We start from the raw sequence: 57671 nt of genomic DNA, 5'->3' as shown, positions 1-57671 counted from the left end.
AAGACGCGGATCATAATCCTTTGGAATGATCAGTCCCATACTTACCCCCTAAATCTGGACATACTGCCAGTGATGCTGACACCGCCCAGTTCATTTCAATAATTAAAAAATGTAGCACGCACGACCTGTATATGCAAGTTCTTTTCGTGACACCTGAAACGTTGCTGTATCGTTCAGGCAGAGGGCCTAGTGCCGCTTAGGGTCCCCGGCTTAGATTGAACCGGTCTCGGAGTACTGTGCCTCCGTCGCCGCCCCTCCGGGGCCTCGCTTTTACGCTTTCATCTCCCGGTCGATCCAGCACATCAGCACCGAAACGATGTAGCGCTGCTCGTCCTCACGGAGCGCCCGATGCGGCGGGATGTGATGCCACTTACTGAGGCAGCCGCGACAGCAGCAGCCGGTGGCATGCTGCGCGATGAAGACCGGGTGCCCCCGCCACGGGGTCTGCTTCCCATCGTTACGCGGTTCTGCCGGTGCCAGACGCTCCCGGATGAAATCCCGCGCATGCTCCTCGATCTTCGCACGCCCCTGCTTCTCGAAGTAGGCGCGCTCCTGCGCCCGAAGATGGAAGCCGGACCGGAATTTACTCTGTGCGAGGCGCTCGAAGAGGCGCGCCATCGCCTGGTCAGGGATGACCTCCGTCCTCGGCGAGTCGCAGTGATTCCTGAAGGAACTGCACCTGCGCACCGGATTTCCGCGCCCGCTCACTCTCCTCGAGCTGCCGATGATCCTCGGCACTGGCCCCCTGATAATCATCATCGTCATCCGAGACCTCGATCGTATAGTGCAGATTTTTCACACTCGGATGCTCCGGCGAGCCGAAAAACGTCGGGTCCTCGTCCTCCGGATGCGCATTTTCCTGCGCCGTATCCTCCCCATCCTCGAAAGGATTGAAGCTCACCGGCGCAAAGCCATCCGCATCCGGCAGCGCAACTGCGACACCGGGCATCGATCTTCCACGATCCTGACCACCCGACATCTGATCAAACATCGACGGTGCATGGCCCATTGCTTCCCATCCACCGGTCTGTACGGACCTTCTGCCTGCGTAGCTTCGCTGCGGCTTACGCGTCTCCACGGACGTCGTGTCGATCTTCGCCGCCTTCCCTGCATCCTCTGATAAGTCCTGGGCCAATGCCGGCACCGGTGCGTTCATCGCGAGGCAGATCGGGAAATACTCCAGCTCCGCCTTCGCCGCCTGCGAGGCCTGCAGCTTCGCCGGAATGTGGAACATCCGCCCCTTCATCTGAAAGTTCGCGCCGGTGCCCGCAAAGTGAAACGGCACATCTGCCGCGATGCACTGCTTCCGAAGACCCTGCACGTAAGCAAAATCCAGTACGGCACCATCCTCCGCGGGATCACCCGCCACCTGCACCGCCATGATCAGACCGGTCGACAGCATTGGCCTGAGATCGACCGCCTCCGACAGCCGCTCCGCGTAGAGCAGCACGGAGCGCGGTGCGAGCGTGCTCCGGTCGAGCGTCTGCCAATGCTGATCTGCCGACGCCTGTGTTGAGATTTCAATCGATGGCTGCCGTTCCGGCTCGTAATCCTTCATATGTACATCCTCTCATCGCTGATGCGTATCGCGTGCCGTCCGCGCGGGCGAAAACATCTCCGCTCGCTGCCCGCTTCTGTCAACCATGTCCGCCGCCGGGCCACTTCTATCGATCCTGTCCAGCGCGGCTGCTGGTCTTACCTGCCCTCTGCGATCTTCTTCCGTGTTTCCTCATCGATCACAGCGCGAAGCTTCTGAAGCTTCCTCGAAAACTTCATATTCTCCGCGCCGTACGTGAGCTGCAGCTCGCGCTCGAGCGGGAGCCAGGTGCTGAGCTTCGCCTCATCGTGCTGCACCACCGCCTCGATCTTATCGAAGGCTTTGTAGATGCGCGCCTCGGTCGTCTCAAGCGCCTCCATCTCCTCCCAGAGCGCCGGAAGCTCCGTGTCAAACGGCGCCGGCATCGAGCGGAACCAGTCAAGCAGGATGTCCGACTCCTTCACCGAATCCGCGTCCGTCTTGTAGAACGACGGGATATCGCCGGTGAAGGCCTCACCGAGGTCATGGATGATGCACATCCGAAGCACCTTGTCGATGTCGACCTCCGGAAACTCCTTCTTCAGCTCGTAGCTGTACATGAGCACCATGAACGCAAGCCGCCAGCTGTGCTCTGCCACCGACTCATGCCGATCCTGCGAGGTCCAGCTGTGCCGTGTATTATTTTTCAGCATCTCCGCCCGATGCATGATGTCCAGAAATTCGAATTCCGTCATATCTCTCCCTCATCTTCCCGACGACTCAAACGCAGCCCCGGCGATTTCCCTCCGCAGGCTCGACAACCACCTCTCGTACTCTTTAGGCCAATGCTTCCGCCCCGTTTTCAGATGACCTCACTTCACTTCATCGGAAGCGCAGGAAAACGCCGTCCATGGCAACTCCGCCGGTGGCGCTGCCGTGAAGGAACACTCCTTCTTCTCCTTCGCATCATAAAACGAAAGCTGACGGCAGAACAGCGCGAGATGCGGACTCCGCACCCGCGAGCCATACTTCCCGTCTCCGACGAGCGGCAGCTTCCGCGCCGCAAACTGACAGCGGATCTGATGGAAGCGTCCCGTCTGAAGCTCCACCTCGACGAGCGTGAGCGGTGCCTGTGTCTCCAGTACCCTGTATGTAAGCGAAGCCTCCTTCACGCCGGCGCGCTTCCGCTTCACCGGAAACATTTTCTTCTTCATCTTATCCTGATAAAGAAGGTCCTGCATCTCCCCACTCACCGGCGCCGGCACCCCCGGGACGACACAGAGGTAGGTCTTCCGAAGACGGTTCTCCGTCAGCTGGCGGCTGAGCTCGCCCGCCGTCTGACGATCCCGTGCCAGCACGAGCAGTCCAGACGCCGCTTTATCAAGCCGGTGCACGACATAATAATCCGTCGCCCGATCGCCGTTCTGCTCCGCAAGCATCTCCGGCAGATCATGCTCCGAATCCTCACCGGCCGCCTTGCAGACGACCGTATACTCCGCTGTCTTATGAATGATCTTCATGTCCTCGTCTTCTTTTCTCTGTCCTGCTCATCCGGGGACGCCACCCTCGGATAAACGATCTTTACTTCTTTCCCTGTCCCGCTCATCTACGGACGCCGCCGTCGGATAAACGATCTTTACTTCTTCGTCTTCTTTTCCTTGTCCCGCTCATCCGCGAACTTCTCGAGGCTCGTGATATGGTTGCAGTACTCGGACGCCGCGCAGGACGCGCAGCCCTTGTAGCCGGAGCAGCCATCCTTCCCGAGATCCTCCTTCTTCATCGCATGACGGAAGATATAGACCGTCAGCGCCGCGATCCCCACGATCAGTAAAATTGCAATCGGTAAATTCATAATAACACCTCTACTTCAGCATGATAAATACACCATTGTTTCCCCGGAACCCATGCGTATAGCGATGACTGAACAGCAACGCAGGATTACAGTTTGTACAGATATCCGTCACACTGATCTGTGCTGCCGGGACGCCCGCTTCCTCGAGCACGATGCGGTTCGCCGCCCAGAGATCGAGATGAAACTTCTGCTCGCCGGCTGCATTGAGCCCATCGTCACGCAGAATCTCCGCAGCATGTCCCGGAAAGGCCGTTCTGAATTGCTCCGCCACATCCTCCGAGACCTCATAGCAGTCCCGGCAGATGCTCGGCCCGATGGCACAGATGAGATCCGAAGGCACCGACCCGTAGGTCGCCTGCATTGCCCGAATGGTAACCTCGCCCATACGCTTAACCGTGCCGCGCCAGCCGGAGTGACTCGCGCCGATCACGTGGTGCACCGGATCGACGAACAGCAACGGCACACAGTCCGCCGCGAAGATCCCGAGGGCGAGCCCCGGCACATCCGTGATCAGACCATCGACGTCATCGTACGGACGCTCCCGCACGACGCCGTAGCCCGCATCCGCCGCGGTGACGACCCGGACGTTCGTCGTATGCGTCTGCTTCGTGAGCACCATGTGTGCCTCATCAGTCCCCAGCACCGACGCCATCCGGTGAAAGTTCTCGCGCACCCGCGCATCCTCATCGCCATGCCCGAAGCGCAGATTCATCGAGCTAAAGATGCCCTGGCTCGTCCCGCCGATTCGTGTGGAAAACGCATGCTCGACGATCCCCGTCGCCCGGATCGCCGGGATCTGCATATAGAGGAGCTCGCTTCCATCCGCGTTTTCTGTTTTTATGATATCCATGACGGGCGTAGTGCCCGTCCGCCTGATCTTCAACATAGAGCATACTTTAGCATAAATGCGCGGGTTGGGGTACAGTTAACATTCCACAGGTCAGATACATATTTTTGAGAAAATTACAAAGTGATCGCGTGACCATCATAAATCTCAACCTCTCACAGTTTTTCACTGATTGCACAGCACCGTTTTTTACAGAAGGTAATGCCATACAGCCGGATGTTCTTCCGGTCATCGTTCAATAGATACTCCTGATAACGGCGATCCCTGATCTGATCGATGGCCTTTTGGCAAGTCATCTTCATATCGTCAAAGTTTTTCGTATATTTTAGCTCTACGACGATTCCCGCATCCGGATCATCCGTTTCTACGATGATATCTGCAAATCCTTCTCCGGCTTCGACGTTTGACTTCACAAGCCAGTCTGCGTTTCCGGTAAGGATACCAACGAGAAGATTATGATAAGAGATTTCCTTCTCTTCTTTTCTTGCTTTCGTGTCAAAAACACTGATGGAATTACTTAGTATGCGGTTTAAATACTGCTCGATACCTTCGGTATCTCCTTCTTCAAAAGCTTTCCAGAATGCTGTGAGACGTGCCGTGTTACTGAAGATCGACTTTTTAAACCATTCGTTGATTTGAAGTCTGAATACTTCACGCACTTCCCGGTTTGGAATAATCAGCCGATAGGCTCCGCTTTCGTCTCTTCCACTCTGCGTCAAATACCCGGTCGTAAAAAGAACGCTCCAGAGATTTTCGATGCTCTGATCGACCTCTTCATACGTGAGATCCAGGCGAAGCTCCTTTTCGATGGCTTCGCCATTTATCAGGCGTTCGATCTCACTCTTTGTTGTTTTATTTGCTTTATCGATGAAGCGCTTTACGAGGTCATTTCCGCTCGTGTTGATCCAGTACGCTTCCGGTTTCGCTTCTTTGTCATCCTTCGCGCGGTCCACAAAATTTATTACATCCCACGGACAGTACACGTCTGCATTTCCGAATCTGTATCCATCGTACCACTCCTTCACTTCTTCGAAGCGATCTTCCAGATGATAATCGAAAAGCAGTTTCCGTACTTCCGTATCTGTAAAACCGAACTGCTCATCAAAACGCGTATCCGTGATCGACAGGATCTTAAAATTGTTGAGGCCGGTAAAGATACTTTCCTTTGAAACGCGGAGGCAACCTGTCAATACCGCGAATGCGAGTGCAGAATTGCTTTTCAGCGCCTTCCCGAACATCGTCCTGATAAGCGAAACCATATCCTTATAGTAACCATGCTGGAATGCCTTGTCTAACGGTACATCGTATTCATCAATCAGGATAACCGTCTTTTTATGATAATGTGTCGATAATAGCTCGGAAAGCGTCTGTAATGAGCTAAGCAGTGATTCCTCCGTCATTTGATATCGTCCGTCTGAAAACGTGGTCAGTGCTTCATATGCCTTTTTCGCATTTTCATCCATGGCTTCGCTTTCTCTTAAAGAGCTATGTCGTATAGCTTCCTTCGAGATCAATTCCATCATCTGGTACTTTGCGCTCTCGAAGTCATTGCCTTCGACATTTTTCAGAGAAAGAAAAATGACCGGATACTGTCCCTGATGTTGCTCGCACAGTTCCTTATTCTCAGTAATATAAAGCCCATCAAAAAGCGACGGATCCATTCCGATTTCAAAAAAGCACTTCAGCATACTCATATTAAGCGTCTTTCCGAAACGGCGCGGACGTGTGAATAAATTCACCTCGCCCCAGTTAAAAAATAACTGTTCGATTAATTTTGTTTTGTCGATATAGTAAAAACCGTTACGACGGATCTTCTCGAATCCATCAATTCCTACCGGAAGCTTCAGTTTCTCGTTCTTGACCATACTTCTACCTCCAACAACTCATCGATCGGCCTGGATACTCATAGATCTTTCATCCGACATACGTAATCCTCAAATCCATACGCAAGGGATCCATTTCCTGATTCTCATTAAATTCTATCATATATCCCGGATCTGTTCCCACATTTCTTTTGTGTTAACATTTCTTCTATTTTAGCATTTACGCTATTTACGTAAAACAATCGTGGTCTGGATGATATACCGTCTGTAGATGAGCATCCTTTCCTCGGCGAATCCGGGACCAACTGGAATAAAAATGAGCGAACAAAAAGCTCCAGGAAAACCTGAAGCTCATGAAGTGACGGATCCGGGAATCGAACCCGGGATTCAGCCGTGAGAGGGCTGCGTCTTAGCCTCTTGACCAATCCGCCATGCGATATAAAGTTGTGAAGTGACGGATCCGGGAATCGAACCCGGGATTCAGCCGTGAGAGGGCTGCGTCTTAGCCTCTTGACCAATCCGCCATGTGATATAAAGTTTTAAATGACGGATCCGGGAATCGAACCCGGGATTCAGCCGTGAGAGGGCTGCGTCTTAGCCTCTTGACCAATCCGCCATATTTGTGTCGCTCAAGGCGACTCGATTACTATAACAGTCACCCTCCCGAAAGTCAACTACTTTTTTATATTTTTTTCGAGCCCCCGGAGGGGCTCGATGTTCGTCACAGCAGATCCTTCAGGTCGTCGTAGAACGTCGGATATGAAATATTGATGCAGTCCGCGTCGAGGAGCTCGACGGCGGTGCGCTCATCACCGGCGAGGGCGAGGACCGCGAAGGTCATCGCGATGCGGTGGTCCTTATGCGTGTCGATGGTGCCGGAGCCAACACGAAGGTCACTGCCCCGTCCCTCGATGATCATGCCGTCTTCCGTCTCCTCTGCAGAGATACCAAGCGCACGCAGGCCCTCGACCATCACAGCGATGCGGTTTGACTCCTTTACCTTCAGCTCCTGCGCATCACGGAAGACCGTGCGACCGTCCGCACCCGCGGCGACCGCGGCGATGACCGGGAGCTCATCGATGAGACGTGGGATCATCGCACCAGAAATTTCGGTGCCGTGCAGCGAGGCACTGTAGCGGACATGGAGATCTGCGACGTCCTCGAAGCCGGCGAGACGACGATTCTCCAGTGTGATGTCCGCACCCATCGCAGCATAGGCATCGAGGATACCCGCACGCGTTTCGTTGATGCCAACGTTTCGAATGAGCACATCCGAGCCCGGCACGAGCAGCGCCGCCGAGATGAAGTAGGCTGCCGAGGAGATATCACCCGGTACCTCCAGTGTCTCCGGCAGCGCAGCGAGCTTCGCACCCGGCTGCAGCGTGATCTCCGCCCGTCCATCCGGAAGCAGCCGGGTGGAGACATCCGCCCCCAGCGCACGCAGCATGCGCTCACTGTGGTCTCGGGACAGGGCCGGCTCGATCACCGTGGTCGGACGCTCCGCGTAGAGGCCGGCGAACAGGATCGAGGACTTCACCTGGGCACTGGCAACCGGGGAGTTGTAGCGGATCCCGTGCAGCTTCTGCCCGTGGATCGCGAGCGGTGCACAGCCGTTCTCTCGAATCGAGCGGATATCCGCCCCCATCGCCTGAAGCGGGATCATGATGCGCTTCATCGGGCGCTTCTGTATGCTCTCATCTCCCGTCAGCTCGGAATCGAAGTCCTGCGCGGCCAGGATGCCGGAAATAAGTCTCGTCGTGGTACCCGAGTTTCCGCAGTCGAGCATTCCATCCGGCTTCTGTAAACCACGAAGACCGCGGCCGTGAATCACGACCTCGGTCTCACGCTGGTCAAGCTCGATGGCGATACCCATATGTCGGAAGCAGTCAATCGTCGATAGACAGTCCGCACCATTCAGGAAACCGCTCACGTGGGTGTCACCCTCGCTGAGGGCACCCAGCATGACGGCACGATGCGAAATGCTCTTGTCTCCCGGCACCGTCAGGCTCCCCTTCAGGGGATGCTGTGCTGCATGTATGGTTTTCTTCATCAGTCGATAAATCCTCTCATCGTCATGTAGTTCTTCATCAGGACTTCCATCTCGTCGAAGTCGATGCGGCTCGCGTTGATCATCAGATCATAATTATCCGGCTGCATCCAGTCCTCACCGGTGTAGTACTTATGGTAGTCCTTCCGCTCCTTATCGATCTTACGGATGCGACGGAGGGCCTCCTCTTCGTTGACCTTATCGTAGTCCATGACGCGCTTCGTACGGGTTACAAGATCTGCATAGACGAAGAAATCGACATGGTTCTCCATATCCGCCTCGGTCAGGATGTAATTACTGCAGCGTCCGGCGATGATGCAGCTCTCCTTCGAGGCGATATCACGGATCACCTCTGCCTGGAAGCGAAACAGATTCTCCGGAGAAACGATATTCTCCTGGGTGTTCGGCTTCCCGATGTCCGGCTTCAGACCGTACAGGGCCTTAAACAGGAAGTTCCGTCCGGCCTTCTCGTCTGCCATACGGAAATACTGCTCACCGATCGCGGTCTTCTCCGAGGTGAGCTTCAGAATATCATCATCATAAAAATGAATGCCGAGATCCTCCGCGAGACGCTTACCTACGAGGCGTCCGCCGGAACCATACTGTCTGCCGATCGTAATGACGAATTGCTTCTTAATCATAGTTGCCTCCTGATGTGATTACCTGTTGATACTATAATTATATACCATTTGAAACCCGCGTTACAATATGTATCAGATACCTTCCTTCGTCGAAAGGAGGATACGGTCGTTGTTCATCTCCTTACCGGCACCCTCGGCGAAACGCTCGAGGAGATCGTTGACACTCATGCTCGCTCTTTCCTCGCCACGTACATCGAAGACAATGTTTCCGCTGTTCATCATCAGTGTCCGGTTCCCGAGCTCCAGCGCCTGGTTCATGTTGTGGGTGACCATGAGGCAGCTGATGTTCCGCTCCTTCACAATCTTCTTCGTGAGCTCCAGCACCTTCTTCGCCGTCGACGGGTCGAGAGCCGCCGTATGCTCATCGAGCATAAGAATCTTCGGCGTGACCATGGTGGCCATCAGCAGGGTCAGCGCCTGGCGCTGACCGCCGGACAGCAGTCCCACCGGCTGGCTCATCCGGTCCTCAAGTCCCATGTCGAGGAGCGACAGCTGCTCCCGGAAGGCTTCGCGGTCCTTCTTCGTCACATAGCTGAAGAGTCCCTTCTTATGCTCGCTGGCCCGAAGATAGGCCACCGAGAGGTTCTCCTCGATCGTCATGTGGGGTGCCGTGCCCATCAGCGGATCCTGAAAGAGGCGTCCGATATAGCGGCTGCGGACATGTTCCGGAACGAAGGTGATGTCCTCCCCGTCGAGTTCGATATAGCCGGAGTCCGTGTAGAAGGTTCCGGCGATGGCATTGAACAGCGTTGACTTGCCGGCGCCGTTCGAACCGACGATGGTGGCGAAATCCCCATCCTCGAGGGTGAGGCACAGATCCGAGATGGCACGCTTTTCATTGACGGTGCCTGCATTGAAGGTCTTAAAGATATGTTCGATTTTCAGCATCTCATCTACCTCCCTGCATGGACTTACGTTCACGGATCGCGTTCAGCTGCTTATGCCTGAATGCGACGAGCTCCTTCGCACGCGGTGCAGTGATCGCCACCGCGACGATCACCGCCGACACCAGCTTGAAGGCCTCAGTCGGAACATTGAGACGCAGCGCGACGGAAATGATGAAGCGGTAGAGGCAGGAGCCCACGACCATACCGAGGATCCGCGCCATCATCTTCCGCTTTCCGAAGAGGGTTTCGCCGATGACGAGGGACGCGAGGGCGATCGTGACCATACCGGTTCCGAGATTGATGTCACAGGTTTTGTTGTACTGCGCGATGAGGCATCCAGAAAGACCGGTGATGGCATTGGCCACACAGAGACCGACCGTGATCGTGAACGCCGGGTTGATGGAGGATGCACGGACCATCGCCGGGCTGTCACCCGTCGCACGAATCGAGAGACCGAGGGTCGTGCTCAGGAACCAGCGGATCAGCAGGCAGACCACGAGGACGATCGCCGCAAGGAGGATCAGCTTGCTCCAGCTCGCGAAGGCCTTACTGCTGCTCAGCTTTCCGAAGAGCGTGAAAATCGTGTCCGTGCCGAAGATAGAGACGTTTGAGCTGAAGCCCATGACGGCCAGATTCACGGTATACAGGCCCGTGTTCACGATGATCCCCGCGAGGATGCTCTCGACACCGAGCTTCGTCTGCAGAAACGCCGTTACAAAGCCCGAGCAGACACCCGCTGCCATCGCCGCGAAAATCGCGAGGAAGGGGTGGCCTGCGATCGTCACGACCGCGCCCACCGCGCAGCCGAGGGTGTAGCAGCCGTCGGTAGAGAGATCACAGATATTCAGGATGGAATAGCTGATAAACAGTGAAAGCGCCACCAGTGAGTAGACGAGACCTACCTCCAGTGCCGTGCGGATGATGCCCGCTGTGAGAAAACCAGTCAAGGGTTCATACCTCCTAAAAAAAGTTTTAATTTAGTGTAACAGTTCAGGCAGGGGACCCAGAGGGGCGGCAACGGAGGCACAGTACTCCGAGACCGGTTCAATCTAAACCGGGGACCCTAAGCGGCACTAGGCCCTCTGCAATCACTGAGTTTTCTTTATGAAAACTCAGCGTTGCAGAGGTTTCCAGGGAGAGATAACACCAAAGAGACGATGCCATCAGATGCGCCTACGGCGCGGGCATCGTCGTTTGATTTTGCCACCAAGGTGGCAAAACGGCCTCGCCGCCCGGGGGCATCCACGCGCCAAAGGCGCATGGATATGTACCAAGTGCCGCTAAGGGGACCCGGCTTGATTTCACACGGTCTCTACGTATGGCCTCCGTTGCCGCCCCTCCGGGTCCCCTGCCTGCCTGAACTGTTACAATTTAGTTTGCAAATTCCTTCTCGGTCTTCGTCTCGACGATCTGTGTGCAGAGATCCTGGATCTCGGACTTCACGGTATCGAGGGAAAGGCCCAGTGCCTCGCAGCTGTCGGTGTTGATGGTCGCGATACCATTATCGAAGGTCTTGACCGCGAGACTTGCCGTATCCTTACCGTCGAGGAGGATCTCCGCTACGGTGTCTGCGGTTGCGACACCGAGATTCGAATAATCGACACCATAACCCATGAAGGCACCGTTCAGTGCGAAGGAATCCGCGCCTGCGTAGTGCGGGATCCCCGCCTCGAGGAACTTCTCATAGATGCCGAGCTCGGCCTGCTGAATCGTGTTGTCGGTCGGTGTAAATACCGCATCCACGCCCTCTGCGACGAGTGCATCGGCAGCCGCCTGTACCTCATCGGTCTTCGTACCGGTCTTCTCGATGTACTTGATGCCCTTTCCATCGAGGTACTTCTTCGCATCCTCGATCGGCTGCTTCGAGGAGTCCTCCGAGTTGGAGTACAGCAGTCCGACATAATCGGTATCCGGATTCACGGCCAGCATGAGATCCATGATCGCGTTCGTGTTCAGCGCATCTGAGGTTCCGGTAATGTTGGCGCCCGGCGCGTCCATGGTCGCGACCAGCTTCGCAGATACCGGATCCGATACGGCGGAGAATACCACCGGGATATCCTGGCCTTCCACTGCAGACTGTACAACCTGTGCCGCCGGAGTCGCGATCGGGATGATGATGTCTACATCATCCGAAATCAGCTGACTCGCGATCTGGTTCAGTACCGTTGCGTCGCCCTGACCATTGAAGGTGTAATCCTTATAGTTGAAGCTGACGCCTTTCTCCTCGGAAATCTTATCCAGCTCCTTCTCCACGTTCTCCTCGATCTGATTGAGGGACGGATGATCCATGAACTGAACGATACCGACCTTATATTCCTTCCCCGCTTCTGCGGCTGCCTCAGTAGCGGCTCCCGTATCTGCTGCAGCCTGGGTAGTCTCCGCCTTCGTCTCCGCAGCCGTCGTCGCGGCCGGAGCCCCGGACGAACCACAGGCACCCAGTGTCGCTGCCATCAGTGCTGCCATCGTCGCTGCCATAAACTGCTTCTTCATAATATTTACCTCCATGATGTCGGGCGCTCGCCCTCTGTAGATGTTCAACTGGAGCTGATCGAAATATGATGTATCACGGAAAATCCCCGAGCCTCTCCACCCCTCCGGGGTGGCCCTCTCATGGATTCGTACTAAAAAAGCCCCATGCGGAGATTTCTCTCTGCATGAGGCGAATTAATCCATAATCCGTGGTACCACTCATCTTACCTTTCGGTCACTTTTCACATACCAGCATATGTGCTGCCTGATAACGGTGCAGAACCCGTCGCTTCCTACTCGATTCCTTTCGGAGCGCCCTCCAGAGTCCATTCACTCATCTATCCTGTACCGTATTCTCATCATCGACGGCTCTCTTTGACATTCAGGATGAACTACTTCTCTCTGTCATCGGTTTGTTTTATTCGATTGACTGTACTTTAACACGTTAAATCCGAATCGTCAACACCCGATCCATAATTAATATTCATGTCAGATGTTCCATGGATCTGTTCAGACATGAATTTCCGAAGGGCCGTCCCTTCGGTATCATGTGAATTACCGATCCATCTCGCTGTGGAAACCAGTGGAATAGTGATCGCGGATCACCGACTCGATCTCCTTCAGTGAGCTCTGCGGCAGATCGCCCGGGATGGTATTCTTCATCGCAGAGGTCGCATTACCATACTTCACTGCCTCCTGAACATCACCGTTTGAGTGAATCAGTCCATAGAGCGCACCAGAAATATACGCATCACCGGATCCGATCCGATCGACGACATCGATGTTCTCGTACGTCGGCTCCTCGAAGTAGGCGTCACGCTCTGCACAGTAGGCAAGGGAGCCGAAATCGTGGCTCTTCGGGCTGTGTACCGTGCGCTGCGTCGCAAATACAGCCTTGATCGGGAACTCCTCGGTGAAGCTCTTGATCATCTCCCGGCAGCTTCCGGTCTTCAGGAAGGTAAGCTGTGCCGTCGACTCGGAGCAGAAGAAAACATCCACATACGGAAGAATCGTCAGAATCGTCTCGCGTGCCTCATCTCCGCTCCAGAGGTTCCCACGGAAGTTCACGTCGAAGGAAATCAGCGCGCCGTTTTCCTTGAAGCGCTTGATCGCCTCGATGGTCGTCTCACGAAGCTGTGGAGACAGTGCCAGGGTGATCCCCGACGTATGGAAGCACTTCGTGCTCTTATACACCTCCGGATCGATCTCATCGAGACTCAGGGAGAAGAAGCTCGAGTTCCGGCGATCATAGATGACCTGCGGCTTACGCGGGTATGCGCCATACTCATAGTAGTACACGCCGACTCTGGCATCCTCTGACTGATCGTAGATAAAGAAGTCATCCGATACGCCGTAGCTTCGGATGGTACCCTTCATAAATTGACCGAGGTCATGTGCCGGAAGCTTCGAGATGATACCGGTATGAAGACCGAGCAGTGCGGCACCTACCGCTACGTTCAGCTCTGCACCGCCGACGTTCTTCTCGAACACATCTGAACGGGCGATACGCTCGTTTCCTGGTGGCGAAAGTCGAAGCAGCAGCTGTCCCATGGTTACAAGATCAAAGGGTCTATCCGGAAAATTCATATTCATGCCTCCCATGCCTCGGAAAATGCTTCCGAAATTGTCGATAATGCATATAATGCATTGATTTTATACCATTCTTTCGTTATAATCAAGGAAAATGTAAACGCTTACACGAAAGAGCTCATTTCCTGGTAACCGTTCTTCATGCGAAGCGTCAAAGAAGGAAACAGTATGAATATTTACGATATCTCGAAAGTAGCCGGGGTTTCCATCGCTTCCGTCTCCCGTGTCATCAACGGCGCGGAAAACGTCTCCGAGAAGACCCGTAAAAAGGTGCTCGATGTCATCGACCAGTACGGCTACACACCAAACGCGTATGCACGTGGTCTCGGGCGCGGTTCCATGAAGACCATCGGCATCATGTGCTCCGACCCGACCGATATGTACCTTGCGAGTGCCATCAACTTCCTCGAGACCGAGCTGCGCAGCCAGGGCTATAATTCCATCCTCTGCTGCACCGGCTTCGAGCTCGAGAATAAGAAGGCGAGCTTCGAGCTCCTGAAATCCCGTCAAGTCGACGCCTTCATCCTCGTCGGTTCACAGTTTATCGAGCCGAATCCGGAGGACAATGCCTACATCATCGAGGGTGCCCGGGAGCATCCGGTCATGATTCTGAACGGTTATCTCGAGGGCGAGAACATCTACTGCACCGTCTGCGACGAGCAGGGCGGTATGCGAAACGCGCTCCACCAGCTCTATGACACCGGCGCACGGAAGTTCGTCTATGTCTACTCGAGCGTCAGCTACTCCGGCACACAGAAGCTGGCCGGGCTGCACCAGGGCATCGCGGAGCTCGGACTCCCACAGGACGCACTCCGCACCGTACATGGCCACCGCCGCTTCGACGAGATGGCGCAGCTTCTGAAGGAAGCCTACGAAGAGGAAGCCTTCGACGCCATCCTCGGCTCCTCCGACACCTCCGGTGTCGGTGCCGTCAAGTTCGCGCGACGCATGGGCCTTCGGATCCCGGAGGATCTCCAGATCGTCAGCTGGAATGACTCCACCCTCGCGGTGGCCTCCTCTCCGGAGCTGACCAGTGTCGACGCGATGCTGAAGGAACTCTGCCAGAAAACCTGCCAGCATCTGATGACGCTTCTGAATCCGGCGGAGGATGCGCAGGGCGAGCCGCTCGAGACGGAGATCCCGAAGAAGACCGTCATTGCGACGCGCCTCGTCACGCGTGAAACCACACGTTTCTGAAGACAATGCCGTAAGGCGTTGCATATATATTTATCCCTATCTGTCGCTGTCCCCGGAGCGAAATGCACGGACCGCTCGGCAGATACCACAAACTCATGGAGGTAAAGCTATGAAACCATTTATGGACAAGGACTTCCTGCTCTCGACCGATGTAGCGAAGGAGCTCTATCACGAGATCGCAGAGAAGGCACCGATACTCGATTACCACTGTCATATCGATCCGAAGGATATCGCAACCGATAAGAGCTACGATAACATCTTCCAGGTATGGCTCGGAAAGCCACCAATCGGTGACCACTACAAGTGGAGACAGATGCGTGTCAACGGCGTACCGGAGGAGTACATCACCGGAGATAAGCCGGACCGCGAGAAGTTCCAGATGTGGGCAGAGACCCTTCCGAAGCTCATCGGTAACCCGCTCTACCACTGGTCTCACCTCGAGCTTCGTAAGTACTTCGGCTACGAGGGCTACCTGAACGGCGACACCGCTGAGGAAGTATGGAACCTCTGCAACGAGAAGCTCCATGATCCATCCATGTCCGTACGGAACATCATCAAGCAGTCGAACGTAAGGCTCATCTGCACCACCGATGACCCGATCGATACCCTCGAGTGGCATCAGAAGCTCAAGGACGACGCAAGCTTCGACGTAAAGGTTCTTCCTGCATGGAGACCGGACAAGCTGAACAACATCGAGCTCCCGACCTTCGCACCATACATCGCAAAGCTCGCGGAGAGATCCGGTATCACCATCACCGATATGGCTTCCCTCGAGAAGGCAGTCGCTGACCGTCTCGATTTCTTCCAGTCCATGGGCTGCTCTGTCACCGACCACGGTGTTCGTTACGTTGCATACGCTCCGGCTGAGAAGTCCGAGCTCGATGCGATCCTGAAGAAGGCGATGAACGGCGAGGCAGTGACTACAGAAGAGGCTGCCAAGTACAAGACCGCGATGCTGCTCTTCCTTGCAAAGGAGTACAACAAGCGTGACATGGTCATGCAGATCCACTACGGCTGCGTACGTGATAACAACGCCGACATGTTTGCAAAGCTCGGCCCGGATACCGGCTTCGACTCCGTCGACAACTACGCTCCGGCCGATCAGCTCGCGAAGTTCTTCAACGCTCTCAGTGCGACGGATGAGATTCCGAAGACCATCCTCTACTCACTGAACCCTTGCGATAACACCACGATCAATACCATCGCCGGCTGCTTCTGCAAGGCACCTGTAAAGAACAGAATAACCCAGGGTGCTGCATGGTGGTTCAACGATCACAAGCAGGGCATGATCGACCAGATGGTCAACATGGCAAACCTTTCCGCACTCGGAAACTTCAACGGTATGCTGACCGACTCCCGCTCCTTCCTCTCCTACGCTCGTCACGACTACTTCCGTCGTATTCTCTGCGAGCTGATTGGACAGTGGGTAGAGAACGGTGAGTATCCGTACGACAAGAAGGCCCTGACCGAAATCGTAAAGGGTATCTCCTTTAACAACGCTGTGAAGTACTTCGGCTTCGATCTCGAGCAGTGCTAATAAATTTTAAAAAACGGGAACCTGTCCTCTCTGAGGACAGGTTCCCGTTTTGTTTTTTTGAAATGTCGAGCATCGTAATAAGCCGGGTTATGTATCAAGTGGTCATCTATCTAGGACGTATGTTGCCATACGCCTCCATCAACCTACCCGGAAGCGGACGAGCCACCCTATGCTTCCTGTTTGGTCTTTCTTCAGATGGGGTTTATAATGCCGTTCCTGTCACCAGGCCCGCGGTAGTCTCTTACACTGCCCTTGCACCCTTACCGGCCGAAGCCGGCGGTCTACTCTCTGTTACACTTTCCTGTGCGTCACCGCAACCTGCCGTTAGCAGGCATCCTGCTCTGTGAAGCCCGGACTTTCCTCTCCCAGCCGGTTTCCCTACGCTGGCAGCGACCACATCCGATACTCGACACCACATTTTACCTCAGGAATCCCGCGCCGTCAAGCACCCGCGGGCTCCTTGGGGCATACAGTTCAGCCGACGTCGAGGCAGCTGCCGCCGATGAATTCCCGTATGATGGAGTTCTTCGGGATCAGCTCCGGGCTGATCGGGAGGAAGTAGTCGAGGAACTTGAGCAGGCGCTTCGCCTCCTGATACTCCGGCTCTTCCGGCCGGATCTGGAACAGGAGGGGTGCTGCGAAGAGCTTCAGCACTGGAAGCTCATAGATCATGCTGGAGTTCACCATCACATCCGCAGTCTCCTGGAACGGGAAGATGTTCTTATCCTCTCCTCGGCGTACGCTGTCCCACATGGTGATGGTATCCTTCGCGCTGTAGCCACGGGTGCGGTTATCACGCACGATGCGACGGAGGAGACGGCCATCCGCCGTCGGTATGCGGTTGTGGTCGTCGACATTGATCTGGGTCAGGGCGGAGATATAGATCTTGAAGCGTGCGTCCACCGGAAGCTGCTTCGACATCTCGTCATTCAGGCAGTGGATGCCTTCGATGACGAGGACGTCGTTCTCGCCGAGCTTACAGAAGTGGCCGCGGTACTCGCGCTTTCCGGTTATAAAATTGTAGACTGGCAGCTGCACCGTCTCGCCTGCGAGGAGCTTCAGCATATCCTCACTGAACTGCTCGATGTCGACACACTTTATGGACTCGAAATCCTTCTTTCCATCCGGGCCGATCGGGGCGAGCTCGCGATCACGGAAGTAATTATCGACGGTGATCGGGTGCGGATGCAGGCCGAGGGCCATGAGCTGTATGCTGAGACGACGTGAAAAGGTCGTCTTGCCGGAGCTCGACGGGCCGGCGATCATGACGAGCTTCTTATTCCGCTTCGCGATCTCCATCGCGACGTTGCCGATCGTCTTCTCGAAGATCGCCTCCTGCATCAGGATGAGCTCATCGGTGCCACCCTGGACGATGCAGTCATTCAGCGCGGCGACATTGCCGCAGTCGATGGAGTTCGCCCAGGCCGCGGATTCCTTCTGGACCTTATAGAGCTTATCCAGCGGCACGAAGCGCGCTACATGCTCCGGATCCCGCATCGTCGGCAGCATCAGTACGAAGCCGCTGCCGTACGGTACGAGGTCGAAGGCCCGGATGTAGCTGGTATCCATCACCATATAGCCATAGAAGTAATCGAAGAAATTTCCGAGGCTGTAGATATTGACCCGGCTCGTCATACGATAGTGGAACAGACGCTCCTTGCTCGTCATCCCGACCTCACGGAACATCCGGATCGCTTCGTCGGTCTGCACACTCCTCTTCATGATCGGAATCTTCTGATCCCGGTACGCTTCCATGGTCTGCTTCACCTGAGCGAGCAGTGTCTCCGTCACCTCGACCCCGCCACGAAGATAACAGTAGAAGCCACCGCCGAGGGTATAGTCGACCACGACGCCGAAATCCTTCACATCGGCACAGAGGTGATAAAAGGCCTTCAGCATCATAAAGATCGCCGAGCGCTGGTAGGCCATGTGCCCTTCCTTGTCTGCGCCGGTGATGAAACTGATCTCCCCGCCCCTCTCCGGTACATGCTTATGAAGCTCGTAGAGCTTCGTACCGAGCTTCGCCAGCAGGATCTCTTGCGGGATCTCCGCCTGATGCTGCATCGCGATCTCATAAAATGTCGTGCCCGCTGGATATTCGCAGGTCTTCCCCTGAACTGTAATCGTCATGTACTTTCCTCCTCAGACAATCTGCGCCGGGAAGTGCAGCTCCTCCTCGATGATCTCTGCCTCCGGGAACTCTGCCCGCAGAAACTCGGCGATGTAGTGCACGAAGATATGCTCGAGGCCGTAGTGGCCAGCGTCGAGAAGACTGATGCCCTCCTCACAGAGGTCGAGGCCCTCGTGGTGGCCCATATCGCCGCTCAGGAAGGCGTCAACCCCGAGGCTAAGTACCTCCTTCAGCTCGCCGCGTCCAGAACCCGGACAGCAGGCGATGCGCCGGATCGGCATACCGGCATCATAGTACTGAACAAACGGCAGTCCGAAGCACGCCTTCACACGGGCCGCGAGCTCTGCAGCGCTCAGCAGCTCCGGCAGCTCTGCCGTGAAGCCGATGCCATAGGCATCTGGATTCACATCGCGCTCTGTTTCCACGACACGCAGCTGAAGACCCTCTGCTGCGCCGTTCTGCGTGTCCTTCGGAAGAAATCCCGTCGGCTCCATCAGGCCCGTCTTCCGAAGTCCCAGGGCCGCACAGACGATGTCCGCCATGCCGCCCGGGCAGGAATCGAAGTTCGTGTGCATCGAAAAGACAGAAACGTCATTCCGTATGAGATCCAGAAGCTTGAGCCCCAGTGCTGACTGATCATTGATGGACTTCACGCCACGGAAGATGATCGGGTGATGGGTCACGATCAGATCGCTGCCGGCATCGATCGCGGCATCGACGACCGTGCAGGTGGCATCCAGTGCGACATAGATGCGGCTGACCTCCCGGTCCGAACGACCGACCAGCAGCCCCGGGTTATCCCAGTCGCAGGCGGCTGCCTTCGGCGCGAGCTGCTCGAGCTTTTCTGTAATCATAGATACTGTGTTCATCGATATGCCTCCAGTGCGTTCATACAATGCTGATATGCGGTACGTACCTCCAGCGAATCGGTCTGTCTGAGGATGCCCTCATATCTCATTTTTTCCTTTTCCAGAAAGCTTTTTAAAACCGGATCCAGCCGGCGGAGCAGACGACCACCATAAAGGAAGTCCTCCTCCGTGACATACATCGAGTCGGAAGACGCCGCGTCTGCACGCTTTGATACGTTGAGTATGACATAATACTTCCCCTCATCGATGAGCATCGTTTCTTCGTCGATCTGCATGCCCTCTGCGAGAAGGAAGCGGCGGAAGTGCGGGATCTCCGACTGTGGTGACAGAACGAAGTGCGCGAAGTCCCTGAGCCGTCCCTGCAGGATGCGCTCCATCAGCGGTCCGCCCATACCCGCGACGACGACGGTGTCGGCCTCCCCCGGCGCGACCTTCTCGAGGCCGTCTGAGAGGCGGGTCTCGATCTTTCCGGCGAGTCCTGCGCAGAGAATATGCTCCGCTGCCTGCTGCAGCGGACCCTTCCGTACGTCACAGGCGAGGGCGCGTGCCGCTCTCCCACGCCGTACCGCCTCGATCGCGACATAGGCATGATCACAGCCGATATCCGCGAGGCAGCCGGAGTCCGGCATCCGCTCTATGATGGTTTCCAGTCTTTTCGGAAGCTGAAACTGCTTTTCCAATTCGTTCCTCCTGTATATAGCCTGATCGTTCTATGCATCGGGATCCTTCTGCAGACCAGCTATGTCCTGTTTCATCGAAATGCTTCTGCTGTCCTGTACCAGCCTATTTCATCAAGACAGTGCAGCAGGCGAGTTTTATGAAGCCTCGCCCATATACTCAGTCGATGTGCAGACCCTGCAGCGCCGACTGTTGCTGGAAGAGCTCCGACAGCTGACGAGGATCCGTCTCATTCGCGATTTTCGTATTCAGCGAGCTCATCTTGACATTCCGAATCACATCCTCGAGCCCACGCTTGAACTCGCGCTCGTCGACATCCTCCGGCAGTAGATTCCCATTAAACATCGCGGCGACCTTCTCATAGGCCTCCTCATCCTCACGGAAACGATCGAGGATCGTATTGACCGGCTGCTGCTGGTAGACGAGCTCCAGTACCGTACGGACGGTTTCATCACTGATGTCCGCCGGCTGGATGTACTTCTGGACCGTCGGTATGAGCTCCGGCTTTTCACTGAGCCAGGTGACGAGCTGCTTCTCCGACTTCTGAAGCGCCGTCTCTACCTTCTTCTTCGGGTTCGTCCGCGGCATGAAGCTCGTGGACTGATACATCTTCTCGTTCAGCGGGGAGTTCCGGCGCGCCCGCTGCTCGCCCATCGTATTTACGAGGCGACGCAGGGCATTCACGTCGATCATCTGCTCGCGGGCCACAGCCTGGATATAATTCTCCCGCTCGATGGCCTCCTGGATCTCGCTCAGCTTCTCCGCGGCGGCATTTGTATACGCTGTCATGCCTGCCGGGTCCTTGAGGTCGTAGTCGAGCTTCATCACATCGATGAGCCATAGAAAGCTGTTCTGTGCCTGGTCGATGCGCTCCTGAAAAGCTTCCTGTCCCTTCGCCTTGATGAACTCGTCCGGGTCCTTGTATGGCTTCATGCTGATGACCTTACTCTGGATCCCGACCGCCTTCAGCATCGGCATCGCGCGCTTCGCGGCCTTGATGCCGGCACCATCCGAATCATAGGTGAGAAGGATCTCACCGACATAGCGCCTGAGAAGGCGGCACTGCTCTTCCGTGAGCGCCGTACCGAGCGAAGCGACCGCATTTGTGAAGCCGGCCTGGTGCATCGAGATGACGTCCATATAGCCCTCACAGAGGATGAAATACTTCTTCCGCGACTTCTTCGCATAGCAGAGACCGAAGAGGTTTCTTGACTTGTCGAAGAGACGGGTCTCCGGACTGTTCAGGTACTTCGGCTCACCCTCGCCCATCACACGGCCACCGAAGCCGATGACACGGCTGTTGACATCCATGATCGGGAAGATGACACGATTAAAGAACTTATCGTACGCGCCGCGCTCGGAGAAGTTCACGAGACCGGACTCCCGGAGGATCGCGTCCTCATAGCCGCACTGGCGGAGATAGCGATAGAGTCCGTCCCGGGTCTGGTCGGCATAGCCGAGTCCCCATACTCGGAGCGTTTCGTCACTCAGCTGACGCTTCCGGAAGTAGTTCATACCGAGCTGTCCGACCGGCTTCCGGAGCGCATCGTAAAAGTAGACAGCCGCCTTTTTATTGATCTCGAGAAGCTTCGTCCGGAGGTCACGGCTCTGCCGCTCCTCACTGCTGACATTTCCCTCCGGAAGCTGATAGCCCTCTTCGTCGGCGAGCTTCCGCACCGCCTCCAGGAAGGTGAGGTTCTCATACTCCATCGTGAACTTCACGACATCGCCGCCCTTTCCGCATCCGAAGCAGTAGAAAATCTGCTTCGACTGATTCACGGAAAAGGAGGGCGTCTTCTCTCCATGAAACGGGCAGAGCCCGAAATAATTGGCGCCCATCTTTTTCAGATGGACGACCTTACCGACCACGTCCACGATATCGGCCCGTGATCTTACTTTTTCTATGACTTCTTCAGGATAATACAAGAGGATTCTCCAGTTCTTCTAAAACTTCTGCCAGCCGACCGGCACAAAATACTCCTTAAATTTATAGATACAGTAATCGTCCGTCATGCCGGCGATATAATCGCAGACGGAGCGCTCGCGCGCGATCTGACGCTTGAGCTCCTTCTCCGGATCATCCGACGCGATCTTCGCGAGATTCGATTCGAGCATGGTGATGAACTCCTCGGTCATCGAGTCCGGGTTCTCCATATAATACTGGAACAGCAGCGTCATCATGCGTCGAACCTTGACCTCCTCCTGCTTCGCCTCACCGCCGATATAGACATGCGTGAACATCCACTCCCGAAGCGACTGCATCGCATGCTCGACCGGTGCCGACATCGTAAGCAGCGGCTGTCCCTTCGACTGATAGATCACGTCATGGATCAGGACGCTTAAGCGTTCCTTCACCGAGTGCCCCAGGATGTCGCTGATCTCCGACGGGATCTCCTCCTCCCGTATGAGGCCCGCGCGGATCGAGTCGTCGATGTCGTGGTTGATGTAGGCGATCTTATCCGCGAAGCGGACCGCCTGACCCTCGAGGGTGTTCGGATGACCCGAGGTGCGGTGGTTCAGGATGCCGTCGCGCACCTCCTTCGTGAGATTGAGGCCCTGGCCATTTTTTTCCAGCACCTCGACGACGCGCACGCTCTGCTCGACATGGGAGAAGCCCTCGTGACAGAGGCTGTTCAGCACATGCTCGCCGCTGTGCCCGAACGGGGTATGGCCGAGATCATGGCCGAGGGCGATCGCCTCGATGAGGTCCTCGTTGAGACGGAGTGCCTTACCGAAGGTCCGGGCGATCTGACTGACCTCCAGGGTATGGGTGAGACGCGTACGGTAGTGGTCTCCCTCCGGTGCGATGAAAACCTGCGTCTTATGCTTGAGGCGGCGGAAGGCCTTACAGTGGATGATACGGTCACGATCACGCTCGAAGCACGGGCGTATGTCGTCCGGCTCCTCCGCCCGGTCTCTCCCCTGCGATTCCGAGGAGAGTGCCGCATACGGCGACAGGGTCTCCCGCTCCAGCGCTTCCAGTTCTTCTCTGATACAGCTCATCTTGCCTCCGATCTGTTGCAACAGCCGAATGATTGTTTGCTCTTAGAATATCATTTTCAGAGAGCTGAATCAATGAACATTCCGTCCTGTATGTATGATAACACAAAAAGAAAAACCCGTAAGCCATGCTTACGAGTCAGTCCCAAGGGTAGTCGATGCGACTGGATTCGAACCAGCGACCTCTGCGTCCCGAACGCAGCGCTCTACCAAGCTGAGCCACGCATCGATAAGTTGTTTTCGTTGCTGTGTTGTGTCTGCCTCAGCAACAGGTAAGATAATATCAGACAGACGGGTGAGTGTCAAGCATTAATTTGAAACTTTTTTCGGGTCCCGGCTGCCTGAACGATGACTCCATCTCATCCGTACGGAAAAGGTCGTGGAGTGTTCACTCCACGACCTGTGCATCACATCACTTACTGTGCATCATCCTGCGCAGATGCCGCTGGCGCCGACGCTGCCGGCTGCTGCTCCGCGGTCTCCTGCTGTGGCTCCGGCTGATAAACTGCCGTGTTCAGCTCACGACGATTGCTGACGACGACATCGTAGGTCTGCTGCATGTTTTCCATGAGCGCCTGGTATCTCGACTGCTGCTCGACCATCGAGTGGCTCATCAGGGTCTCGATGGAGGCGAGGATGGAGTCTGTGTACTGGATGGCGTTCAGCTTCATGTTGTTGGACTCAGCGGTCGCATTTGCGAGGATCTGATCTGCCTGCGCCTGTGCCTGCTGTACGAGCTCGTTTGCCTTCGTGTAGGCCTGCTGCATGATCTCGTTCTCAGATACCATCTCCTCGGTCTGCTGCTTTGCATCCTGAATCATGCTCTCTGCCTGATTCTTCGCATCTGCAAGGATCGCATCCTGCTGGGAAATGATCTTCTGGTACTTCTTGATCTCATCCGGAACACGGAGGCGAAGCTCGACCAGAAGCTCCTCCATCTCCTCTTTATTTACAAGGATCTTCGAATTCGACAGTGGCTGATACTTACAGCTGTCAATGTACTCCTCAATCTCACCGATTAACTGCTCAATTCTGCTCATGTTTCTTAACCGCCTTAAATTTTCCCTTCATTCTATCCTGTATCTCAGGTGACACGAATTCATGGATATCGCCGCCGAAGCTTGCGATTTCCTTTACGGTGCTGGAGCTGAGATAGGAATACTTCAGATTTGTTGTTAGAAAGATCGTATCGATATCCGGCGCGATGACCTTATTCGTCTGTGCGAGCTGAAGCTCGTACTCGAAATCCGTCACGGCACGGAGTCCTCTGACGATCACGGTAGCGCCCTCCGCATGTGCGAAGTCGACCGTCAGGCCATCGAAGGCCTTCGCCTCGACATTGTCGAGATGTTTCGTCAAATTATTAATCATTCTAACACGTTCTTCACTTGAAAACAACGGCGTTTTCGCGTTGTTTGTAAGCACGCCTACGATGAGCTTATCGACGATTTTCGCGCCGCGCTCGATGATGTCAAGATGACCGAAAGTCACCGGATCAAAGGATCCAGGATAGATTCCGATTTTCATACTGTTCTTCTCTCCAGGCTATTATCTTATGCCTTTTTCGTCGCTTGACAAGTCCGATCTTCCGAAGTTTTTCTTACTTTTTACGGAAGAAAACGTGCTTGTTCGTCTTATACAGCTTTTCACGTACGAGCGTGTAGCCGAGTGCCTCGATGTCATCCGTCAGATCATCGTTGAGATCCGCCTCGATGATGAACAGCGTATGCTCATCGACATAATCCATATCGTGGAGGATGTCCATCGCCTTCCGCTCGAAGCCGTGATTATATGGCGGGTCCATGAAGACCACGCTGAAGTGGTAGCCTGCGTTCTGGAGGCGGTTCAGCGCCGACATATAGTCGGAGGCGATCACCACACCCTCCTCGGTGAACTTACAGTGCGTGAGGTTCTCCTCGATGCAGCGGATCGACTTCGGTGCATTATCGACGAAGACCGCACGACGGGCACCACGGGAGATCGCCTCGATGCCGATGCCGCCGGAGCCTGCGAAGAGATCGAGGAAGTCGATACCCTGGACCTCGAACTGTAAAATATTAAAAAGGGTTTCCTTGATACGGTCCTGGGTCGGACGTGTATCCATCGAATCTACGGTCTTCAGCTGAAGGCTCCGTGCGGTTCCTGCAATTACTCTCATCTCTGCTCTCTTTCTATAACACTTCAGTTTTCTTCTTAATATAAGGATGCATCGGCATCCCTGTCAAAGGCTGATGCCACCGTCTGATCTCTGTCATCTGCTCGAGTCCGTCATTCTGCGCCTGACAGACGCGGGAATCTCATAGTGTACAGCTCTTCGCGAGGAAGCGATCAAGCGCTCTTTTCAGCTCCCCATGCTCCGGAAGCGTAAGCTCCGCATCCGTCTTCAGTACGAAGGCTGCATCCTCCGAAGCTTCCCGGAGGAGCGCGCCATCCTCATAGATGTCTGCGATGGCGAAATCCAGGGCACCCGACTGACGGACACCGAAGATGTCACCCGGTCCCCGAAGCCGGAGATCCTGCTCTGCGATGTCGAAGCCGTCGTTTGAGTGGGCGAGGATCTGCAGTCGCTGCTTCGACTTCTCCGAGTTCTGCGTATCGACGAAGATGCAGAAGCTCTGATGCTCCGAGCGTCCGACTCGTCCGCGCAGCTGGTGAAGCTGCGCCAGTCCGAAGCGCTCTGCATTCTCCACCATCATCACCGTCGCATTCGGCACATCGACCCCGACCTCGACGACGGTCGTCGACACGAGGAGGTCGATCTCGTGCGCGAGAAAGCGTGCCATGATGTCTTCTTTTTCTGCCGGCTTCATCTTACCATGGAGTTTCCCGATCTTCACTTCTTTTGGGAAAATTTTACGGATCTTTTGCACATAATCCGATACATTCTCGAGATCGAGCATATCGTTCGGCTCCACCATCGGACAGATGATGTAGGCCTGACGTCCCTTCCGGATCTCCTCGTAGATGAATTTATACGCATTCTTTCGATAATTCTCATCGACCACCGCGTTCCGGATCGGGAGACGATCCGCCGGCTTCTCCCGGATCAGGCTCACCTGCATATCCGCATAGACGAGCATAGCGAGCGTCCGCGGAATCGGGGTCGCCGACATCACGAGTGTATGCGGTCGCTGGCCCTTTTCTGACAGCTCCTGCCGCTGATTCACGCCGAAGCGGTGCTGCTCATCCGTGATCACGAGTGCGAGCTGGTCATAGACGACCTTCTCCTGGAACAGGGCATGGGTGCCGATGATGAGATCCGCATCGTGGGTGGCGATGCGTGTATAGAGCGTTTTCCGCTCCTTCGCCGTCATCGAACCGGTCACGAGCACCGGTCGAAGCGCGAGCGCATGCTCCTCGATCATCGCCTTCATCTTCGCAAAATGCTGCTCCGCGAGAATCTCCGTCGGCGCCATCAGTGCCGCCTGGTAGCCGCTGAGCGCCGTCTCCAGCATCGCGAGAAAGGCGACGATGGTCTTTCCGGAGCCGACATCTCCCTGCACGAGGCGGTTCATCACGAAGCCAGACCGGAGATCCGCCGTGATGTCCTGCACGGCCGCCTTCTGCCCTTCGGTGAGCTGAAACGGCAGCTTCTCTACCAGCGCCGCTACCTCCGGATGCGCCTCGATCACGAAGCGCGAGCGTTCCGCTGCGTGATGCGCCTTCTTCTCCGCCAGCGCCAGAGAAAAGAGGAACAGCTCGTTAAACGCAAGGCGTTTTCGGGCCGCTTCGAACTGCGTCACGCTCTCCGGAAAATGCATTGCCCGGACCGCCGTCCGCATATCCATCAGGGTCCGGTTATAGCGTATGCTCTCCGGGACGAAATCCGGACGGAACACCGACACGTCCATCGCCTGCCGCACCGCCTTCAGAATCGCCGTATTCGAGAGCCCCTTCGTCTGCCCATAGACCGGCTCCAGGGTGCCCGGCTTCGCTTCGTATTCCTCCGGTCGGAAGATCCGGGGCTGCTGCATCGTTTTCTGTCCCTTGAAGCTCGTGACCTTCCCGAGGAAGACCAGGACCGTACCGGCCCGCAGTGTACTCTTCAGAAAGGCGGCATTGAACCAGCAGAGACGCAGCTTTCCCGAGAGATCCCGGACATAGGCCGTCGTCATGAGGAGACCGTGGAGATGCACCACCGTCGCATCCTTCTCGAGCATGCCCATGACCGCCTGCTGTTCGCCATCGACGAGACTCCCCACCACCTGCGTCTTCGGGAAGCTCAGATAGGTGTGCGGGAAGTAGTAGACGAGGTCCTCCACGGTCCGAATCCCCAGCTTCTGAAACAGCTTTTCTGTTTTCGGGCCGATGCCCTTCAGTTCTGTAAGTTCCATGTTTCTATATAAAAGAGCCCCTGAGTTTCCTCAGGAGCTCCGTTTCGTTCCTACGATTACTCTACCGACAGGAAATAGTAGTAGATCGGCTGTCCGCCGTACTGAAGCTCGGTCTCGACCTGCGGGTACGCCTTACGGATACGCGCAGCCACTGCCTCCGCTTCCTCCTCCGGGATATCCTGACCATAGTAGATGGTGATGATCTCAGATTCGTCGTTTACCATCGCCTTGAGCGCCTCCAGAACCGCCTGGTCCTTCTCCTTCGCGACGGCCAGCAGACCGTCATCGCCCAGGGCCATGATGTCATCCTTCTCGATGGCATGGCCGTCGATGGTGGTGTTGCGGACCGCATAGGTGATCTCACCGGTGCGTACGCACTGGGACGCATCCTTCATCGCCTCGAGGTTCTCCTCTGGATTCATATCCGGGCTGAAGCTGATCATCGCTGTGATGCCCTGCGGGATCGTCTTCGTCGGAACGACGATGATGGTCTTATCCTCGATGATATCCTTCGCCTGATTGGCTGCGAGGATGATGTTCTTGTTATTCGGAAGGACGAAGATCGTCTCTGCATTGACCTGATCGCAGGCGTTTAAGATGTCCTCGGTGGACGGATTCATCGTCTGACCGCCCTCGATGACATAATCGACGCCGATACCGCGGAAGATTTCCGTGAGTCCATCACCGGCCGATACCGAGATGAAGCCGTACTCCTTCGCAGGCTCTTCCGGCTTCTCCGGTGCCGCTGCAGACGCAGCTTCTTCCTTCTTCTCCTCTGCGATCCTCGAGGCATCCTCGATGAGCACCTCATGATGCTCGAGGCGCATATTATCGACCTTCATCTTCGAGAGATAACCCATGGTAAGGCCCTTCTCGAAGGCATTGCCCGGGTGGTTCGTATGCACATGTACCTTGATGATGTTCTCATCCGAGAAGCAGACGATGGAGTCACCGACCCCGCCGAGCCACGCACGAAGGCTGTCGACCTCCTCATCCGTGAACTCATGATCACCGTTCACCATGAACTCGGTGCAGTAACCGAACTTGATGTCCGCCGTTGAGATCTCGCCACGGGACTTCCGCTCCACCGGAGCCTCGGCCTTCGCCGCGCCCTGATCGCCGAGATCGAGGACGACCTCTTCTCCCTTGAGCGAAGCCAGGGCACCCTTCACGACCGTCATGAGGCCCTGTCCGCCGGAATCGACGACACCCGCCTCCTTCAGTACCGGAAGCATCTCCGGGGTCTTCGCGAGCACCTCGTCACCGTACGCGACGACCTTCTCCAGCAGCGTGATGAGATCCTCATCGGTCACTGAAAGCTCGGTGATGCGATCGGCCATGCCCTTCGCCACCGTCAGAATCGTACCCTCCTTCGGCTTCATGACCGCCTTGTACGCCGTCTCCACGGCACGGCTGAAGGCACGTGCCATGATCAGGTTATCGATTCCTGCCTCATCCGCATGCTCACGAATCTCCTTCGTAAAGCCACGAATCAGCTGGCTCAGGATGACACCGGAGTTTCCGCGTGCGCCACGAAGAGAGCCGCTGGCCATCGCCTTCGCGACATTCTCCAGGGTCGGTGCACTGATCGCGGCGACCTCTCGTGCCGCTGACATGATGGTCATGGTCATGTTCGTACCTGTATCGCCATCCGGTACAGGGAACACGTTTAACTCATTGATCCACTCCTTCTTCGCGTTTAAGTTGTTCGCGCCAGCCAGAAATGCATTTTTCAGCTGTAAAGCATCTATCTGATCACCCACAGGTAATTCCTCCTTGTAAAGCTACTTAGTCAATGACGCGAACGCCCTCTACATAGACGTTCACATCCTTCACCTTCATACCAGTATACTCTTCTACCTTGTAGCGGACATTCTCGATCAGGTTCTCCGCGACCGCCTGAATGCTGACGCCGTATGCCACGATGACATGGAAGTCCAGAGAGATTCCGTCCTCCTCCATCGTTACGAGGATGCCCTTGGACTGACTTTCACGCTTGAGGAGCTTGACCAGGCCCTGCTGTACAGAAACCTTCGCCATACCCACGATGCCGAAGCACTCAACGGCGGTCATACCCGCATAGGCTGCAATAACGTCTGGCGTTATCTGAATCTCACCCATTTTGGATGCAATCGTTCCTCTCATATCGTACCTCCCGAATAAGGATCTATATTAAATCATAAACACTATGATTATACCATATCTATGGAGCGCTTAAAACAGAAAAAGGGCATTACGATTCGATCGTAATGCCCAATAATCTTTCAATCAAACGATCTCAAAATTAAGCGTTCTCTGTTGCAGCTACTGCCTCTGAAGCCTTGGCTGTACCGAATGCACGCTCAACCTTACCGGATCTTAAGCAGGAAGTACATACATACATCTTCTTTGTACCACCATTTACCTTTACTCTAACAGACTTAACGTTAGCCTTCCAGATCTTGTTTGATCTTCTATGTGAATGGCTTACCTGATTTCCGAAGTGAACTGCCTTCTCACAAATTGCGCACTTTGCCATGGTTGCACCTCCCTTTCAAATTAATCGAATCGAGACACAATCATGCCCCGGAATTCGCGACTCGCCTATAATAACAAATCTCCATTTGTATTGCAAGTACTTTTACGCATTTTTTCCAAAATATCATCCGGGACACGAAATGTAAAGTCAGTATAGCGGCATTACAGGGTTTCTGCATCCTCGACGACGGTTTCCGACGTCGCCTTTTCAGCCATCTCGTCCGCGGCTGCCTGGGCACTCTTCGAGATGCGGCTGCCGCCGGTGATCTTATCGATGGTTTCCGGAAGCATATCGAGGAGCTTCGTGATGGCATCCTGGTTCTTGATATTGACGAGCTTCGTATTTCCGTTCTGAAGCACGAGGATCGCGGTCGGGGTGATCTTCGAGCTGAGCGCTCCCGCACCACCATCACCGTTCTTTGCATCCTTCTCCTTTACATAGCCGCCGGCACCCATGCCGCAGCTGACCTCGATGAGCGGAATCAGGGTAGCATCGCCGACCTTCACCGGCTCACCGACGACGGTCTTCGAATTCACGAAACCGTCCATGCCCTTAAACATGGTATCGAGTATATCTTTTACATTCGTAGAATCACTCATACTGAGCCTCCTTATATACGATCGAGCACGAGCCCGCGTATCTTCTTATTCATCATCAGCTGTATCCCCGCGATCAGGATGTGGATGAGACGTACATGTCCCTTCAGTGCGATCTCGCCCTCGAACAGCGTATGATCAAACACCGGCGTGATCGTGAAGCGTTCCCCGTACAGCGGGTAGAACAGGCTGAGCACAGCGAGCGTCCGTCCCACCATCGCCGGATCCTCGAAGCCGAACGCGAGTCGACCTTCGAACTTCCGAAAGCGAAGATGGTGAAGCAGGTACTTCACTCTGGAAATCAGCAGACGGACGGCCTTCTGATTCTCCTCATCCTCCACCATCTCGCGAAGCGAGGAAGCCTTTTCGCAGATTCTCTTTATTCTATCAGCAAATAAGAATTTTTTCCTCTTCTTTTTCTTCGGTTCTTCAGCCGCAGGGGATGTACGTTTCGTTTTGCTTTCCTGATCGATGTCGGAAGTCGGCGTTTCATCCGCAACTGTTTTCGTCTCATTCAGTTGCTCCGGCGTCGTACTGCTTTTCAGTTCAATGCTGTCGACCTCCGCCGTCTGTGCAGCAGCACGTTCAGATGCTTCTGCTTTACTTTCAGGAACGTTCACGCTCTCTTCCGATATTTTCTCATCTTTCGAAGGCTGCTTCAACTCAACATCTGTATGTTCATCCTGTAATGCGAAACCACCGGAAGAATCGACCGGGCGGAAGCAGAGGATGCGGAGGGAATACGCAAGCCCTGCCGGGGTGATGTCCGCGTGGAGCTGCACCATATGGAGAAGCCAGCTGAGCTCGAGGTGCGCGGCGTAATCGCGCTTCTCTTCGCCCTTATGGCCGGCACCCGCATAGCGGAACGGGACCAGCAGGACGAGTCCGAGGAGAAGCAGGAGCAGCAGTAAAAGAAAGAGGAGGACGAGCCCGATGACTTTTAATATCATACATAAAAGCATCTGCTGTCCTCCTCGTGTTTACAGGATGTGGCGATCCTTCAGCATCTGTGTGACGCAGTCGATCGTATCCCGATAGCCATAGCCGATCCCGAGTACCTCGACCGTCTCCGTATCGAGCTTCGGATTCAGGAACATGGCCTGATTGTAGATTTCATATAGATTGGGCTCCGGTGCACGCACGATGACGTACGCCCCCGGCTGGAACTGGCCCTTCCGGAGGTTATCCAGGATATAGGACCGGTGCTCTGCTGCATGCCTTCCATAGTACATGTGCTTAGAAAAAATCATCGGATTCTCTCCTTACATGCCGCCCTCGGTGATAACCTTATAGTTCTTTGCGATGTAGTCAAGCAGGGATACCAGCGTCAGGACGAAGGCGACGCCTGCGATGATCAGCGTCACGGTATGAAGTGCCGGGATGTTCAGGATCAGCAGGATGACCGTAAGCATCTGGAAGGTCGTCTTGAACTTTCCCCACCAGGATGCGGCGATCACGATGCCGTTGTCGGCCGCCACCAGACGGAAGCCGGAGATGATGAACTCACGGGCGATCACGGTGATGACGTACCAGGACGGAAGCTGTCCGAGCTCGATCATGCAGATCAGTGCGGAGCAGACCAGCAGCTTATCCGCCAGCGGGTCCATGAACTTTCCGAAGTTCGTCACCAGATTGTTCCGGCGTGCGATTTGACCATCCAGGAAATCCGTGAAGGAGGCGAAGCAGAACACGATCAGCGCCGCGATGCGGAGCGTATCGTTCTGTCCGCCCTCCAGGAGAAGCAGTACCACAAATACCGGAATCAGTACAACACGTAATAAAGTCAGTTTATTCGGCAGATTCATCAGATTCTCTCTCCTATCAGATCATAACCATCCGCCTCGATGATACGACAGGAAATCATATCACCGCTGAGCTCGTTATGATACTCACCTGCATCGACGTAGACGAGACTGTCGATATCCGGGTTATCCATATAGGAACGACACAGATACTCGTTATGCTCCGGATCATATCCGACTATGATAACCCTGAGTTCTCGTCCGATCTGTTTTCTCGCCTTCTCGAAGGCGATGCCCTGCTGCAGCCGCATGATCTCATCCTGCCGCTGAAGCTTGATCTTCTCCGGCACCTGGCCCTCCATCTCCGCAGCCGGCGTATCCTCTTCCTGTGAATACAGGAAGACACCCAGGCGGTCGAAGCGCATCTCCGTGACGAAGTTCTTCAGGATGTCGAAGTCCTCTTCTGTCTCGCCCGGGAAGCCAGTAATCAGGGTCGTCCGAAGGGCGATGTCCGGGATCTCACGACGAAGCGTCGCAATGCGCTCACGGAGCTCCGACTCACGGGTCCGACGGTGCATGTTCTTCAGGATCTTATCCGACGCATGTTGGATCGGGATGTCGAGGTAGTGTACGACCTTCGGGTTATCGCGGATCGTCTGGATGAGCTCGTCCGTGATCTCCTCCGGGTAGCAGTACAGGATACGGATCCACTCGAGACCCTCGATCTCCGAAAGCCGGTTCAGGAGCTCCGGAAGGCTCTTCTTACCATAGAGATCGACACCGTAGAGGGTCGTCTCCTGGGCCACGAGGATCAGCTCCTTCGTGCCCTCGGAAGCAAGTCGCTTCGCCTCCTCCAGAAGGTGTTCCATCGGCACCGAGCGGTAGTGTCCGCGCAGCTTCGGGATGATGCAGTAGGTGCAGCACTTGTCGCAGCCCTCGGCGATCTTGAGATACGCCGTGTAGTTCTCTGCGTTCTCGACACGCTTCATCTGCACATCCAGACGCTCGACATACTCCTTCACGCCGATGACCTCATCGACCTCCGGAAGCTCCTTTCGGATCTCCTCACGGTAGCGCTCTGCGAGGCAGCCCGCCACGATGAGCTTCTTGAGCCTGCCTGTTTCTTTATATTCACCATTCTCGATGATGGTGTTGATGCTCTCCTCCTTCGCATCCCCGATGAAGGCGCAGGTATTGATGACTGTAATATCTGCCTCAGCCGGATCATCGGTGAGCTCACTGCCCGGATACTTCTCGAGCAGGTTGGAAAGCATCTTCTCACTGTCCACCCGGTTCTTGTCACAACCGAGGGATATCATGTGAATCTTCATATATTATGCTTCGCTGTCGGAGTTGTAGTCATCCTCAGAGGAAGCTGCATGCGCATCGTTCATCAGCATGATATCCTCACTGTCCTCGTCCTCGCTGTCCTCATCGAGGTCAAAAGCGAAGCCCGGGTTCTCTCTCGCCGCGATCTTCGGATCGTCATCGACCTCCGTACCACGCTTGATGGTCACGAGATTCCGTGCGAGCTCCTCGACAGCGATCGCGAGCGGCTTTCTGCCTTCTGCGTTCGGAAGTACAGGATCTGCACCATCGATCAGCTGACGTGCACGCTTCGCGCTGGCGATAACGGCTGCGTAACGGCTCTCTACGAGCTTATCCGTGTCGTCCTGAATGGCGTTCGTATTCTTCGCTGCATCAATCAGGTCATTATATGTTTGCTGTGACATGTTCTATCCTCCTCAGATCCTGTCTTACATTTTCGATGATCTCCATGTGCCGGCTGGACTTTTCGTGCGCGGCACGTATGAGATTATGCAATTTTTCGGTGCAAGTGTCAATATTATCGTTTACCAATATATAGTCGTAGGCCTCGACGCCCTCCGACTCCTGCATGGCTCTCCGAAGGCGCTTTTCGATGACCTCCATGGTCTCCGTGCCACGTCCCACGAGACGGCGGCGAAGCTCCTCTCCCGATGGCGGTGTGACGAAGATCAGGATCGCCTCCGGGTACTTCTCGCGGATCTTCAGTGCGCCCTGGATCTCGATTTCGAGTAGTACATCCTTTCCGGCCTCGAGGTTCTCCTCGACATACTTCTTCGGTGTGCCGTAGTAGTGCTCGACGTACTGCGCGTACTCCACGAGCGCATCCTGTGCGATCATCTCCTCGAACTCCTCCTTCGTCCTGAAGAAGTACTCGCGTCCATCGACCTCGCCCTCGCGCGGCTGGCGCGTCGTCGCTGAGATCGACAGTGCATACTGATCATAACGGGAAACAAGCTGCTTCATCAGCGTTCCCTTACCGGCTCCTGAAAAGCCGGAAATCACAACTAAAACTCCCTTTTCCATGTATACCTTCCTTTTCGTCCAATGCTTCCGACCTGGCTTCATCAATTGATTTACTGAGCCATCCCCGCTGCGCTCCGCCCCCTAAGCTGCGGGCTATGGAAGCCCTTGCTTAGCCCTTCGGGCACAGAACAGAGTTCTGATTTACTGGGCCATCCCCGCTGCGCTCCGCCCCCTAAGCTGCGGGCCATGGAAGCCCTTGCTTAGCCCTTCGGGCACAGAACAAAGTTCTGTGGGATATCGTTCCGGAGTTTGCCTTATGCAAACTCCTTCACTCCAGATTCTGAATCTGCTCACGGATCTTCTCGATCAGGGTCTTCAGCCCGATCGCATCCTCCGATACGATCAGGTCGTTTGCCTTACTGAGCGTCGTGTTCGCCTCACGGTTCATCTCCTGTGCGACGAAATCAAGCTCACGACCGACGAGGCCGTCGTTCTGGAGCTTCGTCCGCATATTCTTGATATGGCTGTGCAGGCGTACCCGCTCCTCATCGGTGCAGATCTTATCCGAGTAGATCGTCACCTCCTGCACGATGCGGGCTTCGTCGATGCCGGTACCCTCGAGGAGCTCCGATACCTTCGCACGAAGACGCGCCTCATAGGCGGCTGTGATCTCCGGCGAACGCGCATCGATACGGTTCACGATGGCTTCCATCTCGGCGAGTTTTCCGAGGAGATCCTTCTGGAGGTTCTCGCCCTCCATCACACGGGTCTCGGAGAAACGCTCGAGTGCACCGGTGAGTGACGGCTTCAGGCTCTCCCAGAGCGCGTCATCATCCTCAGATTCCTCAGAGAGCACGAGCACATCCGGCAGCGACGCCAGATTGGTGACTTTAACATTGTCCTCGACTCCCAGCGCGTTCACCAGTGTACGCATGGACTCCAGGTACTCCTTCGCGAGCGGCAGATCGAGCCGGAGGGCCTTTCTCTTCTCTGAAAAGCTCTCGTAGGTGATGAAGAGATCGACCTTGCCACGGGAGATGTACTCCTTCACAGTGTTTCGGATATTGGCCTCGAGTGCATTAAACTTCTTCGGCATCTTGATGCTGAGATCCAGGAAACGGGAATTGACCGACTTCACTTCCACGGACAGGCGGTACTGGTCGTTCGAGACCTCGGCGCGTCCGAATCCGGTCATGCTTTTTAATTTCATAGATTACCTCGATGTGCACAGCCTGCCCGAGGGCGGCTTGCGTTTTTTAGTCATATGTAATAAATTATAGTCTACTATAATTTAGAAGTAAAGTTTTAACAGTTCAGGTCGTGGGGTCCCCTGTCTGAACTGTCACGTAAGGTTTTGATATAGAAAGGCGATGTGCTATGGCATATGATGGACTGGTCGTTTCGGCGACCGTAAAGGAGTTTCGCGAGCGTCTGATCGGCGGCAGGATTGCGAAGATCACACAGCCGGAGAAGGATGAGATCCAGCTGACCGTGCGAAATCAGAAGGATAATGTGAAGGTACAGATCTCGGTCAATCCGTCCCTTCCGCTCTGCACCCTCACGGAGGATGCGAAGCCGGCGCCGATCAACGCGCCGACCTTCTGTATGGCCCTCCGGAAGCACATCGGAAACGGTGCGATCCTCGACGTGCGACAGCCGGACCAGGCGCTGCACGAGGACGGTCTCGAGCGTGTCATCCTCTTCACCATCGAGCATCTCGATGAGATGGGCGACCTCGGAAAGCGCTACCTCGCGGTCGAGCTGATGGGCAAGTACTCGAACATCATCCTGCTCCGCGATGACCACAGCATCATCGATTCCGTGAAGCGCATCTCCGCTTCCCAGTCCTCCGTGCGGGAGGTGCTGCCGAATCGTCCGTACTTCATCCCGGATGCGGGTGTAAAGAAGAATCCGCTGACACTCGATGAAGCCGCTTTCTGTGCGCTGCTCGCGCAGCAGCCGGAGCCGGTCTTCAAGGCGCTCTTCCATCACATCACGGGTCTCAGTCCACTGACGGCCTCCGAGCTCTGTCACCGCGCCGGTGTCGATCCCGACCTCTCCGCGAACTGCCAGCCGGCAGAAGCATTAGCCGCACTGTACGGAAGCTTCCATCATATTATAGAAGAAGTTGCGATCGAGCGGCAGCCGGATCCGGTCATCGTCTACCAGGATGAGGTGCCGACGGACTTCTCCGCCTTCGATCTCACGCTGTATGAGGCGGACGCCGCCTTCGAGGTCGAGCACTTCGACTCGATGAGTGAGGTCATCCGCCGCTTCTACAGTGAGAAGGATAAGAGCTCCAGGATCCGTCAGCGTTCGACGGATCTCCGGAAGGTGCTGACGACGCTGATGGAGCGTGCCGGGAAGAAGCTGATGATTCAGGAGAAGCAGCTCCGGGATACCGAGGGCATGGATAAGTACCGCGTATACGGTGAGCTGCTGCACACCTACGGCTACTCGCTGCAGGGTGGGGAGGATCAGCTGGTCTGCGAGAACTACTATACAAACAGTGAGATCACGATTCCACTGCAGAAGGATCTCTCTGCGGCGGAGAATGCGAAGCGCTACCTCGAGAAGTACCAGAAGCAGAAGCGTACGAAGGAGAACGTGACGGTGCAGCTCGAGGAGACGCGGAAGGAGGTCGAGCACCTCGAGTCGATTCGCACGGCGCTCGATATCGCGGAGTCCGAGGAGGATCTGCAGGATATCCGTCGGGAGATGATCGATTTCGGTTTCCTGCATAAGACGCCGGGAAAGGGAAAGAACCGGCTGCAGCGGAAGTCGAAGCCGTACCACTGGGTGACGAGCGACGGCTATGAGCTGTTCATCGGAAAGAATAATTATCAGAACGAGGACGTGAGCTTCCGACTCGGGGATGGCGGGGATCTCTGGTTCCACGCGAAGGGCGTGACGGGTTCGCATGTCATCGTGAAGACGGGCGGGCAGCCGATGGAGGAGGTGCCGGACCGGGTCTTCATCGAGGCGGCGGAGCTCGCGGCGTACTTCTCTTCGCATCGTGAGGATCCGAAGGTCGAGGTCGATTATACGATTCGGAAGAATCTTCGGAAGGTGCCGAATCAGGCACCGGGCTTCGTCATCTATCATACGAACTGGTCGGTGACGGTGGAGCCGAAGAACCTACTCAATGCATAAAAAAAAGACCGCTTACGCGGTCTTTTTTTTACTCCTCATTCTCTTCTTCCCAGTTGGTGTATACAGTCTGAACGTCCTCGGATGCGTCGAGCAGGTCGAGGGTTCTGCGAAGTCCCTTTACGACCTCTGGATCGGTAACCGATACGTAGTTCTGCGGGATCATCACGACGTCCGCTTCTGCCATCGGGATGCCCTGCTTCTCGATGTTCTCGCGAACCGTCTCGAAGTCCGCCGGATCCGTGATGATCACGTAGGAATCCTCTTCGTCGGTGATGTCCTCGGCACCAGCCTCGATGGCCATATCCATCAGTGTGTCGAAGTCCTTACCCATATCGTCCATCGCCTCACGGTCGAGGATGATCTGGCCCTTCTCGTCAAACATGAAGGAAACGGCACCCTGCGTTGCGAGTGAGCCGTGGCCCTTCGTAAATGCGGAACGTACATCCGCTGCAGCACGGTTCTTGTTATCCGTCAGAACCTTGACGATGATGGCTACACCATTCGGGCCGTAGCCCTCGTACTGAAGCTCCTCGAAGTTATCCGCATCCATGGATCCGGCTGCCTTCTTGATACCGCTGTTGATGGTGTCGTTCGGCATGTTGTTTGCCTTTGCCTTCGCGATGACAGCAGCGAGCTTGGAGTTGTTAGCTGGGTCAGGTCCACCGGCCTTTACAGCCAGTGCGAGCTCATGGCCGATCATGGTGAAAATTTTGCCCTTTGCGGCATCATTCTTTTCCTTCTTAGCACGGATGTTTGAAAACTTGGAATGTCCTGACATAATACTCTCCTCAATTACATATATAAAATTGATCGATGTTTAAATCAAACTCTAGTACTATAACGTAAAAACGGCGTAGAATCAAGCTTTTCTGACATGTTTGCATCTTAGAACGGCGGGCGGGTCGCAGGAATCATCTTCACGCATGCATCACGATTCCGAGCATGTCCGCCGTTTCCCTGGCGAGTACGCCGTGGGTTCCGTGGATATTTGCGGCCTGTCGTCCAGCTTCTGCATGGAGCAGGACGCCGGTGACGGCTGCGTCGAAGGCCATCCTGCGCCAACGCGTACGCTGTTCTTCTGGCGGGACTTCGTTCAGTGCGTCGATCCGGTCAGCGCGCAGGACGGCATAGACGCCGGCGATGGCACCGGACAGGACGTCGCCGGAGCCGCCTTTACTGAGGGCCGGGCTCGCCTCCAGGTTCTGGAAGGCGTGTCCGTCGGCATCCAGGACGATGGTTTCCGAGCCCTTCATCACGGTTATGGTGCCATGTGCCGCGGCCAATGCTTCCGCCGCGTGGGCCGGGCACTGAAGGATCTCCTGTAGCGAAACCGCAGAGAGGCGCGCCATCTCCATCGGGTGTGGCGTGACGACCACCGGGATCTGCCGTGCGATCTGGTCGACGAGCTGCATGAGCTCCGGACGGACGCTCAGGATATTGAGGCCGTCTGCGTCGATCAGCAGAAGCGGGAATTTCCCAAGCCATTTCGACGGCGCTGCATCACACTGCGCTGCGATGGCCTGCAGCAGCTCGCGAACGAGCGTCACGCTCAGCGCCTCGGTGCCGAGACCTGGCCCCAGCACGAGGATGTCCGCCCAGGAGACATTGGCCTCGGACAGGACCCGGAAATTACTGTCCGAATCGTAGCCGGTGAAGATCGCCTCCAGAAGCAGGGACTGCACGATGAGGCGGTTCGACGCAGGGGTCAGGATGCGCACGAGGCCGGCGCCGCTGCGATAGGCGGCGAGACCGGCGAGGTAAGCGGCACCACACATGCCCTCCGAGCCGGCGGCCACGAGGATCTTTCCGTAGGTTCCCTTATTACTGTCGCTCCGGCGTGCCGGAATCTTCTTAAGATAGGTCGTCTTGTCTGTGTCCATCTGTGCCCTCCAGTATGGCAAATGCGATGACGAGCTCCTTCGTGTCGGAGATCGAGACCTGAATCGAACGTCCGCCCAGCTCGTCATACAGTGTGCGGGCAGCGCCGTGAAGCACGACATAGGGTTTCCCGAGTTCATCCCGGAGCACCTCGACGTCGATCGGGCGGAAGCCGCGGAAGCCGGTGCCGAAGCACTTCGCGACCGCCTCCTTACATGCAAAATCACCGGCAAGCATGGAATCTCTTCCAGATGCCTGCCGGCGCTCATGCTCCGTAAAAATACGAGTCTCCGTGCCTGTTCGCCGGGTACTCTCGATACGGCTGATTTCCAGGATGTCGGTGCCGATACCGATCACCATCTTATGCCTCGTCCTCCGCTTCTTTCCGTCCGTAGGCTTCACCCATACGGTAGCTGAGACGCATCAGCGACTCGGAGAGATGCACGTTCTCGATGACGACATCATCCGGAACCTCGAGATCGACGTGCGCGAAGTTCCAGATACCAACGACGCCGTCGGCGATCAGCTGCTCGACTACCTTCACGGCCGGTGTCTTCGGGATGCAGACCGCTGCCATCTTGACATTGGATGCCTTCACGACCTCATCGATCTTCTCCATCGGAAGCACCTCAACATCGCCTACCCGGGTACCGATAACCGTCGGGTCCTGATCGAAGATAGCTCTTACGATGAAGCCGCGCTTTCGGAAATTTGTATAGTTCGCCAGTGCCTGTCCTAAGTGACCGGCTCCGACGATGATCATCTCATGCTCCTCATCGATGTTCAGGATCTTCGCGATCTCATCATGCAGATTTCGGATGTTGTAGCCGTAGCCCTGCTGACCGAAGCCGCCGAAGTTATTGAGGTCCTGACGGATCTGCGACGCCGTGAGCTTCATCCGCTTACTTAATTCGTTCGACGAAATGCGCTCGATCCCCTGATCCATGAGATCCTCGAGATATCGATAATATCTAGGAAGTCTCTGGATAACCGCCTGTGATATTTCTTTCTTTGCCATGTTAATACGCTCTCCTGTGATATGATTTTGTAGATATTGCATACAAAATCATAGATTTCGTTCTAAATTATACAATCCTGTGAAATAGATGTCAAAGGCAAGTTGTAGAATTCTTAACAATTATATTGTTAAATAAGTATAAATAATAATCTTTTGTTTTCTATATTTTACAAGCACTTCCGCTGCCCTGTATAATGGGCTCATCAAAAAACGGAGGTGCTTTTAATTTGAAGGAAAGATTATTTCAAACGATCGATGGCGTTCGGGAAGAGCTGATCGCGATGGCCGACGATATCTTCGATCACCCGGAAACCGGCATGGAGGAGTTTCATGCCCTTGACGTTCTGACACAGTGGCTTATGCGCGAAGGCTTCGAGGTCGAAACCGGCATTGCGGGTGTCCCGACCGCATTTAAGGCCGTCTTCCACCACGGGAACGGCGGCCCGAACATCGGACTGCTCTGTGAGTATGACGCGCTTCCAGGCCTCGGACACGCCTGCGGTCATCATCTGCAGGGTCCATCCATCCTCGCTGCGGCGAAGGCATTGAAAGAAGCAGACCTGGACCAGGCCTATACCATCACGGTCTACGGAACCCCTGCCGAGGAAAGCATCAGCGGTAAGATCCAGATGATCCGGAACGGCTGCGATTTCACCGATCTCGACGTGGCCTTCATGATGCACGGCGGTCCGAATACGCAGGTGGATGTGAAGTCGCTCGCGAACTCGAAGTATAAGGTAATCTACCACGGCACCAGTGCGCACGCTGCGCTCCGCCCGGAAAAGGGTCGCAGTGCGCTGGATGGCCTCATCCTCGCCTTCCAGGGCGTTGAGTTTTTACGTGAGCACGTCGCATCCGACGTGAAGATCCATTATACAGTCACCAACTGCGGCGGCACACCGGCCAATGTCGTGCCGGCCTATGCGGAGGCGAGCTTCTACGTGCGTTCCTATAACCGCGCTTACCTCGACAACGTCTGCACACGCTTCGAAAAGATTCTCCAGGGCGCGGCGATGATGACCGAAACCGAGGTGGAAATCATCCGCGAGAAGGACATCGTACCCCTTCATCTATACCCACAAAAACGAGGCGCCCATTGCAGTGATGCAATGGGCGCCTCGTTTATACTAGTATTTGTCACGCGATCAGATCTTCGGGGTTCTCTTCAGAATCTCGTGTCTCTCCGGACCATTGGAAACCATGGTGATCGGGGTCTCGATGTGCTTCTCGATGAAGTCGATGTAGTTCTTACAGTTCTCCGGAAGCTCGTCATAGTTCTTGATGCCGCGGATGTCGCAGTTCCAGCCCGGCAGGGTCTCATAGACCGGCTTTGCCTTGTTAAGGAGCGGTGTAACCGGGAAGTCGGTGGTTACCTTACCATCGATCTCATAGCCTACGCAGACCTTGATCTCCTTCAGGTAGCCGAGTACATCGAGGACGGTCAGTGCGACCTCGGTCGCGCTCTGAAGCTGGCAACCATACTTCGAAGCGACGGCATCATACCAGCCGACTCTTCTCGGACGTCCAGTGGTTGCACCGAACTCACCCTTATCGCCACCTCTTCTACGAAGCTCATCTGCCTCCTCACCGAAGAGCTCGGAAACGAAATCACCGGCACCGACTGCGGAGGAATATGCCTTCGTTACAGCGACGATATCCTTGATCTCATATGGAGGGATACCGGCACCGACGGCACCATAGGCTGCGAGTGTGGAGCTGGAGGTTACCATCGGATAGATACCGTGATCCGGATCCTTCATGGTACCGAGCTGACCCTCGAGCAGGACGGTCTTACCTTCCTTCAGTGCCTCACGCAGGAACTTCGAGGTATCGGTCACATACGGTGCGATCATATCTCTCTGACGATGCATCTCCTCGAGGAGCTCGTCGTAGTTGATCTCCGGTGCATGATAAAGCTCACGCAGGATCGCATTCTTGATTTCGATGACCTTGTGCAGACGATCCTGAAGGACCTCCTCATCGAAGAGCTCGCTTACCTGAAGACCGATCTTCGCATACTTGTCAGAGAAGAACGGTGCGATGCCGGACTTCGTGGAGCCATAGCTCTTACCGGCGAGTCTCGCCTCCTCGAGTGTATCGAACAGAACGTGATATGGCATCATAACCTGTGCACGGTTGGATACCAGGATCTTCGGGGTCGGAACGCCGGCGTCGACGATGGACTTCAGCTCTGCACAGAACCTCTCGATATCGAGTGCCACACCATTTCCGAGTACGGATGTGGTGTGATTGTAGAATATGCCGCTCGGCATAAGGTGGAGTGAGAAACGACCATAATTGTTGATGATGGTATGGCCGGCATTTGCGCCACCCTGGAAACGTACAACGATATCCGAGGTCTCGGCAAGCACATCGGTGATCTTGCCCTTGCCCTCGTCGCCCCAGTTTGCTCCAACGATTGCTCTTACCATGTGAATCCTCCTAAGGATAGCATCCGTGTATGGATACTATGGATGTTCTTCACCTTTTTGACACAGTCCATCTCGGGCGTCCTCACCCGGATGTATGTGAGAGATTCGTGACCAGAACATCCTGCATTATTTTTTGTTTGTCAGTTTCGTGAACCAGATGAAGATGTAGATCACCACCGGTACGACGACCAGACAGAATAAACAGGCCAGAAGGTACTGGTTCGCTCCGGTCACCGCGAAATACAGTACGGCGACGAGGAGAAACGCGATGATGACCAGTGCGAGAATCGCGAGTATTCGTCTAAGCTCCATGGTCACTACCTCCTGTATCGTGATTACGCACAGACAAGGTTATTATATCGGGAATACGGCCTGATTTCAAGGGGTCTTGGCCTCTCGAGTTTATGGGGTCTGACCCCATTAAATTTTCATAAACCGAATCTAAACAAAAGTTTATGGGGTCAGACCCCCTTACGAAATTCTTAAGATGGCCTCTACTGCACCTCTCGGATGAGGCAGTACTGCTTTAGGTCGAAGTGCTTTTCCATCACGCCGTAGAGCTTGAAGCCGAAATGCTCGTACATCGCGACGTTATGCTCGTTGTGGGTTTCGAGGGACATCATGAGATGATGTGCGTCGGCGTAGGCGATGGCCTCGTCCATGAGGATCGAGGAGATGTGATGATGCTGCTTCTCGGGATCGACCGCGAGGTAGATGATGTGGATGCGCTCCTCCTGGTGGAGCTGGTCGGTCCACTTCTCGTTCAGATAGTCCTTGCCGAGCACGAAGTTCCAGAAAGCCCGGAGGCTCGGATCCTCCTTGATGAGGTACTCGTCGGTCTTCAGATTCGCGCGAAGCTCGGTCAGGTAATAGCGGAAGAAATTATACGGCTCCGACTCGTCGGATACGACCAGGATGCCATTCAGCTCCGGGCTGTCTGCGAAGATTTCGCAGGTCTCGAACATCTCCTCAAGATCACAGTGAAAAAGCTCCGGCAGCAGACGATTCCGTGTATCCTCGTCCGGAATCAGCTTACAGTACAGCGGATCCTTCGCGAAGCAGACCGTCAGCAGCCGCTCCAGCTTCGGGATATCTTCCTTTTTTACGCGGTACAATTTGTCACTATCCATAGTAAATCCTGTTTAACATTCCTTTCCATCCGCGATCGCTGAAATCTGTTTCAGGCTCTGGATGATATTGTTTGTTTCCCGTATCATGTATTCGAGATCCGATTTATAGCACTCTTCCTGGTTCTTCCGCACGCGGTTCAGGATGCGAAGCTCCTCCTCGAAATCCACGCTGCCGGCTTCTGCCTTGCACTTCAGCTTCTGCACCAGCTGGTACAGATTCTCATGATGCACGATCCGTCCGGCTCCCCACTGGAGGCGCTCCTTCGGCTGGCAGAAGACATAGTCGGTGAAGTAGTTAAATACCTCCTCATCGAACTGGAAGGCATAGCAGTTGTTATCGATTTCATAGATGGCATCGAGGGCACCGCGGGCATCGCTCTCCTCGAGGCAGCGGATGGCGTCCTTGATATGCGTGAGGTTCTGCCGTACCGCCTGCTGTGGGAAGAGGACGGTATCCTGCCAGTCGAGGCGTACGAAGGAGTCCTGGGCCTTTCGGAATGCCTTCATCAGGATCTCCGTGCACTCCCCGGCGCGTGATGGTGTCACGCCGGAAGCATTGACCGACGCGATCCAGCGGTACACGGTATGCCCGAGGGCGGCCGCCTCCTTCGTCACGGCATCCAGCTCCGCGCCCAGTTCGCCGACGAGGCCGGCGTAGCGCAGGTCAATGCTTCTGTTCATCGCTTCGAACAGCGCGGAAAAGTCCATCGGCGGGAGGATCAGCTGGTCGAATTTCTGAATCAGGGTGCCGTATAAGAGGTGATGAAAACGGTAGACCGGCTCATGATAATAGGCTTCGTTATCGAACTGCGAGTGATAGTGCGTCTCCATGAAGCTGCTGTCCGTGAACTCGTTTACCATGGACGGGATGCCGGCGATGGCCATCGAGAAGTCGTCGGACATGGTCTGGATCGGCGCATGCACCTCGAGTCCCTCCGGATACGCCGCGGGATCCACCGGGATGTCGGCGACGGCCTGCTCGAGGAAGTGCACGTACTCATAGACGCTGCGCACGGCGTCCTTCGGTCCATGGGCGTGAGCCGGAAGCTCGAAGTTGAAGTCAGCCACGACCCTGCCCTGCCACTCCGGACGGACCTGAAAGACCTGCTGGTAGGCACCGGTCGACCAGTCATACTTCGTGTTCACGATGCCCCACTCTTCCGCCGCCAGCGCCGCGATGACGATGGTCTTCTTCGGCCGGTAGCCGCTGTCGATCAGTGCCTTCGCGATGCCGAACATCATTGCCACCGCCGTATTGTCATCCTGAAAGCCGCTGAAGTAAGAGTCATAGTGGGCCGACAGGAGAATCATCTGCGTCGGATCCTCACCCGGGATCGTGCCGATGATGTTGTAGGAGCGCTGCTTTTCCGTGACGGTGCTGTCCGCGTCGAGGGTCACCCGGAGTTCCGGTGTCTCCCGGAGTGCCTGCTTCAGCACTGCGGCATCTGAGCGTGACATCGAAAAGGCGGCGGCCTCTGCCGGACCCGCGATATCCTGTGCATTCAGCGCTTCATCCTGGATCTCCGCGAATCCGCCCTCCTGCACGGCGATCAACGCGGCGGCACCACGAACATAGGCCTGGTAGACCGGGAAATTGATCCACCACTCGTCGCGCTGATTGATATCCGCGAGGACCAGCTTTCCCTTCACATCCTTCCCCTCGTAGTCAGCTGCCGTGCCCTTCCCGACGTAGACGAGGCCGAATTCCTGCGGCCCGTCGGTCTGAAACGTGGTCTGATAGCCACCGAGCAGCGACCGCAGCCCGACACTGCCATCTGCACGTCGCCATACAAGCTCTGCCTTATGAAACTCCCAGGCATCCACGCAGATCTGATCCTTATGGACGTCCCGGAGACCGATGCGCTCCATCTCCTCCCGCAGTATCTCGCCGGTCGCAAACTCCGCCTTTGATCCTGCCGGCCGGTAGCCGAGCTCCGGATGCGAGCGGAACTGCTCCATCCGCTTCGCCAGCTGATAGGAATATTCTGTATTGATCCATGGAAGGATACTGCTCTTTTCCATACACTTCCCCCTTCACTGCACACCACGTCACAAATCAAAAAGGCCCGGAGGGCCGACAACAGAATCCATACGGAGAGGTCGTGTAAAATCAAGCCGGGTTCCCTTAGCGGCACTTGGTGCCTATTTCCTTAGCACCCTCTGCAACGCTGAGTTTTCATAAAGAAAACCCAGTGATTGCAGAGGGCCTAGTGCCGCTTAGGGTTCCTGGCTTAGATTTTACCGAGCTCGGAGTACTGTGTTTCTGTTGCCGCCCCTCCGGGCACGGTCTGTTGTAACGGGATCAGACATTGATCTCAGCGGTGAGTCCAAGCACCTCCTTGTTCTTCTCGAGAATCGGGTTGATCACCTCGGTGATGAACTCCTCGGTCTGCTTCGGTGCACGACCGACATAGCGCTCCGGCTGCATGCTGGCCTCGAGATCCTCGAGGGAGAGATGGAAGCTCGGATCTGCCGCGATCAGCTCGAGGAGGTTGTTGTCCTTACCCTCTTCCTTGACGGTCTTACCAGCCTGCATGCTAAGCTGACGGATCTTCTCATGCAGCTCCTGACGATCGCCACCAGCCTTTACCGCATCCATCATGATGTTCTCGGTCGCCATGAATGGCAGCTCCGCCATGAGATGCTTGCGGATGACCTTCGGGTATACCACGAGACCATCGACGACGTTCAGGTAGAGATCGAGGATACCATCGATGGCGAGGAAGCCCTCCGGTACGGACAGACGCTTGTTTGCGGAGTCATCGAGTGTACGCTCGAACCACTGCGTGGAGGATACCAGCATTGGATTCATGAGATCGGAGATCACGTAGTCTGCGAGGGAGGCGATACGCTCGGAACGCATCGGGTTCCGCTTGTAGGCCATCGCACTGGAACCGATCTGGTGCTTCTCGAACGGCTCCTCGACCTCCTTCATATGCTGGAGCATACGGATGTCGTTCGTGAACTTATGCGCGGACTGGGCGATGCCGGCGAGCACGCTGAGAACACGGAAATCGACCTTACGGCTGTAGGTCTGACCGGATACCGGATAGCAGGACGTGAAGCCCATCTTCTCTGCGATCATCTGGTCGAGCTGGCGGCACTTCGCATGGTCGCCGTCGAAGAGCTCGAGGAAGGACGCCTGGGTGCCGGTGGTGCCCTTGGAGCCAAGCAGCTTCAGGGAGCCGAGTACATACTCGAGATCCTCGAGGTCGAGCACGAGCTCGTTCAGCCACAGGGTCGCACGCTTACCAACGGTTGTCGGCTGTGCAGGCTGGAAGTGGGTGTACGCGAGCGTCGGCATATCCTTATACTTCATCGCGAACTTACTGAGCTCGTTGATGACATTGACGAGCTTCTTATGCACGAGCTCGAGACCCTCCCGCATGATGATGATATCGGTGTTGTCGCCGACATAGCAGGAGGTCGCACCGAGGTGGATGATACCCTTCGCGTTCGGGCACTGTACGCCGTACGCATACACATGGCTCATAACATCGTGACGGACTTCCTTCTCACGTGCCTCTGCCACCTCATAATTGATCTCATCCTGATGTGCCTTCAGCTCATCGATCTGCTCCTTCGTGATGTTGAGGCCCAGCTCATGCTCCGTCTCTGCCAGTGCGATCCAGAGCTTTCTCCAGGTCCGGAACTTGTTGTCCTGTGAGAAAATGTACTGCATCTCCTTCGATGCATAACGTCCTGTCAGTGGGCTTGTGTAACGATTGTATTCCGCCATGTTTTTCTCCTTACCGTAAGCATGTTTTATATTGCAACATCGCTGAGCGCAATGCTGACGACCGAAGTTTATACTTTTTTAATGGGGTCTGACCCCATTAATTTTTCCTAAACAGATTCTAAACTGAAGTTTATGGGGTCAGACCCCTCTGCCTCCCTGAATGTTCCGACCCATTCAGGCGAGCACATCCTGCATCGAGTACATGCCGGCTGCCTTTCCGTGGAGGAAAAGGGCTGCATTGAGTGCGCCGTTTGCGAAGATCGCTCTCGAGTACGCAGTGTGGTTGAAGGTGATGACCTCATCCTCGCCTGCAAAGATGATATCATGAACCCCCGGCAGTGTGCCACCACGAACGGCACTGATACCGAGCTCCTCGTGCGGACGGGCTGCCTTCCGCTGGGAACGGTCATACACATAGGTCAGCCTGTCATCGAGTGCTTCGTTGACCGCATCTGCCAGTGCCAGTGCGGTACCGGACGGGGCGTCCATCTTGCGATGGTGGTGCTGCTCGACGATCTCGATGTCGAAGCCCTTCTCATAGAGCTTCTGGGCTGCAGTCTTCACGAGCTCCAGGAGCAGATTCACGCCGATCGACATATTCGCACTGCGAAGGATCGGAGCCTTCTCCGCAAGCTTCTGTACACGTGCGATCTGCTCCGCTGAAAGACCGGTTGTGCATTGCACGAGCGCCTTTCCACTCTTCTCCACATAGTCGAGAAGACCGTCGATGGCCGGTGCCACGGAGAAATCGATGATCACATCGAAGTCCTCCTTCACCGCATCGAAGCTGCCATACACCGGAAAGCCGATCGCCGGATCATCGAAGTGATTCTCACGGTCAACACCCGCGACGATCGTCGCATCCTCCATCGCCTTCGCACAGTTGATTACATTTCTGCCCATCGCGCCCATCGCGCCGAATAAAAGAATTCTGGTCATTGTTTTCTCCAATATATCGTCACGGTCATCCATGAAGTCCCGGGATTTAATGGGGTCTGACCCCATTAAATTTTTCTAAACTGAATCTAAACAAAAGTTTATGGGGTCAGACCCCTTTCACGAAGTTTATGGGGTCAGACCCCTTTCACGAGACCATCTCACTACCATGATTTCATCATCACATATACCACTAAAAAAGGCAGCGGCCTTCACCGAAGGTCACTGCCGAGGAAGTCACTTAAAGGATACCGTACTTCGTCATCTCATCCTTGAGGAGTGCCTTGGTGCTGTCGGTCGCCTCCGTCATCGGGAGACGTAAGGAGCCGACATTCTTACCCATCAGATTCAGGGCCGCCTTGACCGGGATCGGATTGACCTCGGCGAAGAGTGCCTTAATCAGCGGATATGCCTTAAACTGTGCCTCACGTGCGCCCTTGATGTCGCCGTCAAACCACTTCTGGCAGATCTCATGCGTCTCACGTGGTGCCACGTTCGAAAGTACGGAAATAACACCAGATGCGCCCACGCTGAGGAGCGGAACGATCTGATCATCATCACCGGAGAAGAGAAGGAAATCCTCGTCCACCAGTGACATCAGCTTCGTGATCATCGAGATGTTGCCGGTTGCGTCCTTCACACCGACGATGTTCTCGACATGCTGATAGAGGTATGCCATCGTCTCCGGCTGGATGGTCACGCCGGTTCTGGATGGAACATTGTACAGGATGCATGGGAGGCTGATCGCGCCTGCCACGGCCTCGTAATGCTGGATGAGACCACCCTGGGTCGCCTTATTGTAGTACGGGGTCACCAGAAGGACACCGTCGGCGCCAGCTTCCTCTGACTGCTTCGACAGATCGATCGCGGTCGCCGTGCAGTTGCTGCCGGTTCCGGCGATAACCGGAATACGATGATTCACCGCCTTGATGATGAAGCGAATCACATCCATGTGCTCCTCCTCGGACATGGTGGCTGCCTCACCGGTCGTACCACACGCGATGATGGCGTCGGTGCCACCCGCGATCTGCTCCTCTACGAGCTCTGTCAGCTTATCATAATTCACAGAACCATCTGCATGAAATGGAGTCACCAGCGCGACTCCAGCGCCTCTGAAAAGTGCCATAACTACCTCCGTCTTTGCTTTGGTTTCTCTTACACTTTAGTATCTGTTCACTGGCCCTGGGCCAATGTCTCCGTCGCTACATCATACCCCCTCGCAGGGGCTATGAAAATTATCCCTGCTTCCGTGCGAAGCCGGCTCTCTTACGAAGGACCGGATCGAGGATCTTCTTACGGATACGAAGGCTCTCCGGGGTAACCTCGAGGAGCTCGTCGGTATCGATGTAGTCGATGCACTGCTCGAGAGACATGATCTTCTTCGGAACGAGCTTCAGTGCTTCGTCGGAAGAGGATGTACGGGTGTTGGTCAGATGCTTCGTCTTGCAGACATTGACCTCGATATCCTCGGACTTCGGAGACTGGCCGATGACCATGCCGCCGTAAACCTTCTCGCCAGGTCCGATGAAGAGCGTTCCTCTCGCCTGTGCCTGGAAGAGACCATAGGTAACCGCCTCGCCGGACTCGAAGGCGATGAGCGCGCCGTTGTGACGGTAGTTCATATCACCCTTGTACTCGCCGTAGCCGTCAAACTCGGTGTTCAGGATACCGTTACCCTTGGTATCGGTCATGAACTCACCACGGTAGCCGATCAGACCTCTCGACGGAATCTCGAACTCGAGTCTGGTATAGCCAGAAGCGAGCGGGCTCATACCGTTCAGTACGCCCTTGCGCTGAGTCAGCTTCTGGATGACATTACCGCTGAACTCATCCGGAACATCGACGTACGCAATCTCCATCGGCTCCATCTTCTTGCCGTTCTCGGTCTTGTAGATAACCTCTGCCTTTGATACGGCGAACTCGAAGCCCTCACGACGCATCGTCTCGATGAGTACGGAGAGGTGAAGCTCACCACGGCCGGAAACCTTGAAGGTATCAGCAGAATCCGTATCCTCTACACGGAGAGATACATCGGTCTGCAGCTCACGCATCAGACGGTCACGGATATGACGGGAAGTCACGAACTTACCCTCCTGACCGGCGAGCGGGGAGTTATTGACGATGAAATCCATCGAGATCGTCGGCTCGGAAATCTTCTGGAACGGAATCGCGGCTGCCTCGCCGGTGACGATCGTATCACCTACGTGGAGATCCTCGATACCGGAGACCGCAACGATCTCACCGCAGCTGGCCTCATTGACATCAACTCTTGCGAGACCGTCAAAGGTGTAGAGCTTCGTGATACGTACACGGGTACGCTTGTCCGGATCGTGGTGGTTCACGACATAGGCCTCCTGATTCAGCTTCAGGGAACCGTTATCGATCTTACCGACACCGATACGTCCGACGAACTCGTTGTAATCAATAGTCGACACCAGCATCTGCGTATCCGCATCCGGATCGCCCTCCGGTGCCGGGATATAATCGAGGATGGTCTGGAACAGTGGCTCCATGGTGGTGGAATCATCATCGAGGCTTCTCTTCGCAAAGCCCTCCTTCGAGGATGCATACAGGAACGGGCAGTCAAGCTGCTCGTCGGAAGCATTGAGATCCATCATCAGCTCGAGAACCTCATCCTCGACCTCGGCCGGACGTGCCTGCGGCTTATCGATCTTGTTGATCACGACCATAACCGGAAGACGAAGGTCCAGGGCCTTCTGCAGTACGAAACGGGTCTGAGGCATCGGTCCCTCGAAGGCATCGACCAGGAGGATCGCACCATTTACCATCTTGAGAATACGCTCTACCTCACCACCGAAATCAGCGTGGCCCGGGGTATCGACGATGTTGATCTTCGTGCTCTTATAGTGAACGGCTGTGTTCTTCGAGAGAATGGTGATACCTCTCTCACGCTCGATCGGGTTCGAGTCCATGACACGGACGCCCATCTCCTGATTATCACGGAATACACCGGACTGCTTTAACAGCTCATCGACCAGTGTGGTTTTACCATGATCGACGTGGGCGATGATGGCAACGTTACGAATATCTTCTCTCTTCTGATTCATCTTGACACCTTATTTCTACTATATCTAATGTACATGCTTACAAAAAAATCTTACGAATTATACCACCGGTGTTTATCGATTGCAAGTACTATGGATCCGCCGGACAGCTCCTGTATCTGATTTTGAAATTCGGTCAGCTGCTCTGCCGGCACGTGCCAGGTCATCGAGACCGCTGCACCATAGTCGGCACGCGCCTCCGTGATCCCGGCGCTCTCCGCGATGTACTTGATCTTCCCGACCAGCGTGTACGGGATCTCCGCCTGCACAGCATAGCCCTCGACCGCGGTCAGGATCACGGCCGCATCAAGCGCCGCCTTCGCGCCATTCGTATAGCTGCGGACGAGCCCGCCTGTACCGAGAAGCGTACCGCCGAAGTAGCGGGTGACGACGACGAGTGCATCATGAATCTCCTGCCCCTTCAGCACACTAAGGATCGGCATGCCCGCCGTCTGGGACGGTTCCCCATCATCGGACTGCTTCACGGTCTCATACTGATCTCCGAGCACATAGGCATAGCAGTGATGGCGTGCATCATAATATTTTTTGCGCACCTGCTGAATCAGGGCTTCTGCTTCGTCGACCGACTGGATGGGGAAGACCTCCCCGATAAATCGGGACTTCTTCTCCTCATACTCGCCGGTCGCATAGGATTTTACATACTTCATTTTCTATTCTATCCCTCGACGACCGGTGCCTTGATATCCCGTGACGGCAGTCCCTCACCCGGTCCGCCACCACCTGAGACAACCGGGCCTGCGGCATCCGCCGGTCCCTCATCGATCACCTCGTCGTCTGAGGATTCCTCTGTCTCCGCTTCGGTCGGCTCCGGGAAGACGAAGCCGCCATCATCCGTATAGGCGAGATCCTTCTCATCCTCCGGGATGATGATAGAGCCCCAGCTCGTATGTCGGTCACAGTTCGTGGTCGGCACTGTGCCCTCTGCGAAATACTCCGTGATGACAGAACTGCCGCGATAATCCGCATAGCATCCACTCGTCGGAAGCTTACCGGACTTCCGGCAGACCTGTGCCTGCACGATGCCGTCCGGCTGTGTGAAGCCGATATCCGGCAGTCCCTCATGCACACGGCTCATGATCTTCCGCCAGATATCCTTGTGGAAACCGGCGCCGCCGTTATACTCTCCGCTCGCCTTATCGATGAGCGGCTGGTTTTCATCACAGCCACCCCAGATACCGCCCACATAATATGGAGAGTATCCGACGAACCAGATATCGACATCCTTCGTCGTCGTACCGGACTTGCCGGCGAGGCTCATACCGTCGAAGTGCGCACGTGTCGACGTGGAGTTGACATTCAGCGAGGCCGCGTACGCACGATTCGGCAGCATGGACTGCTTCATCGCATCGGTCAGCAGAAACGCCGTCGTGGCCTTCATCGCCTGCCGCGGCTGGTCCTCAGTCGTATCGATGAGCACATTGCCCTCCTGATCGAGGATCTTCGTGAAGAACTTCGCCTTGTTAAACTGACCGCCGTTTACGATCGTCGCGAAGGCCTGCGTGAGCTCGAGATTCGTCACACCATGCGTGATACCGCCGAGCGCCAGCGCCGGGTTCTCATCGCTGTCGAGCAGGCTCGTGATGCCGAGGTTCTCTGCATACAGCCGTCCCTCGTGCGGATTCAGCTGCTCCATCAGGCAGCGCACCGCGATGATGTTCAGTGAGTAGATGATACCATCGCGGATCGTCTGGTAGCCGAGGAAGCCGGAGCTGTACCAGTTCTTGAAGGTCTTATTTCCGAGCGTATACGCCGTATCATAGAACGGCGTGGCCAATGTTGCCCCATAGAGGTCGATGGCGGGTGCGAAGGACGTAATCAGCTTGAAGGTCGATCCCGGCTGCCGGAGGGTCCCGGTCGCACGGTTCAGGGACAGTGAATAGCGCTTGTCGCCACGACCACCGCTGATGGCCCGAACCTGGCCGGTGTGCGGGTCCATGAGCACGAAGGAAACCTGCGGCTCCAGGGTCGTGAAGAACTGCTCGCCCAGCTCAGTATCGGTCTCACTTACGAGCTCTTCCTTATACTGCTCGACATAGGACTTCGCCGAGTCCTCCGAGCTGAAGAGGCCGTTGAAGTTGATGCCCTTCACCTCCTTCATCCAGCGGAGGAGGTCCTTCTCGGAGTAGTTCACGATCGAGCCGTCGTCGTGCTTCAGCGTATAGCGCCAGGTCACGGAATGCTTCGCCGTGTCATAGTTGTCCGGATTATTGACCTCCTCATCGACGATGCTCTGGAGGCTCGGATCCTGGGTGGAGTAGATCGTGAGACCGCCCGAATAGAGCAGGTCGGTTGCTTTATCCTTCGTATAGCCGAGTCGATCCTGCAGCTCCTGAATCGCCTGTGCCGTCAGCTCATCCACGAAGTAGGAGTACGGCTCATTCTCTGCTGTTTTCTGTACATTGACGTCCTGGATCCGCGCGTACACGTCGTCTGCCAGGGCTTCCGTATACTGTGCCTCATCGATATAGCCCTGCTCGAGCATGTTCTTCAGCACCTGCGCGCGGCGCTCAGCGTTCCGTTTCGGATGGGTGATCGGGTTCAGCCCGCTCGGGTTCTTCGTGATCGACGCGATGACCGTACACTCGGAGAGCGTCAGATCACTCACTTCTTTATTAAAGTAACGTCTCGCCGCCACCTTGACGCCGAGGGTATTCGCACCGAGGTTGATGGTGTTCAGATACTCCGTGATGATACTTTTCTTGATTTCTTCCTTGCTGAGTCCCGGCTGGTTCTCGATTTCGAGGGCCAGATACTGCTCCTGGAACTTCCGGACATAGCGCTGGAACTTTCCCTCATGCAGGCCACCGCCGAAGACATTGTTCTTGATCAGCTGCTGCGTGATCGTCGAGCCGCCGCCGGCAGAGTCATCATCCGACACCACGCCGCGGACGGCACGGAGGATCGACTTCAGGTCGATGCCGTTGTGCTGCCAGAAGCGCTCATCCTCGATCGCGACGAAGGCGTTGATGAGGTCCTCTGGGAGCTGCTCGTAGCTCACGCGCTCACGGTTCGAGCCCGCCGTCACCAGTGTCGCGGTGATGTTTCCATCAGTGTCCAGCACCTTTGATGCATAGGCGGTCGGACCGATATGGATCGTATCGATGTCCGGCGCGGAGTCGAGGATGCCCCGGAACATACCGAAGCCCATCGCGGCGCCCAGGAGGCAGAGGCAGAGCACCAGGATCAGCAGCGCCATCTGGATGACATGTGCGATGCTGTGCCCGAGCTTCACCTTCGTGTTGTCCATCTCATATAAGGTTTTATCTACGTTAAATCGGCTGTAATTCTTCATGTATTTCTAGTCCGTCTTCCGAAAATGCAAAAATCCCCTTTTAATAAACATTCTCATTATAACGAAGCGCTACGGCGTTTACAATGCTCAGACTTTACAATTTCCTTAGGGTTTTTGACTGAGACCACGAAGGGCCGCCTCCAGTACTGTACTAGTGGTGGCGCCCCTTCGTGGTCTCTGATTCAAAGAAGTCCGAATCACTTCTCGAACTTTCCGTCGTATTGATCAACCTTGCCATTATCGGCGTCCTGGAAGATCTGGTCCATGGTGTGCCATCCGAGCACCGCGCACTTGACGCGGGCCGGCATGTGCGAGATGTCCTCGAGGATACCTGCTTCCTCGAGCTCGTCCTTCTCTTCGTCGGTGATCTTGCCTTTGATCATGCGGAGGAAGATCTCCGAGAGGCGCAGGGCCTCGTCCTTCGGCTTGCCGATGATGAGGTCACACATCATGTCAGCGCTGGCCTGGGAGATCGCGCAGCCGTCTCCGTCGAAGGAGGCGTCCTCGATCACGTTGTCCGCGTCGACCTTGATATAGAGTACGACGTCATCGCCGCAGCTCGGATTGACCCCCTCGAGGGAGTAGGTTGCGTCCTCCATCTTATACTTGTGGGACGGATGAATATTATGGTCCGTCAGGACCTCGTTGTAAAATGTAATTGCCATCAGTAACCCATCTCCTCTCTCAGTTTCTTCAGGGCATCGAGGAAATGCTGTACATCCTCCTCAGTGTTGTAGAGGCCCATACTTGCACGTACCGTGCTCGGGGTATGGCAGAACTTCATGAGCGGCTGTGCGCAGTGGTGTCCGGCGCGGATGTCGACCTTATGGGAGTCGAAGATCGCCGCGATGTCGTGCGGATGAACGCCGTCGACGGTGAAGGTGACGATGCCGTGGTGCTTCTCCGGATCGGTGGATCCGAGGATGTGCACATACGGCAGCTTCTGCATCTCGGTCATCATCATCTTCGTGAGATGAAGCTCGCGCTCCTCGATCCGGTCAAAGCCGATTGAAGACACGAAGCGGAGGGCGGCGGCCAGTCCGACCGCACCGCCATCATTGACCGTACCTGCCTCGAACTTATGCGGCAGCTCGTTCCAGGTCGCGCCCTCAGTGGTGACGTACTCGATCATCTCGCCGCCGAACAGGAACGGTGGCATCTGGTCGAGGAGCTCGCGCTTTCCATAGAGGACGCCGATGCCCATCGGTCCGTAGACCTTATGGCCGGAGAAGGACAGGAAATCGCAGTCGAGCTCCTGTACATCGACCTTCATATGCGGTACCGACTGTGCGCCATCGCACACGAAGACCGCACCGTTCTCGTGGGCGATGCGGGCGAAGGTCTTAATGTCGTTCTTTACACCGAGCACGTTTGACACCTGGGTCATCGCCACGAGCTTGACGTTCGGGTTCATGTAGGAGCGGAACATCTCCTCTGTGATCGTGCCATCTGCTTCCGGCAGGATGTAGGTGAGCTTCGCGCCCTTTTCCTTACAGAGCTGCTGCCATGGAAGCATGTTGCTGTGGTGCTCCATGATGGTGATGACGATCTCGTCACCTTCCTTTATAAACGCGCGTCCGTAGGTGTACGCCACGAGATTCAGGCTCTCGGTGGCGTTCCGCGTGAAGACGATCTCCTCGTGGGCGCGTGCGTTGATGAAGGCACGGACGGTCTCACGCGCATCCTCGTAGGCCTCGGTGGCCTTGATCGAGAGATCATAGAGACCGCGCATCGGGTTTGCGTTTTCCTTCGTATAGTAGTGCATCATCGCATCGAGGACGCACTGCGGCTTCTGGGTCGTCGCCCCGTTGTCGAGGTAGGTGAAGCTGCCGTCGAGGATCGGGAACTGCTGAAGAATTGCCTGATCCTCACGCTGACGCTCTTCTCTTGTGATTTCAGTCATCATATCGCTCCTTGTATGATGATTCCAGAAGCTAAATCAACATTTTCCTTTCTTTTTGATTCTGTGGTTAAATACATTCAGATACTGTGGGACTTTTTATTATCCCCTGTAGCTCTGACTACTTCATAGGAGTGTATTGCCGCTACCTTTATCTGAATTGTTTATCAGCTGGATGTGCTGGAGAACTTCTCCTGAGTACTAATTTCAATCAAGTCTACGATGATAATCGTTTGTGGATGCCACAGTATCAGGGAACCGAAAGGAGGGTTTCACTATGTACTACGTTGGCATCGACATTGCCAAACTCAATCACTTCGCTTCTGTTGTTTCTTCAGACGGCGAGGTACTCGTTAAGCCGTTCAAATTTACGAATGACAATGATGGCTTCTGTACGCTGCTCTCTGCTCTCGCATCATACGATCGCGGTAGCCTCATCATTGGTCTTGAATCGACGGCACACTATGCTGACAACCTGGTTGAATTTCTCGTATCTAAACGCTACCAGGTCTGCGTTATCAACCCGATCCAGACTTCCACG

The 57671-nt window shown here is 55.3% G+C and carries 54 protein-coding genes, 4 tRNA genes, 1 other RNA gene, 1 pseudogene and 1 other annotated feature (1 of these 61 running past the window's edge); of the genes and pseudogenes, 5 read left to right on the top strand and 55 right to left on the bottom strand.

The features are described 5' to 3' along the window. The 17 genes from asnA to ACTQ52_RS04075 form a co-directional block, all read right to left on the bottom strand. On the bottom strand, positions 1 to 39 hold the start of the coding sequence (gene asnA / locus ACTQ52_RS04155; protein ID WP_410043062.1) for an aspartate--ammonia ligase. The gene continues 969 nt to the left of window position 1, outside the view; 39 of the gene's 1008 nt are visible here — the first part of the coding sequence; it begins with the start codon at positions 37 to 39; its stop codon lies beyond the left edge, outside the window. A gap of 231 nt (positions 40 to 270) precedes the next feature. Next, positions 271 to 618 (bottom strand): DUF4186 domain-containing protein, encoded by a 348-nt coding sequence (locus ACTQ52_RS04150; protein ID WP_441981882.1) that lies wholly within the window; start codon positions 616 to 618, stop codon positions 271 to 273. 7 nt (positions 619 to 625) lie between these two features. Continuing rightward, positions 626 to 1558, bottom strand: a complete 933-nt coding sequence (locus tag ACTQ52_RS04145) for a hypothetical protein (RefSeq protein ID WP_441981881.1) — start codon at positions 1556 to 1558, stop codon at positions 626 to 628. A gap of 137 nt (positions 1559 to 1695) precedes the next feature. After that, positions 1696 to 2271, bottom strand: coding sequence for an HD domain-containing protein (locus tag ACTQ52_RS04140; RefSeq protein ID WP_410043065.1), 576 nt, complete (start codon positions 2269 to 2271; stop codon positions 1696 to 1698). A gap of 117 nt (positions 2272 to 2388) precedes the next feature. Beyond that, on the bottom strand, positions 2389 to 3036 hold the full coding sequence (locus ACTQ52_RS04135) for an RluA family pseudouridine synthase (RefSeq protein WP_441981880.1): 648 nt from the start codon (positions 3034 to 3036) through the stop codon (positions 2389 to 2391). Positions 3037 to 3152: 116 nt separating this feature from the next. Continuing rightward, positions 3153 to 3368: a hypothetical protein gene (locus tag ACTQ52_RS04130; RefSeq protein WP_441981879.1), complete on the bottom strand. Its 216-nt coding sequence runs from the start codon at positions 3366 to 3368 to the stop codon at positions 3153 to 3155. Positions 3369 to 3378: 10 nt separating this feature from the next. Beyond that, positions 3379 to 4254: a peptidoglycan editing factor PgeF gene (gene pgeF / locus ACTQ52_RS04125; RefSeq protein WP_441981878.1), complete on the bottom strand. Its 876-nt coding sequence runs from the start codon at positions 4252 to 4254 to the stop codon at positions 3379 to 3381. A 116-nt stretch (positions 4255 to 4370) separates the two neighbouring features. Further along, positions 4371 to 6080: an AAA family ATPase gene (locus ACTQ52_RS04120; protein ID WP_441981877.1), complete on the bottom strand. Its 1710-nt coding sequence runs from the start codon at positions 6078 to 6080 to the stop codon at positions 4371 to 4373. Positions 6081 to 6397: 317 nt separating this feature from the next. Next, a tRNA-Glu gene (locus ACTQ52_RS04115) sits at positions 6398 to 6469 on the bottom strand. A 21-nt stretch (positions 6470 to 6490) separates the two neighbouring features. Beyond that, a tRNA-Glu gene (locus tag ACTQ52_RS04110) sits at positions 6491 to 6562 on the bottom strand. 20 nt (positions 6563 to 6582) lie between these two features. Beyond that, a tRNA-Glu gene (locus ACTQ52_RS04105) sits at positions 6583 to 6654 on the bottom strand. Between the two features lie 105 nt (positions 6655 to 6759). After that, complete coding sequence (aroA, locus tag ACTQ52_RS04100) at positions 6760 to 8088, bottom strand: 3-phosphoshikimate 1-carboxyvinyltransferase (RefSeq protein WP_410043070.1); 1329 nt, start codon at positions 8086 to 8088, stop codon at positions 6760 to 6762. After that, positions 8088 to 8726 (bottom strand): AAA family ATPase, encoded by a 639-nt coding sequence (locus tag ACTQ52_RS04095; RefSeq protein ID WP_410043071.1) that lies wholly within the window; start codon positions 8724 to 8726, stop codon positions 8088 to 8090. The genes aroA and ACTQ52_RS04095 overlap by 1 nt, the downstream gene beginning before the upstream one ends. Positions 8727 to 8798: 72 nt before the next feature. Then, entirely contained in the window at positions 8799 to 9614 is an 816-nt protein-coding gene (locus ACTQ52_RS04090) for an ABC transporter ATP-binding protein (RefSeq protein ID WP_410043072.1), read from the bottom strand. A 1-nt stretch (position 9615) separates the two neighbouring features. Beyond that, the gene (locus ACTQ52_RS04085) at positions 9616 to 10560 is read right to left on the bottom strand and encodes an ABC transporter permease (protein WP_441981876.1); all 945 of its coding nucleotides are present in this window, start codon (positions 10558 to 10560) and stop codon (positions 9616 to 9618) included. Positions 10561 to 10984: 424 nt separating this feature from the next. Next, entirely contained in the window at positions 10985 to 12103 is a 1119-nt protein-coding gene (locus ACTQ52_RS04080; RefSeq protein ID WP_410043976.1) for an ABC transporter substrate-binding protein, read from the bottom strand. Positions 12104 to 12265: 162 nt separating this feature from the next. Next, positions 12266 to 12500 (bottom strand) — a binding site (T-box leader). 137 nt (positions 12501 to 12637) lie between these two features. After that, positions 12638 to 13669 carry a sugar kinase gene (locus tag ACTQ52_RS04075; protein ID WP_441981875.1) on the bottom strand — a complete coding sequence of 344 codons (1032 nt, stop codon included), beginning with the start codon at positions 13667 to 13669 and terminating at the stop codon, positions 12638 to 12640. Positions 13670 to 13840: 171 nt separating this feature from the next. On the opposite strand from ACTQ52_RS04075, the gene ACTQ52_RS04070 reads away from it, so the two are divergent. Together ACTQ52_RS04070 and uxaC are read left to right on the top strand one after the other, a co-directional pair. Beyond that, on the top strand, positions 13841 to 14869 hold the full coding sequence (locus ACTQ52_RS04070; protein ID WP_441226320.1) for a LacI family DNA-binding transcriptional regulator: 1029 nt from the start codon (positions 13841 to 13843) through the stop codon (positions 14867 to 14869). A gap of 109 nt (positions 14870 to 14978) precedes the next feature. Next, positions 14979 to 16406 (top strand): glucuronate isomerase, encoded by a 1428-nt coding sequence (uxaC, locus tag ACTQ52_RS04065; RefSeq protein ID WP_441981874.1) that lies wholly within the window; start codon positions 14979 to 14981, stop codon positions 16404 to 16406. A gap of 62 nt (positions 16407 to 16468) precedes the next feature. Here the strand turns inward: uxaC and rnpB are convergent. The 22 genes from rnpB to ACTQ52_RS03955 all read right to left on the bottom strand — a co-directional run bounded on the left by rnpB (position 16469) and on the right by ACTQ52_RS03955 (position 35776). Beyond that, positions 16469 to 16815, bottom strand: an RNA gene (gene rnpB / locus ACTQ52_RS04060) — RNase P RNA component class A. 65 nt (positions 16816 to 16880) lie between these two features. Beyond that, on the bottom strand, positions 16881 to 18536 hold the full coding sequence (locus ACTQ52_RS04055) for a nucleoside kinase (RefSeq protein WP_441981873.1): 1656 nt from the start codon (positions 18534 to 18536) through the stop codon (positions 16881 to 16883). 12 nt (positions 18537 to 18548) lie between these two features. Further along, positions 18549 to 19406 (bottom strand): Nif3-like dinuclear metal center hexameric protein, encoded by an 858-nt coding sequence (locus ACTQ52_RS04050; RefSeq protein ID WP_441226323.1) that lies wholly within the window; start codon positions 19404 to 19406, stop codon positions 18549 to 18551. After that, a complete protein-coding gene (locus tag ACTQ52_RS04045) occupies positions 19403 to 20086 on the bottom strand; it encodes a tRNA (adenine(22)-N(1))-methyltransferase (protein WP_441981872.1) in 684 nt (227 codons plus the stop codon). Before ACTQ52_RS04045 ends, ACTQ52_RS04050 begins: the two co-directional genes overlap by 4 nt. Positions 20087 to 20243: 157 nt before the next feature. Continuing rightward, positions 20244 to 22010 carry a DNA primase gene (dnaG, locus tag ACTQ52_RS04040; protein WP_441981871.1) on the bottom strand — a complete coding sequence of 589 codons (1767 nt, stop codon included), beginning with the start codon at positions 22008 to 22010 and terminating at the stop codon, positions 20244 to 20246. Between the two features lie 18 nt (positions 22011 to 22028). After that, positions 22029 to 23087, bottom strand: coding sequence for a deoxyguanosinetriphosphate triphosphohydrolase (locus ACTQ52_RS04035; RefSeq protein WP_441981870.1), 1059 nt, complete (start codon positions 23085 to 23087; stop codon positions 22029 to 22031). 152 nt (positions 23088 to 23239) lie between these two features. Further along, a tRNA-Pro gene (locus ACTQ52_RS04030) sits at positions 23240 to 23313 on the bottom strand. A gap of 187 nt (positions 23314 to 23500) precedes the next feature. After that, the gene (locus ACTQ52_RS04025) at positions 23501 to 24124 is read right to left on the bottom strand and encodes a vacuolar family H+-ATPase subunit H (protein ID WP_441226326.1); all 624 of its coding nucleotides are present in this window, start codon (positions 24122 to 24124) and stop codon (positions 23501 to 23503) included. Next, the gene (gene coaD / locus ACTQ52_RS04020; RefSeq protein WP_410043966.1) at positions 24111 to 24611 is read right to left on the bottom strand and encodes a pantetheine-phosphate adenylyltransferase; all 501 of its coding nucleotides are present in this window, start codon (positions 24609 to 24611) and stop codon (positions 24111 to 24113) included. The genes ACTQ52_RS04025 and coaD overlap by 14 nt, the downstream gene beginning before the upstream one ends. A 73-nt stretch (positions 24612 to 24684) precedes the next feature. Further along, the gene (gene rsmD, locus ACTQ52_RS04015) at positions 24685 to 25242 is read right to left on the bottom strand and encodes a 16S rRNA (guanine(966)-N(2))-methyltransferase RsmD (protein WP_441981869.1); all 558 of its coding nucleotides are present in this window, start codon (positions 25240 to 25242) and stop codon (positions 24685 to 24687) included. A gap of 139 nt (positions 25243 to 25381) precedes the next feature. Continuing rightward, entirely contained in the window at positions 25382 to 27418 is a 2037-nt protein-coding gene (gene recG, locus ACTQ52_RS04010) for an ATP-dependent DNA helicase RecG (RefSeq protein ID WP_410043964.1), read from the bottom strand. Positions 27419 to 27474: 56 nt separating this feature from the next. Next, positions 27475 to 29181 (bottom strand): DAK2 domain-containing protein, encoded by a 1707-nt coding sequence (locus ACTQ52_RS04005; protein ID WP_441981868.1) that lies wholly within the window; start codon positions 29179 to 29181, stop codon positions 27475 to 27477. A gap of 25 nt (positions 29182 to 29206) precedes the next feature. Then, positions 29207 to 29563 carry an Asp23/Gls24 family envelope stress response protein gene (locus ACTQ52_RS04000; RefSeq protein ID WP_410043962.1) on the bottom strand — a complete coding sequence of 119 codons (357 nt, stop codon included), beginning with the start codon at positions 29561 to 29563 and terminating at the stop codon, positions 29207 to 29209. A gap of 139 nt (positions 29564 to 29702) precedes the next feature. Beyond that, positions 29703 to 29936 (bottom strand): 50S ribosomal protein L28, encoded by a 234-nt coding sequence (gene rpmB, locus ACTQ52_RS03995; protein ID WP_410043961.1) that lies wholly within the window; start codon positions 29934 to 29936, stop codon positions 29703 to 29705. Between the two features lie 161 nt (positions 29937 to 30097). After that, complete coding sequence (locus tag ACTQ52_RS03990; RefSeq protein WP_410043960.1) at positions 30098 to 30535, bottom strand: GerW family sporulation protein; 438 nt, start codon at positions 30533 to 30535, stop codon at positions 30098 to 30100. Positions 30536 to 30546: 11 nt separating this feature from the next. Next, entirely contained in the window at positions 30547 to 31494 is a 948-nt protein-coding gene (locus ACTQ52_RS03985; RefSeq protein WP_441981867.1) for a DUF2953 domain-containing protein, read from the bottom strand. An 18-nt stretch (positions 31495 to 31512) separates the two neighbouring features. Next, positions 31513 to 31782: a hypothetical protein gene (locus ACTQ52_RS03980; RefSeq protein ID WP_410043958.1), complete on the bottom strand. Its 270-nt coding sequence runs from the start codon at positions 31780 to 31782 to the stop codon at positions 31513 to 31515. 12 nt (positions 31783 to 31794) lie between these two features. Further along, a complete protein-coding gene (gene pgsA, locus ACTQ52_RS03975) occupies positions 31795 to 32337 on the bottom strand; it encodes a CDP-diacylglycerol--glycerol-3-phosphate 3-phosphatidyltransferase (RefSeq protein ID WP_441226330.1) in 543 nt (180 codons plus the stop codon). After that, on the bottom strand, positions 32337 to 33605 hold the full coding sequence (gene rimO, locus ACTQ52_RS03970; protein ID WP_441981866.1) for a 30S ribosomal protein S12 methylthiotransferase RimO: 1269 nt from the start codon (positions 33603 to 33605) through the stop codon (positions 32337 to 32339). Before rimO ends, pgsA begins: the two co-directional genes overlap by 1 nt. A 3-nt stretch (positions 33606 to 33608) precedes the next feature. Next, entirely contained in the window at positions 33609 to 34007 is a 399-nt protein-coding gene (rpoZ, locus tag ACTQ52_RS03965; RefSeq protein ID WP_410043955.1) for a DNA-directed RNA polymerase subunit omega, read from the bottom strand. After that, entirely contained in the window at positions 33988 to 34626 is a 639-nt protein-coding gene (gene gmk, locus ACTQ52_RS03960; protein ID WP_410043954.1) for a guanylate kinase, read from the bottom strand. Before gmk ends, rpoZ begins: the two co-directional genes overlap by 20 nt. A 268-nt stretch (positions 34627 to 34894) precedes the next feature. Continuing rightward, complete coding sequence (locus tag ACTQ52_RS03955; protein WP_441981865.1) at positions 34895 to 35776, bottom strand: YicC/YloC family endoribonuclease; 882 nt, start codon at positions 35774 to 35776, stop codon at positions 34895 to 34897. Positions 35777 to 35943: 167 nt separating this feature from the next. On the opposite strand from ACTQ52_RS03955, the gene ACTQ52_RS03950 reads away from it, so the two are divergent. Then, positions 35944 to 37719, top strand: a complete 1776-nt coding sequence (locus ACTQ52_RS03950) for an Rqc2 family fibronectin-binding protein (RefSeq protein ID WP_441226332.1) — start codon at positions 35944 to 35946, stop codon at positions 37717 to 37719. Positions 37720 to 37747: 28 nt separating this feature from the next. Here the strand turns inward: ACTQ52_RS03950 and ACTQ52_RS03945 are convergent, their stop codons facing one another. From ACTQ52_RS03945 to ACTQ52_RS03930, 4 genes are all read right to left on the bottom strand, one after another. Then, a complete protein-coding gene (locus ACTQ52_RS03945; protein WP_410043951.1) occupies positions 37748 to 38497 on the bottom strand; it encodes a YebC/PmpR family DNA-binding transcriptional regulator in 750 nt (249 codons plus the stop codon). A gap of 139 nt (positions 38498 to 38636) precedes the next feature. Beyond that, on the bottom strand, positions 38637 to 39599 hold the full coding sequence (locus ACTQ52_RS03940; RefSeq protein WP_441981864.1) for an NAD(P)H-hydrate dehydratase: 963 nt from the start codon (positions 39597 to 39599) through the stop codon (positions 38637 to 38639). Next, positions 39571 to 39957, bottom strand: coding sequence for a holo-ACP synthase (acpS, locus tag ACTQ52_RS03935; RefSeq protein ID WP_441981863.1), 387 nt, complete (start codon positions 39955 to 39957; stop codon positions 39571 to 39573). Before acpS ends, ACTQ52_RS03940 begins: the two co-directional genes overlap by 29 nt. A 1-nt stretch (position 39958) precedes the next feature. After that, entirely contained in the window at positions 39959 to 40615 is a 657-nt protein-coding gene (locus tag ACTQ52_RS03930; RefSeq protein ID WP_410043948.1) for a redox-sensing transcriptional repressor Rex, read from the bottom strand. A gap of 194 nt (positions 40616 to 40809) precedes the next feature. Between ACTQ52_RS03930 and ACTQ52_RS03925 the strand changes: the two are divergent. Continuing rightward, positions 40810 to 41619: pseudogene (locus tag ACTQ52_RS03925) on the top strand (amidohydrolase); the annotation flags it as partial. A gap of 141 nt (positions 41620 to 41760) precedes the next feature. Here ACTQ52_RS03925 and ACTQ52_RS03920 read toward each other — a convergent pair. The 12 genes from ACTQ52_RS03920 to ACTQ52_RS03865 form a co-directional block, all read right to left on the bottom strand. Then, on the bottom strand, positions 41761 to 43047 hold the full coding sequence (locus ACTQ52_RS03920) for an adenylosuccinate synthase (protein ID WP_410043946.1): 1287 nt from the start codon (positions 43045 to 43047) through the stop codon (positions 41761 to 41763). A 126-nt stretch (positions 43048 to 43173) separates the two neighbouring features. After that, positions 43174 to 43359: a phosphate ABC transporter substrate-binding protein gene (locus ACTQ52_RS03915; protein WP_410043945.1), complete on the bottom strand. Its 186-nt coding sequence runs from the start codon at positions 43357 to 43359 to the stop codon at positions 43174 to 43176. Between the two features lie 182 nt (positions 43360 to 43541). Beyond that, complete coding sequence (locus tag ACTQ52_RS03910) at positions 43542 to 44177, bottom strand: GNAT family N-acetyltransferase (protein ID WP_410043468.1); 636 nt, start codon at positions 44175 to 44177, stop codon at positions 43542 to 43544. 12 nt (positions 44178 to 44189) lie between these two features. Then, complete coding sequence (locus ACTQ52_RS03905; protein ID WP_441981862.1) at positions 44190 to 46199, bottom strand: M28 family peptidase; 2010 nt, start codon at positions 46197 to 46199, stop codon at positions 44190 to 44192. A 280-nt stretch (positions 46200 to 46479) separates the two neighbouring features. After that, positions 46480 to 47916 (bottom strand): adenylosuccinate lyase, encoded by a 1437-nt coding sequence (purB, locus tag ACTQ52_RS03900; RefSeq protein WP_410043466.1) that lies wholly within the window; start codon positions 47914 to 47916, stop codon positions 46480 to 46482. A 174-nt stretch (positions 47917 to 48090) separates the two neighbouring features. Then, complete coding sequence (dapB, locus tag ACTQ52_RS03895) at positions 48091 to 48855, bottom strand: 4-hydroxy-tetrahydrodipicolinate reductase (protein WP_441981861.1); 765 nt, start codon at positions 48853 to 48855, stop codon at positions 48091 to 48093. 238 nt (positions 48856 to 49093) lie between these two features. Next, positions 49094 to 49978: a 4-hydroxy-tetrahydrodipicolinate synthase gene (gene dapA / locus ACTQ52_RS03890; protein ID WP_441981860.1), complete on the bottom strand. Its 885-nt coding sequence runs from the start codon at positions 49976 to 49978 to the stop codon at positions 49094 to 49096. Positions 49979 to 50087: 109 nt separating this feature from the next. Further along, entirely contained in the window at positions 50088 to 51920 is a 1833-nt protein-coding gene (gene typA, locus ACTQ52_RS03885; RefSeq protein ID WP_410043463.1) for a translational GTPase TypA, read from the bottom strand. A 50-nt stretch (positions 51921 to 51970) separates the two neighbouring features. Beyond that, on the bottom strand, positions 51971 to 52585 hold the full coding sequence (locus ACTQ52_RS03880) for a YigZ family protein (RefSeq protein ID WP_410043462.1): 615 nt from the start codon (positions 52583 to 52585) through the stop codon (positions 51971 to 51973). Positions 52586 to 52593: 8 nt separating this feature from the next. Beyond that, a complete protein-coding gene (locus tag ACTQ52_RS03875; RefSeq protein ID WP_441981859.1) occupies positions 52594 to 55230 on the bottom strand; it encodes a transglycosylase domain-containing protein in 2637 nt (878 codons plus the stop codon). A 197-nt stretch (positions 55231 to 55427) separates the two neighbouring features. Then, positions 55428 to 55895, bottom strand: a complete 468-nt coding sequence (sufU, locus tag ACTQ52_RS03870; protein WP_410043460.1) for a Fe-S cluster assembly sulfur transfer protein SufU — start codon at positions 55893 to 55895, stop codon at positions 55428 to 55430. Beyond that, positions 55895 to 57133, bottom strand: a complete 1239-nt coding sequence (locus ACTQ52_RS03865) for an aminotransferase class V-fold PLP-dependent enzyme (protein ID WP_410043471.1) — start codon at positions 57131 to 57133, stop codon at positions 55895 to 55897. The genes sufU and ACTQ52_RS03865 overlap by 1 nt, the downstream gene beginning before the upstream one ends. A gap of 274 nt (positions 57134 to 57407) precedes the next feature. Here ACTQ52_RS03865 and ACTQ52_RS03860 point away from each other — a divergent pair. After that, a partial coding sequence (locus ACTQ52_RS03860; protein ID WP_441981858.1) for an IS110 family transposase occupies positions 57408 to 57671 on the top strand: 264 nt, incomplete at its 3' end.

Source organism: Oribacterium sp. Sow4_G1_1 (assembly GCF_052116105.1).
In the GTDB taxonomy this organism is placed as follows: Bacteria; Bacillota; Clostridia; order Lachnospirales; family Lachnospiraceae; genus Oribacterium.
This window is presented reverse-complemented; position numbering and strand designations above follow the sequence as displayed.

Bases quoted from the DNA above. Each gene is read 5' to 3' on its own strand.
- aroA (WP_410043070.1), bottom strand. From the start codon at position 8,088: ATGAAGAAAACCATACATGCAGCACAGCATCCCCTGAAGGGGAGCCTG.
- ACTQ52_RS03865 (WP_410043471.1), bottom strand. From the start codon at position 57,133: ATGACTGAAATCACAAGAGAAGAGCGTCAGCGTGAGGATCAGGCAATT.
- ACTQ52_RS04090 (WP_410043072.1), bottom strand. From the start codon at position 9,614: ATGCTGAAAATCGAACATATCTTTAAGACCTTCAATGCAGGCACCGTC.
- dapB (WP_441981861.1), bottom strand. From the start codon at position 48,855: ATGACCAGAATTCTTTTATTCGGCGCGATGGGCGCGATGGGCAGAAAT.
- ACTQ52_RS03985 (WP_441981867.1), bottom strand. From the start codon at position 31,494: ATGCTTTTATGTATGATATTAAAAGTCATCGGGCTCGTCCTCCTCTTT.
- ACTQ52_RS03990 (WP_410043960.1), bottom strand. From the start codon at position 30,535: ATGAGTGATTCTACGAATGTAAAAGATATACTCGATACCATGTTTAAG.
- ACTQ52_RS04025 (WP_441226326.1), bottom strand. From the start codon at position 24,124: ATGAGCAGAATTGAGCAGTTAATCGGTGAGATTGAGGAGTACATTGAC.
- ACTQ52_RS03905 (WP_441981862.1), bottom strand. From the start codon at position 46,199: ATGGAAAAGAGCAGTATCCTTCCATGGATCAATACAGAATATTCCTAT.
- ACTQ52_RS04150 (WP_441981882.1), bottom strand. From the start codon at position 618: ATGGCGCGCCTCTTCGAGCGCCTCGCACAGAGTAAATTCCGGTCCGGC.
- dapA (WP_441981860.1), bottom strand. From the start codon at position 49,978: ATGGCACTTTTCAGAGGCGCTGGAGTCGCGCTGGTGACTCCATTTCAT.
- ACTQ52_RS04075 (WP_441981875.1), bottom strand. From the start codon at position 13,669: ATGAATTTTCCGGATAGACCCTTTGATCTTGTAACCATGGGACAGCTG.
- rpoZ (WP_410043955.1), bottom strand. From the start codon at position 34,007: ATGTCACAGCAAACATATAATGACCTGATTGATGCAGCGAAGAATACG.
- acpS (WP_441981863.1), bottom strand. From the start codon at position 39,957: ATGGTGATCGGTATCGGCACCGACATCCTGGAAATCAGCCGTATCGAG.
- ACTQ52_RS04130 (WP_441981879.1), bottom strand. From the start codon at position 3,368: ATGAATTTACCGATTGCAATTTTACTGATCGTGGGGATCGCGGCGCTG.
- purB (WP_410043466.1), bottom strand. From the start codon at position 47,916: ATGGCGGAATACAATCGTTACACAAGCCCACTGACAGGACGTTATGCA.
- ACTQ52_RS04055 (WP_441981873.1), bottom strand. From the start codon at position 18,536: ATGACGATTACAGTTCAGGGGAAGACCTGCGAATATCCAGCGGGCACG.
- ACTQ52_RS03930 (WP_410043948.1), bottom strand. From the start codon at position 40,615: ATGGCAAAGAAAGAAATATCACAGGCGGTTATCCAGAGACTTCCTAGA.
- typA (WP_410043463.1), bottom strand. From the start codon at position 51,920: ATGAATCAGAAGAGAGAAGATATTCGTAACGTTGCCATCATCGCCCAC.
- ACTQ52_RS04145 (WP_441981881.1), bottom strand. From the start codon at position 1,558: ATGAAGGATTACGAGCCGGAACGGCAGCCATCGATTGAAATCTCAACA.
- ACTQ52_RS03880 (WP_410043462.1), bottom strand. From the start codon at position 52,585: ATGAAGTATGTAAAATCCTATGCGACCGGCGAGTATGAGGAGAAGAAG.
- pgsA (WP_441226330.1), bottom strand. From the start codon at position 32,337: ATGAATCTGCCGAATAAACTGACTTTATTACGTGTTGTACTGATTCCG.
- ACTQ52_RS04095 (WP_410043071.1), bottom strand. From the start codon at position 8,726: ATGATTAAGAAGCAATTCGTCATTACGATCGGCAGACAGTATGGTTCC.
- ACTQ52_RS03940 (WP_441981864.1), bottom strand. From the start codon at position 39,599: ATGGACACAGACAAGACGACCTATCTTAAGAAGATTCCGGCACGCCGG.
- ACTQ52_RS04080 (WP_410043976.1), bottom strand. From the start codon at position 12,103: ATGAAGAAGCAGTTTATGGCAGCGACGATGGCAGCACTGATGGCAGCG.
- ACTQ52_RS04050 (WP_441226323.1), bottom strand. From the start codon at position 19,406: ATGAACACAGTATCTATGATTACAGAAAAGCTCGAGCAGCTCGCGCCG.
- ACTQ52_RS03915 (WP_410043945.1), bottom strand. From the start codon at position 43,359: ATGGAGCTTAGACGAATACTCGCGATTCTCGCACTGGTCATCATCGCG.
- rpmB (WP_410043961.1), bottom strand. From the start codon at position 29,936: ATGGCAAAGTGCGCAATTTGTGAGAAGGCAGTTCACTTCGGAAATCAG.
- ACTQ52_RS03910 (WP_410043468.1), bottom strand. From the start codon at position 44,177: ATGGATAGTGACAAATTGTACCGCGTAAAAAAGGAAGATATCCCGAAG.
- ACTQ52_RS04000 (WP_410043962.1), bottom strand. From the start codon at position 29,563: ATGAGAGGAACGATTGCATCCAAAATGGGTGAGATTCAGATAACGCCA.
- rimO (WP_441981866.1), bottom strand. From the start codon at position 33,605: ATGAAGATTCACATGATATCCCTCGGTTGTGACAAGAACCGGGTGGAC.
- ACTQ52_RS04135 (WP_441981880.1), bottom strand. From the start codon at position 3,036: ATGAAGATCATTCATAAGACAGCGGAGTATACGGTCGTCTGCAAGGCG.
- ACTQ52_RS03950 (WP_441226332.1), top strand. From the start codon at position 35,944: ATGGCATATGATGGACTGGTCGTTTCGGCGACCGTAAAGGAGTTTCGC.
- recG (WP_410043964.1), bottom strand. From the start codon at position 27,418: ATGGAACTTACAGAACTGAAGGGCATCGGCCCGAAAACAGAAAAGCTG.
- ACTQ52_RS04140 (WP_410043065.1), bottom strand. From the start codon at position 2,271: ATGACGGAATTCGAATTTCTGGACATCATGCATCGGGCGGAGATGCTG.
- ACTQ52_RS03955 (WP_441981865.1), bottom strand. From the start codon at position 35,776: ATGAAATTAAAAAGCATGACCGGATTCGGACGCGCCGAGGTCTCGAAC.
- rsmD (WP_441981869.1), bottom strand. From the start codon at position 25,242: ATGAGAGTAATTGCAGGAACCGCACGGAGCCTTCAGCTGAAGACCGTA.
- ACTQ52_RS03875 (WP_441981859.1), bottom strand. From the start codon at position 55,230: ATGAAGAATTACAGCCGATTTAACGTAGATAAAACCTTATATGAGATG.
- ACTQ52_RS03945 (WP_410043951.1), bottom strand. From the start codon at position 38,497: ATGTCAGGACATTCCAAGTTTTCAAACATCCGTGCTAAGAAGGAAAAG.
- ACTQ52_RS04120 (WP_441981877.1), bottom strand. From the start codon at position 6,080: ATGGTCAAGAACGAGAAACTGAAGCTTCCGGTAGGAATTGATGGATTC.
- sufU (WP_410043460.1), bottom strand. From the start codon at position 55,895: ATGGCAATTACATTTTACAACGAGGTCCTGACGGACCATAATATTCAT.
- pgeF (WP_441981878.1), bottom strand. From the start codon at position 4,254: ATGTTGAAGATCAGGCGGACGGGCACTACGCCCGTCATGGATATCATA.
- gmk (WP_410043954.1), bottom strand. From the start codon at position 34,626: ATGGAAAAGGGAGTTTTAGTTGTGATTTCCGGCTTTTCAGGAGCCGGT.
- ACTQ52_RS04035 (WP_441981870.1), bottom strand. From the start codon at position 23,087: ATGAGCTGTATCAGAGAAGAACTGGAAGCGCTGGAGCGGGAGACCCTG.
- uxaC (WP_441981874.1), top strand. From the start codon at position 14,979: ATGAAACCATTTATGGACAAGGACTTCCTGCTCTCGACCGATGTAGCG.
- coaD (WP_410043966.1), bottom strand. From the start codon at position 24,611: ATGAAAATCGGAATCTATCCTGGATCCTTTGATCCGGTGACTTTCGGT.
- ACTQ52_RS03920 (WP_410043946.1), bottom strand. From the start codon at position 43,047: ATGGTAAGAGCAATCGTTGGAGCAAACTGGGGCGACGAGGGCAAGGGC.
- ACTQ52_RS04070 (WP_441226320.1), top strand. From the start codon at position 13,841: ATGAATATTTACGATATCTCGAAAGTAGCCGGGGTTTCCATCGCTTCC.
- ACTQ52_RS03980 (WP_410043958.1), bottom strand. From the start codon at position 31,782: ATGATTTTTTCTAAGCACATGTACTATGGAAGGCATGCAGCAGAGCAC.